The sequence below is a fragment of the Kitasatospora sp. GAS1066B genome, assembly GCF_041262605.1.
Taxonomy (GTDB): Bacteria; Actinomycetota; Actinomycetes; order Streptomycetales; family Streptomycetaceae; genus Kitasatospora.
The window spans coordinates 1-57,671 of sequence record NZ_JBGCCO010000035.1 but is presented as its reverse complement, the minus strand read 5'-3'; the positions used below and the strand labels follow the sequence as shown (position 1 = coordinate 57,671).

Below are 57,671 nucleotides of genomic sequence, written 5' to 3'. Positions count from 1 at the left end.
GGACCCGACGGGGCGTCAGCCCGCGAGGACGTCGTCGCTGCCCAGCTGGCGCAGCTCACGGACCAGCAGCAGGGTGCCGGTGAGCAGCGCCGCGGCACCTACGACGGCGTTGGCCAGCAGCAGGGTGTCGTTCTCGCTGCGGGCCTTCCTGAATTCCTTGACGACGCCCAGCGCACCGAAGGTGCTGGTGCCGATGGACAGCCACAGGCCGGGCTTGGTGTGCTTGAAGCCTTTGGCCTTCTCTAGCTTGCTCACAGTGCCGGTGCCTCCTCCAGCAGGGGGTGACCCCACTTGTCGTTGAGTGCGGCCTCCACGGCGCCGCCCACGCGGTACAGGCGGTCGTCCGCCATCGCGGGTGCGATGATCTGCAGGCCGACCGGGAGATTGTCCTCCGGGGCCAGCCCGCAGGGCAGTGACATGGCCGCGTTGCCCGCGAGGTTCGAGGGGATGGTGCACAGGTCGGCCAGGTACATCGCCATCGGGTCGTCGGCGCGCTCGCCGATCGGGAAGGCGGTGGTGGGGGTGGTCGGCGAGACCAGCACGTCGACGTCGGCGAAGGCCTGGTCGAAATCGCGCGAGATCAGCGTGCGGACCTTCTGGGCCGAGCCGTAGTAGGCGTCGTAGTAGCCCGAGGAGAGGGCGTAGGTGCCCAGGATGATCCGGCGCTTGACCTCGGGGCCGAACCCGGCCTCCCTGGTGAGCGCGGTGACCTGCTCGGCCGAGGCGCTGCCGTCGTCGCCGACCCGCAGGCCGTAGCGCATCGCGTCGAAGCGGGCCAGGTTGGAGGAGGCCTCGCTGGGCGCGATCAGGTAGTAGGCGGGCAGCGCCAGGGTGAAGGACGGGCAGGAGACCTCGACCACCTCGGCGCCCAGCTCGCGCAGCAGCTCCACGCTCTCGTTGAAGCGCTGCATCACGCCGGCCTGGTAGCCCTCGCCGGCGAACTCCTTGACCACGCCGATCCGCATGCCGCGCACGTCGCGCAGCTTGGCGGCGGCGACCACGGCCGGCACCGGAGCGTCGATCGAGGTGGAGTCCAGCGGGTCGTGGCCGGCGATCGCCTCGTGCAGCAGCGCCGCGTCCAGCACGGTGCGGGCGCACGGGCCGCCCTGGTCGAGCGAGGAGGAGAAGGCGATCAGGCCGTAGCGGGAGACCGAGCCGTAGGTGGGCTTGACGCCGACCGTGCCGGTGACGGCGCCGGGCTGGCGGATCGAGCCGCCGGTGTCGGTGCCGATCGCCAGCGGGGCCTGGTAGGCGGCCAGCGCGGCCGCCGAGCCGCCGCCCGAGCCACCGGGGATCCGGGACAGGTCCCAGGGGTTGCCGGTGGTGCCGTACGCGGAGTTCTCGGTGGAGGAGCCCATCGCGAACTCGTCCATGTTGGTCTTGCCCAGGATCACCACGCCCGCGTCCTTCAGACGGGTCGTCAGGGTGGCGTCGTAGGGCGGGATCCAGCCTTCGAGGATCTTGGAGCCGCAGGTGGTCGGGACGCCCTTGGTGGTGAAGACGTCCTTCAGCGCGAGCGGCACGCCGGCCAGCGGGCCGAGCTCCTCGCCCTTGGCGCGCTTGGCGTCCACGGCGCGAGCGGCCGCCAGGGCGCCCTCGGTGTCCACGTGCAGGAAGGCGTTGACCTTCTTGTCGACGGCGTCGATCCGGTCCAGGTGGGCCTGTGCCACCTCGACGGCGCTGACGGTGCCGGCGGCGATCGCCGCCGCGGTCTGCGCGGCGGTGTGCTTGATCAGGTCGGTCATCGCTGGTCAGTCCTCCCCGAGGATCTGCGGAACCCGGAAACGCTGCTCCTCGGCGGCGGGGGCGCCGGACAGCGCCTGCTCGGGCGTGAGCGAGGGCCGGACCTCGTCCGCGCGCATGACGTTGGTCAGCGGCAGCGGGTGGGAGGTGGGCGGGACGTCCGCTCCGGCGACCTCGGAGACGCGGGCGACCGCGCCGATGATCACGTCCAGCTGCTCGGCGAAGTGGTCAAGCTCTTCCGCCTGCAGCTCCAGACGCGACAGCCGGGCGAGGTGGGCGACCTCCTCGCGCGTGATGCCAGGCATGCAGCGATCCTCAAGGTGAGTTCTGAGTAAGGCCGGACACACGGCGGTGTCCAGCCCGGACGGGACCGGCGGCGCGGGGCCTGCTGGTCAGCCGTCCTCTTGTCTTTACCGCCCATCCTAGGGGGCCGGACCCGCCCCCCGTGTTACTGCGGGGTCGTAGGAGCCTCGGTGGGCGGGCTGAGCGGCTGGCGGGGCAGGCCGGGGTGGCGCAGTTCGGCCTGCCCGGTCCAGCGTTCCAGGTGGGTGAGCCGCTCGGCGGAGGGCGGTCCGGTGCGGTGCACCCTCAGCCAGGCGGTGGCCTGGTCGGCGGGCAGCGCGGCGGAGACCAGCCAGCCCTGGACGGCGTCCACGCCCAGGCCGTGCAGGCGCTCCCAGGTCTCGTCGTCCTCCACGCCCTCGGCGACCACGGTCAGGCCGAGCGAGTGGGCGAGTTCGACCGAGCAGCGGACCACCGCCGCGTCGTGGTCGTCGGCGACCATCCGGGAGACGAAGGAGCGGTCGATCTTCAGCTCGCCGACCGGCAGGCTGCGCAGTCGCACCAGCGAGGAGTGGCCGGTGCCGAAGTCGTCCAGGGACATCCCGACGCCGTACCGGCGCAGTTCGGCCAGGGTGTCGGCGGCCCGCCGCGAGTCGTCCAGCAGCAGCCGCTCGGTGATCTCCAACTGCAGCGCCTGGGCCGGTACCTGATTGCGACTCAGGTGGTCGGCCACCCGCTGGGCGAAGCCGGGGTTGAGCACGTCGCGCGGCGAGACGTTGACCGCCACCTGCACCTGGAGGCCCTGCGCCCGCCAGGTGGCGAGCTGGCCGATCGCGGCCTCCAGGACGTAGTCGGTCAGGCGGGGCATCAGGCCGCTGGACTCGGCGAGGCCGACGAACTCGTCGGGGGAGACCCGACCGCGTCCCGGCCGCTCCCAGCGGAGCAGCGCCTCCAGGCCCACCACCCGGCCGTCGAAGGCCACCTTGGGCTGGTAGTGCAGTTGCACCTCGCCGGTCTCCAGCGCCCGGCGCAGGTCGCCGAGCAGGCCGATCCGGTAGGGCGTGTCGGCGTCCTGGGAGTGGTCGTACTGCTCGACTCCGGTGCGCCCGCGCTGCGCGTGGCCCATCGCCACGTCCGCGCGACGCAGCAACGATTCAGCGTCGCCGGCGTGCTGTGGGTAGACGCAGACACCGGCGGTGGCCTCCAGCACCAGCAGCAGGCCGTCGAGCCGGATCGGCGCGGCGAGTTCGGCGATCAGCGCCTTGGCCAGCCGCTCCAGGGTGTCGGGGTGGCCGACCCCGGGCAGCAGCACGGCGAACTCGTCGCCGCCCATCCGGGCCACCACCGCGCGGCGGCCGTGCTCGGCGGCGGGCGGCAGGCCGGCCAGCAGTTCCTCGGTCTCCCGGCGGCGGTCGGCGGCGGCGAGCGGCCCGAACGGACCCAGCCCGTCCGGGCCGCCGCCCGGGCCGCCACCCGGACAACGGCCGCGCCGGGCCGGCAGGGCGGCGCCGGTCGGATCGGCCGGATCCGTCGTTCCGGATGGGCCGCCCGGGCCACCTGGGCCGCCTGGGCCAGCCGCGGGCTTCGGTACGCCGGTGGCACCGCGCAGCACGCGGTGCAGCCGGCGGCCGATGTGCACGAGTAAGCGATCGCCGGCCGCATGCCCGAGGGTGTCGTTCAGCGACCGGAACCGATCGAGGTCCAGCAGGATCAGACCGACGCTGTACTCCTCCTCGGTCTCGTGCTCCAGGATCGCCTCCTGGGCGGCCAGCAGCAGGGCATGGCGGTTCGGCAGGCCGGTCAGCGGATCGGTGAGCTGGTCGCGGGCCCGGTCCCGGGCGATCCGCCAGGCCGCCACCAGGACGGCCAGCGGGACCGCGAAGAGCGGCAGCAGTTCGGGCTCGTACCGGCTGACCAGGACGGCCAGCGGAATGAGCGGTGCGGCCCCGGCCAGCAGCACACCGAGCAGCAGGACCGCACCCGCCACCCCCTGCGGCGGACGCGTCAGCGCACCGCCGGTCGAACCATCCATACGCCCTGTCCTCCGTCAGGCCCGCCCCCGCCAGGCCGCATCGCGGCTGGAACCGACCCGAAGCACGGTCGGCCCTGGCACTTACCTGATCACGTGCCAGTCGGTCTCAGCCCGGAAGCGCCCCTGTCGACGCCGGCCCCCGACTTGTCGAGCTGGCCGGTGCCCCCCACTCCTGCTGACACACTGTTGCGCTCCAGGGTAAGTCCGCCCCCACGGGGAGGGCGGACTTTCGGTCATCCGGGAGCACGCCAGCACGGATCCGGCGCCGCACAGTGACACGATGCCCCCTTTACACGCCCACCATCCAGGTGACGGGGCATCAGCACGATAACAAGAGGGATACGTCAGCCCTGGTCAGGCCCCTCAGGGGTTACGCCCGCGGACTCCTTCGCGGGCGCACTCTCGATCGGCGGCAGCCCGAGGTGCGCGCGGGCCGCGGCCGGGCCGGCCTCCAGCAGCACCTCGAAGCCGGCGTCATCCAGGACGGGCAGCCCGAGTTGGACCGCCTTGTCATACTTCGAACCCGGATTGTCGCCGACCACGACGAAGTCGGTCTTCTTCGACACCGAACCGGTCACCTTCGCACCGCGCGAGACCAGCGCCTCCTTGGCTCCGTCCCGGGTGTGCCCGGCCAGCGTGCCGGTGACCACCACGGTCAGCCCCTCCAGCGGCCGCTCGGCCTCGTCCTCGGCGGCCTCCTCGACGAAACGGACCCCCGCCGCACGCCACTTGTGCAGGATCTCGCGGTGCCACTCCTCCTCGTGCCACTCGATGATCGCCCGGGCGATGATCGGGCCGACCCCCTCGGTGGCGGCCAGCTGCTCCTCGCTCGCCGCGAAGATCGCGTCAAGGTCGCGGAACTCGCGGGCCAGCGCCTGGGCGGCCACCGGGCCGACATGACGGATCGACAGGCCGTTGAGGTAGCGCCAGAGCGGGCGCTCCCTGGCCGCCGCCAGGTTGTCGACCAGCAGGGTCGCCGTCTTCTTCGGCTCGCCCTTGAGGTTGGCGAAGAACGCGACCTGCTTCTCCTTGCCGGTCTTGTCGTCCAGCTTGGGCATGCCGGTCTTCTGGTCGCGCACCAGCACCTTGATCGGCAGCAGTTGCTCGACAGTCAGGCCGAAGATGTCCCCCTCGTTCTTGACGGGCGGGTCGGCCGGCTCCAGCGGCTGGGTGAGCGCGGTGGCCGCCACGTAGCCGAGGCCGTCGATGTCCAGCGACTCGCGGCCGCCCAGGTAGGCGATCCGCTCGCGGATCTGGGCCGGGCAGAACTGGGTGTTGGGGCAGCGCAGGTCGATGTCGCCCTCGGACATCGCGCGCAGCTCGGTGCCGCACTCGTGGCAGTGGCTCGGCATCACGAACTCCCGCTCGGTGCCGTCCCGCAGGTCCTCGACCGGGCCGAGGATCTCCGGGATCACGTCACCGGCCTTGCGCAGCACCACCGTGTCCCCGAGCAGCACGCCCTTGGCCTTGACCACGTCCTGGTTGTGCAGCGTCGCGTACTGCACCATCGAGCCGGCCACCTTGACCGGCTCGGCCAGCACCGCGAACGGGGTGGCCCGCCCGGTGCGGCCGATGCCGACCTGGATCCGGTCCAGCTTGGCGGTGACCTCCTCCGGCGGGTACTTCCAGGCGATCGCCCAGCGCGGCGACTTGGAGGTGGAGCCGAGCCGGCCCTGCAGCGCGATCTCGTCGACCTTGACCACCACGCCGTCGATCTCGTGCTCGACCGAGTGGCGCTGCTCGCCGTACTGCTTGATGAAGGCCCGGACCTCGTCGAGCGTGCCGACCACCCGGTTGTGCCTGGCGGTCGGCAGGCCCCAGTCGCGCAGCAACTGGTAGGCGTGCGACTGGCAGTCGATGTCGAAGCCCTCGCGGGCGCCGATGCCGTGCACCACCATGTGCAGCGGGCGGGACGCGGTGACCAGCGGGTCCTTCTGGCGCAGCGAACCGGCGGCGGCGTTGCGCGGGTTGGCGAAGAGCTTGACCAGGGCCTGCGGACGCTTGCCCTCCTTGGCCCGCTCCTCGTTCTCCCGCCTGCGGCGCTCGTTCTGCGCCGCGAGCGAGGCGTTCAGGTCGGCGAAAGCCTCGGTGGGGAGGTAGACCTCGCCGCGGATCTCCACCAGCGCGGGGACGTTCTCGCCCTGCAGCCGGTGCGGGATGTCCTTGATGGTGCGGACGTTGGCGGTGATGTCCTCGCCGACCCGGCCGGTGCCCCGGGTGGCGGCGAGCACCAGCTCACCGTTGACGTAGGTGAGGTTGACGGCCAGGCCGTCCACCTTGAGCTCGCACAGGTAGTGGTAGTCGACGCCGTCCAGCTCGCGGGCCACCCGGTCGGCCCAGGCTGCCAACTCCTCGTCGTCCATCGCGTTGTCCAGGCTGAGCAGCCGCTCGCGGTGCTCGACCTTGGTGAACCCCTCGGCCGCGCCGCCGCCCACCTTCTGGGTCGGCGAGTCCGGAGTCACCAGCACCGGGTGCTCGGCCTCGATCGCCTCCAGCTCGCGCATCAGGACGTCGAACTCGGCGTCGCTGACCACCGGGGCGTCCTGCTCGTAGTAGCGGACCCGGTGCTCCTCGAGCTCGGCCGCCAGCTCGGTGTGGCGCCGCCGCACCTCCGCCGGGACTTCCTCCCAGCCCTCGACAGCCGCCACCGTTCGCCTCCTGTTGGGTCCTACACCGGGTTGTCCACCAGGCTCTGGGCTCCCCTCACGCTGAGTGACAGCGCCTTGCGCGCATAGGCCGGGCTCGCGCCCGCCAGCCCGCAGGTCGGCGTCACCAGCACGCGGCGGCCCAGCAGTTCCGGATCGAGTCCGAGCCTGCGCCACAACGTCCTGACACCGGTGACATTACCGGCCGGGTCCGACAATCCCGCTTCAACGGAGGGCACCACTCCGGCGAGGAAGACCGTCCCCGCCTCGACGGCCTCGCCGACCACCTCGTCCTCACGCTCCGTCAGCAGACCGAAGTCCAGCGAGATGCCCGCCACACCGGCCCGGCGCAGCAAGGGGATTGGCACCTCGGGCGCGCAGGAGTGGACGATCACCGGCACGTCCAGCGCGCGGATCAGCTCGCGCAGCGCTTCCTCGGCCCGCTGCCGGTCCACCGAACGCAGTCGCTGGAAGCCGCTGGCGGTCTTCACCGCGCCGGCCAGCACGGCGGGCAGCGAGGGCTCGTCCAGCTGGAGCACCAGCTTGGCGCCGGGCACCCGCGTGCGCAGCTCGGCGAGGTGGCGGCGCAGGCCCTCGGTGAGCGAGCCGGCGATGTCGCGGCAGGCGCCTGGGTCGGCCAGCGCCTTCTCGCCGTGCCGCAGTTCGACGGCCGCCGCCAGCGTCCACGGGCCGACCGCCTGCACCTTGAGCGCGCCGGTGTACCCCTGGGTGAACTCCTCCAGCGCGTCCAGGTCCTCGCCCAGCCAGGAGCGTGCGCGCCGGGTGTCCCGGCCCGGCCGGTCGGCGAACCGCCAGCCGCTCGGCTCGACCTGCGCGAACAGCTCCACCAGCAGCCCGGCGCCGCGCCCGATCATGTCCGCCCCGGGCCCGCGGGCCGGCAGCTCGGGCAGGAACGGCAGCTGCTCCAGGGCCCCGACCGCCGTCTTCGCGGCCTCCCGGGCGTCGGTACCGGGCATCGAGCCGACGCCGGTGGCGGCGCCGCGCAGGGCGGGGAAGGCGGGTTCTTCGCTGGTCACGTCGCTGGTCGCATCGGTGGTCACGAAGTGCAGGGTAGCCCGTACATCTCCGGGATGACCTCGCGCCGGGGTTACCACGGGGGGCTGACTCGCCAACCCGGGCCGCGCGCCTAGCTTTACCGCCATGACCAGTGCGGAGAGTACGGAAAACGTGGTGGTACGCCTCGACGGCGTACGCAAGGAGTACGGGGAGTCGGTCGCGCTCGACGGCGTGTCGCTGGAGATCCGGGCCGGCGAGGCGGTCGCCGTGATGGGGCCCTCGGGGTGCGGCAAGTCCACCCTGCTCAACATGATCGCCGGCCTGGACCGGCCGACCGCCGGCTCGGTGACCGTGCACGGCGAGGACCTGGGCACGCTCAACGAGACCGGGCTGGCGCTCTTCCGGCGGCGCCGGATCGGCATGATCTTCCAGTTCTTCAACCTGATCGACGACCTGCCGGCGCTCGACAACGTCGCGCTCGCCGGCCAGCTGACCGGCACCCCGGCCGGCCAGGCCCGCCGCCGCGCCCTGGAGCTGCTGGACGAGCTGGGCATCGCGCAGCGCCGCAACGCCTACCCCGCGGTGCTCAGCGGCGGCGAGCGCCAGCGGGTCGCGGTGGCCCGGGCCCTGATGAACCGTCCGGCGCTGCTGCTGGCCGACGAGCCGACCGGCGCGCTGGACAGCCACTCCGGGGAGCAGGTGATGGACCTGCTGATCGACCTCAACCAGATGGGGCAGACGCTGCTGATGGTGACGCACGACAAGCGGTTGGCCACCCGGTGCGCGAGTCGTCTGGTCGAGTTCACCGACGGCCGGGTGGCCCGGGAGACGGCACTGGAGCGCAGCGCATGAGCGCGGTGTGGCGTGCCTCGCGCGCGGCGGTGCGGCGGCGGCGGTTGCAGACCTTCGTGATCGGGCTGGTCGTCCTCACCTCCACCGTCACGCTGGTGGTCGCGCTCGGCCTGATGGCGGCCGCCTCGGCGCCCTTCGACGACGCCTTCGCCCAGCAGCGCGGTTCGCAGCTCACCGTCACCTACGACGCGTCCAAGGTCACCGACGCCCAGCTCACCCAGGCCGCGCACCAGCCCGGGGTCACCGACGTGGCCGGGCCGTTCGCCGAGACCGTGCTCACCGCACCGCCCAACAACATGGCCCCCGTCCCCGGGGTGGACAACCCGCCGCTCGGCCCGATCGCCTTCGTGGGCCGCGCCGACCCGGGCGGCCCGGTGGACCGGGTCGACGTCTGGAGCGGGCGCTGGGTCCAGCGGCCCGGCGAGGTGGTGGTGATGCGGCCGCCCGGCGAGACGTTCGCACGGTACGAGGAGGTCGGCAGCCGGCTCGTCCTGCCCGGCGCCCCACCGCTGGTCATCGTGGGCTTCGCCTCCAGCCTGAGCCAGACCGCGGGCGCCTGGGTGACGCCCGACCAGCTGGCCGCCATGCACCCGACCACCAGCCAGGTGCTCTACCGGTTCGCGCACGCCGGCAGCGACACCCAGGTCAAGGCCGACCTGGCCGCGGTCACCGCCGGGCTGCCGCAGGGCTCGGTGCTCGGTTCGCTCGAGTACCTGACGGTCAAGTGGGACCTCACCAACACGGCCAACGCCTACGTCCCGTTCCTGATGGCCTTCGGCATCCTCGGCCTCCTGGTCGCGGTGCTGATCACCGCCAACGTGGTCAGCGGCGCGGTGGTCTCCGGCTACCGGCACATCGGGGTGCTCAAGGCGCTGGGGTTCACGCCGAACCAGGTGGTGGCGGTGTACCTGCTGATGATGCTGGTCCCGGGCGTGGTGGGCGGCACGCTCGGCACCCTGCTCGGTGGGGTGGCCGCGAAGCCGCTGCTGCAGATGTCGTTCTCCGGCTTCAACTCCGGGTACATCCGCCCCACCCTGAGCCCGTGGGTCCAGCTGGCGACACTGGTGGGCATGCCCGCGCTGGTGCTGCTCGCGGCCTTGCTGCCCGCCCTGCGCGCGCACGGGCTGTCCGCCGCCCGGGCGATCAGCGCGGGCAGCGCGCCGACCGCCGGACGCGGACTGCGGGTGCAGCGCCGGCTCAGCGGGAGCAGGCTGCCGCGCTCCGTCAGCCTGGGCCTGGGCCTGCCGTTCGCCCGGCCCTGGCGAACCGGGCTGACCATGATGTCGATCGTCATGGGCGTGCTCACGGTGACCCTGACGACCGGGCTGACCAACTCGGTCAACGTGATGATGGGCAGCCGCGACAGCAGCAACTGGCGGGTGGACTCGACGTTCTACGTCGGCGATCCGAGCGTGCCCGGCCAGGTCTCCCCCGAGCTGACGGACCCGCAGATCGAGGGCATGCTGCGGTCCCTGCCCGGCAACGGCTCGGTGATCGCCGCGGCACCGGTCCTGGTCGGCCTGTCGGGCGAGAACCAGAACGTCCACGCCTGGTTCTTCCGCGGGTCCGGCTGGACCGCCGGCAGTCCGGTGCAGTTGTTCAAGGGCCGCTGGGCGCACGGGCCCGACGAGGCGGTGGTGGGATCGGCGTTCCTGCACAAGCGCGGCCTCAAGCTGGGCAGCCGGGTGACCGTGGGCCTGGACGGCCATCAGCAGGCGGTGACCCTGGTCGGTGAGGACGGCAGCGGCGGCCCGGACGAGTTGGAGGCCCCCTGGTCGACGCTGACCGCACTGGTGCCCGAGGCCACGGCGGCGGGTTACGTCAACCAGTACTGGGTGCACCTCGCCCACGGCACCGACGTCAACACCTACGACGCCGCGGCCAAGGCGGCTGAACCCAGCCTCCAGCCCTCCCCAGCCGGGGGCCCCAACAACATCCAGGTCACCGTCATCGGCACCGCCACGCTGCTCAGCATCCTGCTGGGCACGGTCGCGGCGCTCGGCGTCTTCAACACCGTCGTGCTGAACGCCCGCGAGCGCCGCCGCGACCTGGGCATGCTCAAGTCGATCGGCATGACGCCCCGTCAGGTGACGGCGATGATGGTCACCTCGATGGCGGCCCTGGGAGCGGTCGGCGGTCTGATCGGCGTCCCGCTGGGGATCGCCGCGCACCGGGTGATCCTGCCCGCGATGACGAACGCGGTGGGCCTCGAACTGCCGCCGAGCATGCTGGACGTCTGGCACCCCGGCGCGCTCACCGTGGTGGTGCTCTCCGGGCTGGCCATCGCGGTGCTGGGCGCGCTGCTCCCGGCCCGGTCGGCGGCCCGGATGACCATTGCGCAGGTGCTGCGCAGCGAGTGAGCCAAGGGCCGGACGGCACGGGCTGCACAGGGGTCAGCCCGCGTCGTCAGGGCCCAGGGTCGGGATGTCGGCCGGATACAGGCAGACCAGCAGGCCGTAGGGCGCACCACGGGACTTGTCGACCGTGAGCCGCTCTTCGGCCTGCTCGCGCAGTCGCGCCGCCAGCGCGTGCGCCTCCTCGTCGGAGAGCCAGAGGTGGCGCAGCACGGTGTGCTCGGCCTGCCCGGGGCGCAGCGGGAGCATCTCGCCGAGCGCCGCGTCGATCAGGAACTCGCGGCCGCCCTCGGCCTCCTCGTGGAACGTGAAGCCCTTGCTGACCAGCGCGAAGTACTGCTCGGTCCCACCGCGCACCTGCCGGGTCTCCGCGAGGCGGACCAGCCCGGCCTCGCGCAGCACCCGCACGTGGTAGCCGACCGTCCCCTTGGCCATCCCGAGGCCGGCCGCGAGCTGGCGCAGCGTGGCCGGCCGCTGGCGCAGCATGTTCACCAGGCGGTGGCGGACCGGGTGGCCGAGGGCCTTGAACTGCTCGGGTGAGCGGAGCACCAGGTCGTCTTCTGCCATGCCGTAAGTGTCCATAAATCTCGATGCTTTGACAAGCGGCCTGACGCCCCACCAGAATCGACCTCACCAAAAGCGACGAGAATTCTCAACACTTCACTCCCCCAGGACGGACCACATGCCCATCTCCACTGCCCTGGTCGCCACCGACCGCCCCGCCCGCTACCTCAAGCAACTCGTCTCCCACCTGGGCCACAAGGCCGACACCGCCCTGGCCGGCGACAGCCGCGGCACCGTGACGCTCGGCGCCGGAAGCTGCGTGCTCACCGCCTCGTCGGACGGACTGCGCCTGATCGCCACCGCCGCGGACCCCGAGGGCCTGGCCCGGGTCCAGGACGTGGTCGCCCGCCACCTGGTGCGCTTCGCCACCCAGGAGGAGTTGGACGTCCGGTGGAGCGAGCCGACGGCGGGCGGGGACCTGGAGATCCTCGACCCGGTGGTCGACGACTACCTGCTGACCCACTGCACCCCGGCCGACCAGGCACTCCAGGAACTGGCCAGCACCACCCGGGAAGCCACCGGCAACGCGGCGGGGATGCAGATCTCGCACGACGAGGGCGCGCTGCTCACCCTGCTGACCGGCCTGACCGGCGCCCGGTTCGCCGTCGAGGTGGGCACCTTCACCGGCTACTCGTCCATCTGCATCGCCCGCGGCCTGGTCGAAGGCGGCCACCTGCTCACCTGCGACGTGAGCGAGGAGTGGACCGCCATCGCGCAACAGGCCTGGGAGCAGGCCGGCGTCACCGACCGGATCGACCTGAAGATCGGCCCGGCGATCGAGACCCTGCGCGCGATGCCGCAGGAGGCGGTCATCGACATCGCCTTCATCGACGCCGACAAGGTGAGCTACCCCGCCTACTACGAGGAGATCGTCCGCCGGCTGCGCCCGGGCGGCCTGGTGGTGCTGGACAACGTCTTCCTCGGCGGGCGGGTGTTCGACCCGGCGTACCAGGAGGACCACCACCGCGCGATGCGCGAGCTGAACGACCTCGTGGCGGGCGATGAGCGGGTGGAGTCGGTGATGCTGCCGGTGCGGGACGGGGTGACGCTGGCGCGGCGCCGGTGAGGGCGGTCCCCCGTCCGGCGACGGGGGACGCGGAGGCCGGCCGAGGCCTGCTGCCGGTGGAGCAACTGGCCCACGCGTGGGGGTCGGGAAGCGGGTCTGGGTGATCGTCGGCCCGGCTGGCTGACGGACTGCACCAGGCCGCGCGGCGCCGGGCAGCTGGTCAGGCCGGCTTCCGGGCCTCGATCAGGAAGCGGCTGGTGTGTGCGACGAACGAGCCCTCGCGCTCGATCAGTTCGTGCAGCTCGCGCAGCCGTTCGCGGTACTTGTGAACGGTGAAGTCGGGCACCATCCAGATGACCTTGCGCAGGAAGTAGATGACGGCGCCGATGTCGAAGAACTCGGTGCGCAGCGACTCCGAGCGAAGGTCCAGCACCTCCAGCCCGACCCCCTCCGCCGCCGTACGGGCGTCCTCGGGGTGCCGGCCCCGGCGGGTCTCGGCGGGGAGCGGGCCCAGGAAGTACTCGACCAGTTCGAACACGCTGGCCGGGCCGACCTGCTGGGAGAGGTACGTACCGCCGGGGCGGAGCACCCGGGCGATCTCCGACCACCACACGGTCACCGGGTGCCGGCTGACCACCAGGTCGAACGCCTCGTCGGCGAAGGGCAGCGGCGGTTCGTCGGGGTCGGCCACGACGGCCACGCCGAGCGGGTGCAGCAGCCGGGTGGCTCTGGCGAGGTTCGGCGGCCACGATTCGGTCGCCACGGTCAGCGGCGGGAGCTTCGGCGCCCCGGCGAGCACCTCGCCGCCCCCGGTCTGGATGTCCAGCGCTGCCGAGGCGGTGGCCATCCGCTCGCTCATCAGCTTCTGGTAGCCCCAGGACGGGCGCTGCTCGGTCGCCCGCCCGTCCAGCCAGGAGAAGTCCCAGCCCTCCACGGACACCTCGGCGGCCTCGGCCACCAGGTGGTCAAAGTTGCGCGTCATGACGGCGATCATGACACCCCGCCCGGCGAACACCCAGCGTGAATCGCGGGATCAGGCCCCGACGACGCCCGCGCCACCTGCCAGCGCCCTCACGCTCGGGTCGGACGGGTGGATCAGCCGGCCGCCACCGGTGGTCCGAGGTAGGTACCGCCGGAGACGTCGATGGTCTGGCCGGTCACCCAGCGCCCCTGCGGGCCCGCCAGGAAGCCCACCACGTCCGCGATGTCCTCCGGCTCGCCGAGCCGTCCGAGCGCGGTGATCGCCTCGAGCTCGGCCAGCGCCTCGGGAACCGAGGTCCAGCCGGCGGTCATGTCGGTCCGCACCACCCCGGCCTCGACCGTGTTCACGGTGATCCCACGCCCGCCCAACTCGTGGGCGAGCGACGGGCCGAGGGCCGCCAGCGCCGCCTTGGTGACGGTGTAGCCGATCTGCAGGGGGGCCGCGATCCGGGTGGCCGCCGAGCCCACGTTGACGATCCGCCCGCCGTCCCGCAGCAGTGGAAGCGCCCGCTGGACCACGAAGACCGGCGCGGTCACGTTGATCGCCAGCAGCCGCTCGAACTCCTCCTCGGTGAGCTGTCCGATCGAACTGACCGAGTGGATGCCCGCGTTGTTCACCAGGATGTCCAGGCCGTCGGCGCCGTGGTCCGCCAGCCCGGCGGTCAGGCCTTCGAACAGCCGGTCCACCGCACCGCTCTCGCCGAACCGGGCCCGCACCGCGAACGCCCGGCCGCCGGCCTCGGCGATCCGCGCCACGGTCTGCGCGGCGGCCGCGTCGTTGTCGCCGTAGTGGACCGCGACCAGCGCCCCCTCGGCCGCGAGCCGCAGGGCGACCGCGCGACCGATCCCGCGCGAGCCGCCCGTCACCAGTGCGGTCCTGCCGTCCAGTTCCCCCATGATCGCCTCTCCCCCTCGTGATGCCCCGGTCGAATCCGGGAACGATTCAGGCTAGCCAGCCCGCCGCCCCGCCGCGATCCGTTGGCGCGAGGCCTCGTACAGCACCGCCGTCGCCGCGTTCGCCGCGTTCAGCGAACTCACCGCACCCGTCATCGGGATGCTCACCGTGTAGTCGCACAACTCGCGCCACGCGGTGCTCAGGCCCGCCGTCTCGTTGCCGATCAGCAGCAGAGTGGGCTGGGTGAAGTCGAAGTCGAAGACCTCGCAGTCACCACGCTCGTCCGTACCCACGAGCACCACCGGGCAACCGGCCGCCCGCTTCGCCGAGACCCACTGCGCCACCTCCCGGTGCGAGGGCACCCGGACCGCCGGCAGGGCGAAGAGCGAACCGGTGCTGGCGCGTACGGACTTGGCGTCGTAGAGGTCGGCCGCGTGGCCGGAGACGATCATCCCGTGGGCGCCGAAGGCGTCGGCCGAGCGCAGGATGCTGCCGATGTTGCCGGGGCTGGTGGGGCGGTCGAAGAGCACGCCCAGGAAGTCGGCGCGGACGGGGATGCGGTCCAGGTCGTCGGCGGGCAGCTCGACCACCGCGATGAGCTCGGGCGCGTCCTCGTTCTTCTCGCCCAGTTCGGCGAGGAGTTCGGGCGCCATCGCCACCGTCTCGGTGTCCACGGACGCGCTGCGCAGCAGGTCGGCCGCCCAACTCGACAGCCGCCGGCCCGAGTCGTAGACCAGGGCGCGGATCGGCCAGCCGTACTCCACCGCCAGCGAGATCGGGCGCACGCCCTGGACCAGGAACTCCCGGGACCGCTGGCGCTTGTTCCGGTTGGCGAGCAGGGACTCCCATTGCTGGAAGCGGGCGTTGCGCGTGGTGATTCGCATAGCGGCCCAGGCTACCGGCCCGGGCGCACCGTGATCTCGGTGATCTCGGCGTCGCGCGGCAGGTCGAGGGCGGTCAGCACGGCGGTGGCCACCGACTCCGGGGCGATCCAGGCCTGCGGGTCGTACTCCTTGCCCTCCTGCTGATGCACCTTCAGCTGCATCGCGGTGGCGGTGCGCCCCGGGTAGACGGTGGTGACCCGGACGCCGCCGCCGTGCTCCTCCGCGCGCAACGAGTCGGCCAGCGCGCGCAGGCCGAACTTGCTGGCCGCGTAGGAGCCCCAGTCGGCGTGCGCGCTCAGGCCGGCGCCGGAGTTGACGAAGACCACGTGGCCGCGGGACTGGCGCAGCTGGGGCAGCAGCAGGCGGGTCAGCTCGGCGGGCGCGACGAGGTTGATCGCCAGGGTCTCGTTCCAGACCTTGACCGGGGTGTCGCCGATCGGGCCGAGCTCGACCACGCCGGCGATGTGCAGCACCGAGTCGAGGTCGACCGGCAGGCTCTGCTGGCCGAAGGCCCAGGCGAGCTTCGCGGGGTCGGCGAGGTTGCCGACCAGGCTCTGCGCGCCGGGGAAGCGCTCGCGCAGCTCGGTGGCGCGCCGGGCGTCGCGGGCGAGCAGCCAGATGTCGTCGCCGCGCTCCAGCAGGCGCTGGGCGACGACGGCGCCGATGCCGGAGCCGGCGCCGGTGATCAGGTGAGTGGCCATCAGCGGAAGTCCTATCAGGAAGTGGCGGCGAGGTGGGCGAAGACCTCGGCGGGGGTGTCGGCGAAGGAGACCAGCTCGGCGAGCGGGCGGGGCAGGAAGCCCTCGGTCTCCATCCGCTGGAGCTGGCTGCGCAGGCCGTCGTAGAAGCCCTCGGTGTCGAGCACCACCACCGGCTTGCCGTGCAGGTTGTGCTTCTTCAGCTCCAGCACCTCGGTGACCTCGTCCAGCGTGCCGAGGCCGCCGACCAGCACCACGACGGCATCCGCCCGGGCCAGCAGCTGCGCCTTGCGCTCGGCCAGGTCGGCGGTCATCACCAGCTCGTCCGCGCCTTGGTAGCCCTTGTGCGCCAGCAGCTCGACCAGGATGCCGACCAGCTTGCCGCCGGCCGCCTTGACGCCGTCGGCGAGCAGGCCCATCAGGCCGGCGTCGGAGCCGCCCCAGACCAGGGTGTGGCCGCCCTCGCCGAGCAGCCGGGCGAACTCGGCGGCGGGGGCGGTGTAGCGGGCGTCGAGCGAGTTCGCGGAGCAGAAGACGGTGATGTTCATAGTGACAAGAGACTTATCAGATCTCCGCCACGGCCCGCTGACCGGCTTCGGCCACGGCCCGCCGCTCGGTCTCCGCGATGGTCGCCGACCCGACCACCCGGGTGCCGTCGTAGAGCACCACGGCCTGTCCGGGCGCGATCCCGCGCACCGCGCGGTCCAGCCGCACCCGCAGCTGATCGCCGACGACCGAGGCGGTCACCGGCACCTCCTCGCCGTGCGCGCGCAGCTGAGCGGTGTAGGTCCCTTCCCCCGCCGGCGCCGCGCCGCACCAGCGCGGGCGGATCGCGGTGAGCCCCAGCACGTCGAGGCCCTCGACCGGGCCGACCGTGACGGTGTTGTTCACGGGCGAGATGTCCAGCACGTAGCGCGGCTTGCCGTCCGGCGCCGGGTGCCCGATCCGCAGGCCCTTGCGCTGCCCGATGGTGAACCCGTACGCGCCGTCGTGTTCGCCGAGCTTCTCGCCGCTGACGTCCACGATGTCGCCGGTCGCGGTGCCCAGGTGCTGGGCCAGGAAGCCCTGGGTGTCGCCGTCGGCGATGAAGCAGATGTCGTGGCTGTCCGGCTTCTTGGCCACCGCCAGGCCCCGGCGCTCGGCCTCCACCCGGATCTCGTCCTTGGTGGTGTCGCCGAGCGGGAAGAGCGAGTGCGCCAACTGCTTCGCGTCCAGCACGCCCAGCACGTACGACTGGTCCTTGGCCGCGTCCACCGCCCGGTGCAACTCACGGCCACCGCCCGGCAGTTCGACGATCCGCGCGTAGTGTCCGGTGCACACCGCGTCGAAGCCCAGGGCGACGGCCTTGTCCAGCAGCGCGGCGAACTTGATCTTCTCGTTGCAGCGCAGGCAGGGGTTGGGGGTGCGCCCGGCCGCGTACTCGGCGACGAAGTCGTCGATCACGTCCTCGCGGAACCGCTCGGCCAGGTCCCAGACGTAGAACGGGATGCCGATCACGTCGGCGGCCCGGCGGGCGTCCCGGGAGTCCTCCAGGGTGCAGCAGCCGCGGGCGCCGGTGCGGAAGGACTGCGGGTTGGACGACAGCGCCAGGTGCACGCCGGTGACTTCGTGCCCGGCTTCGGCGGCGCGGGCCGCGGCCACGGCGGAGTCGACCCCGCCGGACATCGCGGCGAGGACGCGCAGACGGGTGCTGGTCGACGGCCCGGACGGGGCACCAGGGAAGTCAGTCATAGTCCCCCCAGGGTACGTGGTCGCGGAAATTCGGTTTCAGCGCTGCCCGGCGTTGCGGACCCGCTCGACCACCGGGCCGATCGCCTCGGCCAGCGCGTCCACGTCCGCCTTGCTGGAGGTGTGCCCCAGCGAGAAGCGCAGCGAGGAACGGGCCAGCAGCGGATCGGCGCCGATCGCCAGCAGCACGTGGCTGGGCTGCGGCACGCCCGCCGAGCAGGCCGAACCGGTGGAGCACTCGATCCCGGCGGCGTCCAGCAGCATCAGCAGCGCGTCGCCCTCGCAGCCGGGGAAGGAGAAGTGCGCGTTGGCGGGCAGCCGGCCGGCGTCGGCCGGGTCGCCGTTGAGCAGCGCCTCGGGGACGGCGGCGAGCACCCGGGCGACCAGGTCCGCACGCAGCGCGCCGAGCAGCACGGCCGCTTCGGGCTGCCGCTCGACGGCGAGTTCGGCGGCCGCCGCGAAGCCGGCCGCGGCGGGCACGTCCAGGGTGCCGGAGCGCACGTCGCGCTCCTGGCCGCCGCCGTGCAGCAGCGGCACCGGTGCCATGGCGCGGGAGAGCAGCAGGGCGCCGACCCCGTACGGGCCGCCGATCTTGTGCCCGGTGACGGTCAGCGCGTCCAGTCCCGAGTCGGCGAAGGAGACCGGCACCTGGCCCAGCGCCTGCACCGCGTCGGCGTGCATCGGGATGCCGAACTCGCGGGCGATCGCCGAGAGTTCGGTGATCGGCTGGAGGGTGCCGACCTCGTTGTTGGCCCACATCACGGTGATCAGCGCGACCGATCCCGGGTCGCTCTCGATCGCCGCGCGCAGCGCCTCGGGGTGCACCCGCCCATGGCCGTCGACCGGCAGGTACTCGACCCGGGCGCCCTCGTGTTCGGCCAGCCAGTGCACCGCGTCCAGCACCGCGTGGTGCTCGACCGGGCTGCACAGCAGCCGGGTGCGGGCCGGGTCGGCGTCCCGGCGGGCCCAGTACAGACCCTTGACCGCCAGGTTGTCGGACTCGGTACCGCCGCCGGTGAAGACGATCTCGCTCGGGCGCGCGCCCAGCGAGGCGGCCAGCGACTCGCGGGACTCCTCGATCACCCGCCGGGCCCGGCGGCCGGCCGCGTGCAGGGAGGAGGCATTGCCGGTGACGCCGAGGTGCGCCGTCATCGCGGCGATCGCCTCGGGGAGCATCGGGGTGGTGGCCGCATGGTCGAGGTATGGCATGGCTGAACCAGTGTAGGCGCCCGCGCGGGGGCCCGGGGCCTGCGGGGTGTCGGCGGGATTCGGCCATTGCACGGGCTGCGACGCGGCGTTAGCCTCCGGTCATGTCGCAGACCGTTGACCGGGCCCTGACGATCCTGGCCTCGCTGGGCGACGGCCCGGCCTCGCTCGAGCAGGCCGCCAGCCGGATCGGGGTGCACAAGTCGACCGCACTGCGGCTGCTGCGGACCCTGGAGGAACACGGGTTCGTGCACCGGCAGTCCGACCATCGCTACCGGCTGGGCGGGCGACTGCTGTCGCTGGCCCACACCGCGTTGGAGGGCATCGACGTCCGCCAGGTCTCGGCGCCGTACCTGGCCTCGCTGAACGAGCGCTACGGGCACACCGTGCACCTGGCCGTGCTGGACGGCGCCGAGGTGCGCTACGTGGACCAGGTGGAGGGCCGCTACCCGGGTACCGCCGCGGGCCGGCCGGGAGCGGCCTGCGGCATCGGCCTGCGGGCGCCGGCCGCCGCGACCGCCAGCGGGAAGGTGCTGCTGGCGGGGCTGACGGAGGATCAGCTGACGGCGGTGCTGGACGGCCACGAGTTCCCGGCCTGCACCCCGCGCAGCCCGCGCCCGGCCGCCGAAGCGCGAGCCGAACTGCGGGCCGAACTGCGGGCCGAACTGGGCGCGGTGCGCCGGCAGGGCTGGGCACTGGACCAGGGCGAGTACGAGCAGGCGGTGAACTGTCTGGCCGCCCCGATCAGCGACAGCGAGGGCCGTCCGGTGGCCGCCTGCGCGATCTCGGCGCCGGTGGCGGTGGCACCGGTGGGCGAGCTGAGCCGGTTGCTGCCGGAACTGCTCTGCACGGTGGAGGCGATCTCGCTGGCCTACGGCGGCTCGCCTACTCCTCGCTGGTGCGAGAACCGTTGCGGTGCCAAGCACGCGGTGCGCGCCAGCCATATCTGAGCGCGAGCATCCGCAGGCCGAAGGCGATCACCGCGGCGGTGCTGGCGGTCAGCGTGGTCAGGTGGTCCACCGCGATCAGCACGGCCACCAGGCTGGCGCCGACCACCGCGGGCACGGCGTAGATCTCACGGTCCCAGCGCAGCAGGGACGGCGGTTCCATCGCCAGCACGTCGCGGATCACGCCGCCGCCGGCCGCGGTCAGCAGGCCGAGCGCCACCGAGGCGACCGAGCCGAGCCCGTAGTCGTGCGCCTTGACGGTGCCGGTCACGCAGAACAGGCCGAGGCCGAGCGCGTCCAGCGTCTGCACCGCGCGGTTGATCCGCTCCACCTCGGGGTGCAGGAAGAAGACCACCACACCGGCCAGCAGTGGGGTCAGGAAGTAGCCGAGGTTGCTGAAGGCGACCGGCGGGGTGGCGCCGATCAGCAGGTCGCGCATCACCCCGCCGCCGAGCGCGGTGGCTTCGGCCAGCACGCAGATGCCGACGATGTCCATGTTCTTGCGCACGGCGAGCAGGCCCCCGGAGAGGGCGAAGACGAAGATGCCGATCAGGTCGATGCTCTGCTGCACGTCGGGCGGGAAAAGCTGCGAGGTCACCGGCCCAGTGTCTCCCGGAGCCCGGACCACGCCGAATCGGCGGGCCCGGGCTGCGGGCTGCGGGGGCCGGCATCAGGCCTCGGGGGCCTCGCGGGCCTCGGGGACCTGGGGAACGTTCTCCGGGAAGTGGCAGGCCGTCAGGTGCCCGGGCGCCAGCTCCGCCAGTGGCGGCTCCTGGCTCGCGCAGAGGTCCTGCGCCTTCCAGCAGCGGGTCCGGAAGCGGCAGCCGCTGGGCGGGTTGATCGGGGAGGGCACGTCACCGGTGAGCAGGATGCGCTCACGCCGCTCCTTGCGGCGCGGGTCGGGCGAGGGGACCGCCGACATCAGCGCGACGGTGTAGGGGTGCGCGGGGCGCCCGTAGAGCGCGTCGCGGTCGGCGATCTCGACGATCTTGCCGAGGTACATCACCGCGACCCGGTCCGAGACGTGCCGGACCACCGACAGGTCGTGGGCGATGATCAGGTAGGTCAGGCCCAGCTCGCGCTGCAGGTCGTCGAGGAGGTTGACGACCTGCGCCTGGATCGAGACGTCCAGCGCCGAGACCGGCTCGTCGGCCACGATCATCTTCGGCCGCAGCGCCAGCGCCCGGGCGATGCCGATCCGCTGCCGCTGGCCGCCGGAGAACTCGTGCGGGTAGCGGTTGTAGTGCTCGGGGCTGAGCCCGCACAGCTCCAGCAGTTCCTGGACCGCCTTCTTCACCCCGCCCTCGGTGGCCACCTTCTGCAGCCTGAACGGCGCACCGACGATGGTGCCCACCGTGTGCCGGGGGTTCAACGAGGAGTACGGGTCCTGGAAGATGATCTGGATGTCCTTGCGCAGCGGCCGCATCGCGCCGGTGCTCAGGTGGGTGATGTCGCGACCCTCGAACTCGACCTTGCCGCCGGTCGGTTCGTCCAGCCGGGTGACGAGCCGGCCCATCGTCGACTTGCCGCACCCGGACTCGCCCACCACGCCGAGGGTCTCGCCGGCCCGCACCGAGAAGCTGATCCCGTCCACCGCGCGCACCGCACCGCTGCGCCGGCGCAACAGGCCCTGGTGGATCGGGAAGTGCCGCTCGAGGTCGGTGACCCGCAGCAGCGGGTCACCGACGGGCGGTGCCACGGGCTGGGCAAGGTCCTGAATATCCGTCATGACGCTTTGCTCTCCGTAGACTTCACAGTTTGGGCGCGATCTCGTCGGTGAAGATCCGGTGCCGTTCGGCGGTCGACAGGTGGCAGGCGGCGAAGTGCCCGGGGTCGGTCTCGGCGAGTGCGGGCCGCTCGGTGCTGGACCGGCCGCCGGTCAACTCGGCGTACGGGCAGCGCGGGTGGAAGGCGCAGCCGCTGGGCACGTTGATCAGGCTCGGCGGGGTGCCGCGGACCGGGATCAGCCGCTCCTGCAGCGGCCGGTCCAGCCGCGGCATCGAGCCCAGCAGGCCCCAGGTGTAGGGGTGTTCGGGCGCGTCGAAGAGGGTGGCGGCCGGGCCGCGCTCGACGCACCGGCCGCCGTACATCACCAGGATGTCGTCGGCCAACTCGGCCACCACCCCCAGGTCGTGGGTGATGATGATGACCGCCGAGCCGAACTCCTTCTGCAGGTCGCGGATCAGGTCCAGGATCTGGGCCTGCACGGTGACGTCCAGCGCGGTGGTCGGCTCGTCGGCGATCAGCAGCGAGGGGTCGTTGACCAGCGCCATGGCGATCATCGCGCGCTGGCGCATGCCGCCGGAGAACTGGTGCGGGTAGTCGTCGACCCGCCGGTCCGGCTGCGGGATGCCGACCCGGTCCAGCATCTCGATCGCGCGCTTGCGGGCCTCCTTCTTGGACGCCTGCGGATGGTGCACCCGGTAGGCCTCGATGATCTGCGCGCCGACCGTGTAGTACGGGTGCATCGCGGTCAACGGGTCCTGGAAGATCATCGCCATCGAGTGGCCGCGCAGCCTGCGCACCCGGTCGGGGTCGGCGGCCACCAACTCCTCGCCGTCCAGCCAGATCTCGCCGCCGATCCGGGCCCGCTTGCTGCGGTGCAGACCCATGATGCCCAGCGAGGTGACGGACTTGCCGGAGCCGGACTCGCCGACGATGCCGAGCGTGCGGCCCCGCTCCAGGTCGAAGCTGACCCCGTCGACCGACTTGACCAGCCCGTCGTCGGTGTCGAAGTGGATCCGCAGGTCGCGCACGGCGAGGAAGGCCGAACCCGGGCGAGCCGGGGCCTCGATGGTCATGACAGCCTCACCCGGGGGTCGACGGCGGCGTACAGGAGGTCAACCAGCAGGTTGCAGAAGACGATGAAGAAGGCCGCGACCAGGGTCACTCCGAGGATCTTGGGCAGGTCGTTGTCGTTGATCGAGGAGACCGCGTAGAACCCGATGCCCTGCAGCGAGAACACCTGCTCGGTGATCACCGCGCCGCCGAGCAGCAGCCCCAGGTCCATGCCGAAGATGGTCAGCAGCGGAGTGAGCGCCGCGCGCAGCCCGTGCCGGACCACCACGGCCCGCTCCGGCAGGCCCTTGGCCCGGGCGGTGCGGATGTAGTCCTCGCTCATCGTCTCCAGCATCCCGGAGCGGGTGAGCCGGGCGTACAGCGCGGAGTAGAGGAAGGCCAGCGAGATCCACGGCAGCACCAGGTTGCTGGCCCAACTGAGCGGATTGTCCGTGAAGTTGACATAGTGCAGGTTGCCGAAGATCGGCCACTTGTAGCTGAACAGGGTGAGCAGCAGGGCGCCGGTGAAGAAGATCGGCAGCGAGACGCCGGCCAGCGCGACGCCCATCGAGAAGCGGTCGAAGATCGACTTGGGTCGCAGTGCCGAGACCACGCCGGTGGCCACACCGGCCAGCAGCCAGAGCACCGCCGCGCCGATCGCCAGCGAGAAGGTCACCGGGATCCGGTTGCGGATCTCCGGCCAGACCTCCACGTGGTTCTTGAACGAGTAGCCGAAGCACGGCACGTGACAGGTCGTCGCGTCCGGGCCGTAGCGGTAGGTGGCGCCGACGAAGAGCTGCTTCACGAACCGGCCGTACTGGACGTAGAGCGGCTGATCGAAGCCGAGGTTCCGCTTGATCGCCACCATCGCCTCGGGCGTGGGGTTCTTGCCGATGTACTGGGCGGCGAGCTGATCGCTGGTCTCGCCCGCGATTCTCGGGAGCAGGAAGAAGATGCCGAAGGTGACCGCGCTGACGACCAGCAGCAGTACCAGGGCGGCGAACGTCCTGCGGATGATGTAGGCCAACACAGTTGGACGGCTCCGGGTGCCCCGCCCCGGTCCGGTGCGCCCACTGGGGACGCACCGGACCGGGGCCGGCTCCGCTCGCCTTCACCTGCCTTCGGGGACGGGGAGCCAGGCTCTTACTTGGTGGTGGTACCGATGTTGAGGTAGTCGTACTCGCCGTCGTAGGCCGAGGTGGAGACCATGTTGGTGTTGCCGGCCGGACGGTAGTTGAAGACCTTGTAGTCGGTCAGCGGCACGATGACCGCATCGCTCATGACCTGCGCGTCGATCGCCGCGTAGTCCTTCTCACGGGCCGACTGGTCGGTGTTGGAGCCGGCGTCGTCGATCGCCTTGTTCACGACCGGGTCGTCGAGCTGCGACAGGTTGGTGTTGCCGGAGGCCTTGATGGCGCGCCCGTCGACGAGCTGCTGCAGGAAGCCGTAGCCGGTGGGCCAGTCGGCGGCCCACTGCATCATCATCATGCCGATGCCGTTGCTGTTGATGAAGTTCGGCACACCCGCGTAGTCGGAGAAGTACTTGCCCTGCGGGTACTGCTGGATGGTCAGCTTGATGCCGACCTTGGCCAGCGCGGCCTGGATCGAGGTGGCGGCCGCCACCTCGGTGTCGCGCTCGCTGCGGGCGGTGATGGTGGTGCTGAACCCGTCCGGGTGGCCGCAGGCCGTCAGCTCCTGCTTGGCCTTGGCGACGTCGCCGTTGTTGTTCGGCGAGGCGTAGGGGTTGATGTTCTGGTACCCCGGGATGTCCGGCGGCAGCACGCTGGTGGCGACCGCACCGCGGATCGGGCCGCCCTCGGAGGTCTGCACCGAGACCTTGTCGATCGCGTACTCGACGGCCTTGCGGCAGTCCACGTTGTCCAGCGGCGCGACCTTGCTGTTCAGCGCCAGGAAGGCGAGCCGGCCGCCGAAGGCGTTGTCGGTCTGCGCCTTCAGCTTGGAGTCCATCAGCATCCGGGCCTGGGTCTGCGGGTCGACGCCGCCGCCGACCAGGTCGACCTGGGCGTTGCCCGCGATCAGGTCCTGGTCGATGGTGTTCTGGTCGATGTTCATCTTCAGCACGAGCTTGTCCGCGAGCTGCTTGCGGATCGGATCGGTGCTCGGGTCCCAGTTGGTGTTGGGCACCAGCACGGCGCCCTTGCCGTCGTCGTACGACTGGAACTTGTACGAGCCGCTGGAGACGATGTGCTTCACGTAGCCGGCGCCGTCGTCCTTGGACTGCGGCACCGGGGCGGTCTGCGGGGCGCTGACCAGGTAGTCGAAGTCGGCGAACGGCTGCTTCAGGTGGAAGACGATGGTGGTGTCGTCCGGGGTCTGGATCGACTGCAGGCCGTCGGGGCTCTTGTCGGTGTACGGGCCCTGGTACGGCGTCGAGTTGTCGACCAGCAGTTCCTGGAAGTAGGTCGGGCCGTTGGAGTTCACGGTCGGCGCGTAGTTGCTGCGCTCCACCGCGTACTTGATGTCCTTGGTGGTGATCGGGGTGCCGTCGTCGTACTTCTGGCCGGCGCGGATGTGGTAGGTCCAGGTCAGGCCGTTGTCGCTGACCTGGCCCATGCCGGTGGCCATGTCCGGGACCAGCTTGTCACCGGCGCTGCCGGGGCCCGGCTGGAAGGTAGTGAGCGACCGGGCGTACAGCCGCGAGAAGTTCCAGATGTAGGCGTAGTAGGTGTTGCCCGGGTCCAGGGAGTCCGGGGTGCCCTTCATCTCGTAGGTGACCGTGCCGCCCTTGGTGCTGGAGGCGTTCACGATCGACTTGGTGGCGGCGTTCGCCCCGCCGGCATCGCCGCCGGTACCTGCGGTACCGGTCTTGGCGCTGCTGGAGCAACCGCTCACCACCAGCGCGGCGGTGGCGGCCACCGCGGCCAGAGCGAGGGTACGAGATCGGCGCATTGCTGGATCAACCCCTTGGAAGTGTTGGCCTGGGCCAGAGTTGTGACGGATGGTCGAAGGTCAGTTGCTGCGCGGGTCGAGCGCGTCGCGCAGTCCGTCACCGAGCAGGTTGAAAGCGAGCACGGTGATGAAGATCGCCAGGCCCGGGACCACCATGTACTCCGGGTCGACCTGGTAGTACTTGATGGCGTCGTTCAGCATCCCGCCCCAGCTGGACTGCGGGGGCTGAATGCCGACACCGAGGAAGCTGAGCGCCGCCTCGAAGAGGATGTTGGTCGGGATCAGCAGGGTCGAGTAGACCAGGATCGGGCCGACCAGGTTCGGCAGCAGTTCCTTGAACAGGATGAACGGCCCGCGGGCGCCCAGACTGCGGGCCGCGAAGACGAACTCCCGCTCGCGCAGCGAGAGCGTCTGGCCGCGCACGATCCGGCCCATGTAGGGCCAGTTGAAGAAGCCGATCACGAAGATCAGCACGCACAGGTGCAGCGGCAGGCCGTGCAGTCCGAACGCGCCGCCCTGCAACGAGGCGGAGATCGAGATCGCGAAGAGCAGCAGCGGGAAGGCCAGGAAGGTGTCCATGATCCGGCTGATCACGGTGTCCACCCAGCCGCCGTAGTAGCCGGCCATCACGCCGAGCACGGTGCCCAGGGTGTTGGAGAGCACGGTCGCGCCGAAGGCGACCAGCAGCGAGACCCAGGAGCCCTCGATGATCCGGGAGAGCAGGTCGCGGCCCTGCAGCGGGTCGACGCCCAGCGGGTGGCTCAGGCTCATCCCGCCGAACGATCCCGTCGGCAGGCCGCCGAGGTCGGCGTCCAGCAGGTCCTGGTGCAGCGCGTCGGGGCTGAGGCCGAAGAGCGACTCGATCGGCTTGGCCAGCACGGCCAGCAGCACCAGCAGGATGACCACCACGCCGCCGGCCATGGCGGCCTTGTCGCGGCGGAAGCGCAGCCAGGCGATCCGGCCGAGCGAGCGGCCCTCGATCGCGGCCGGTGCGCCGGTGGCGGCCGGTGCGGGATCGCCCGGGGCGGCCTCGGTGGTGTCAGTGGGTGTGGTCATGGGCAGTTGGCGTCCCCTCGCCGACGGTCGTCGGCCCATGGCAATCCGAAGCGAGGCATGACGGTGTCGGTCCTGGTCAGGGCCGGTCGTCGCTGCCACCCGGATTGCTCGGCTGGTGCGGTGCGCAGAACTCTCGCCGCTGCCCGCAGCCTTGCGCCAGCCCTGACCGGTGAAGGATGCCCAACTGTGATCTACCGATGTTCATGATCAGTAAACCTGACGGATGATCAACTGTTCGCTGACAGGCACTCAGTGATCCGCAAGACGAACGCCGTCGATCTACCGTCGAAAGCGCATCGCCGCTGGTGGGAGGGGGTGACCGCTACCTGCGGCCGGGCCAGGGCTGCTGCGGCCAGCCCGGCTGCGGGGGCATCGAATGCCCGTACGAGCCCGCTGGGAAGGACGCCGGCGGATAGGTCGCCGGATACTGCGCCCCGGTGGCCTCGCGGTGGAAGAACGGGCGGGTGTTGGCGCGCATCCACAGCGCCACCGGGTCGAGGTCGTCACTCATCGCGACGGTGGAGACGGCCAGTCCGGGCGGTGCCTGGGCGATCGCCCGCTGCATCAACGCGCGTACCGCCTCTACCGCAGGCGGCGAGGTGTCGTACAGCTCCAGGCCGATCGCCAGGTACGCCTCGCCCACCACCGGGCACACCCAGGCTCGGCGCAGCGCCCGCACCGGGCGGACGGCGGGCGCCTGCTGGGTCAACAGACCGTAGAAGCCCTCCAGACCGGGAAGTTGCGGCTCGCTCAGCCGCAGCGGCCCGGCCGGCAGCCGGTCCAGGCCGCCCGCCACCCGGCGCAGGTCGGCCCAGGGCACGCCGACCCCGCCACCGGGCGCGTGCGGGTTGAGCCACAGGCCCCAGCGGGTCCGGTAGAGCGAGGCGGCGATCTCCTGGCCGGAGATCACCTCGTGGGCGCGGGCCCAGCCGCTGGCCGCGAGTTGCTCGGGGGAGGTGACGGCGGGGGCGTAGCCGTGGCCGCCGATGTCCATGTTCCCGTACTGGGCGTCCGGGCTGCCCGGGGTGCCGTGCCAGAGCAGCATCCAGACCCGCCCGGTGGTCAGCTCGCGCAGCAGCCGCTCGTAGGCGTCCCAGTGCTCGGGAGCCACCTCGCGCAGGGCCCGTTCCAGGGCGCCAGGGTCCGCGCCGGGGGGCGGACCCCACGGCCCCGCTCCACCGCCTGCCGCTCCTGTCGTCACCGGTACCCTCTCCCGTTCTCGCCACGGCGCCATCGCGCTCGCCGCGTCTCGCCGCCGTCTCGCCGCGTGTCGGCTCGTCCCGGCTCGTGTCAGCTCGTGGCGGCTCGTCCCGCCGCGTGTCGGCGCCACCCTACGGGGCACCGGTGACGCGCGTCATGCCGACGCCCTGGGCCGCGCCGAACTGCGGTCACCGGGCCCGTTTCAGGCCGTTCAGCCGCGCTCGTAGAACGGTCGTACCCGCTGCACCAGCCAGTCCACCACCGGGTCCGCCGCCAGATCCAGCAGCACCATGTGCACCCCGCCCAGCAGCGGCGCCGCGCCCAGCGCCCGGCCGAGCGCCGCGTTCACCTCCGCGGGGTCGGCGGGCGCGGCCGGGTCGAGTTGGACGCCCACGAAGAGCACGGTCGGCTCGCCCTCCACCGAGGCCAACGCCCGACGTGCCGTCAGCACTCCACCCAGTGCCTGCAGCTCCGCCCGCACCGCGTAGAGGAAGACGGCCGGCTCCTCCGCCGGCTCCGGCTCGCGCAGCGCCACCCGGGCGCCCTCCGGCACCCCCGCGCCGCCCGTGCCCGCCCCGTACGCGCCCCAGCGGTCGTCGCGCGGTCCGCGCCGCAGCTCGGCGACGCCCTCCGGAGGCACCGGGATGCCCACCGGCGCCTCGGGGTTGACCGCGATGCCGATGCCCAGCGGCAGCCCGCGGGCGAACTCCCAGACCGGGGCCAGGGCGCAGGACAGGCCGGGGGCGTGCCGCAGGAACTGCTCCTCGGAGGAGAAGACCGGCACGTAGGGCGCACCCGCCAGCTCGATGGTCGGCAGGTCGAGCGCCACACCGGCCGGGTCGGCCCCGGCGGGCAGCGGGATCCACACCTGGCTGCGGGCCAGCACCTCGATCACCCGGGGCGTGGCCCCGGGGTCCCCGATCGCGGCCGTGAGCACCTGCTCCAGCTCGTTGGCGGGCCAACCGCTGCCGGCCGGCGCCTGGCCGGGCTCGGCCCACCCCGGCCCCACCGTGGCGTACCCCTCTGTTTCCATCCGCCCCTGCCCCGCCCTTGCGCCGTATGTGCTGTCACGCAGTCCGTGCAGGGGAAGACTACCGGCGGGCGGCTACCGCCCATCCCCTCTCCCGCGAGGCAGGACGGCATGCCATGATGTGCCCGAACACCCCAACTTCATACTGGCCGCTCGAACCCGCGCGGGAGAGTCCGGAGGTGCCCTCGACGGCACGGACCGGCGCCGAAGGAGCAAGTCCTCCCCGGAATCTCTCAGGCACCCCTACCGTGTGGGCGAGGCGAATCTGGAAAGTGGAACACGGCCGTGCCGTGCGCCCACCCACGGTGCAAGCCGCGTCATCCTTGATGCGGTGAAGCTCTCAGGTTGTGACGACAGACGGGGAGACTCCACCCCAGCATGTCCATTCACGACACCGGGAGTCTCATCATGTCCCCCCGTCTGACCGCGCTCGACGCGCTGCACCGTGCCCTGGGCGCGACCATGACCGACTTCGCCGGCTGGGACATGCCGCTGCGCTACGGCAGCGAGCGCGAGGAGCACCTCGCGGTCCGGACCAAGGCCGGCCTCTTCGACCTCTCGCACATGGGTGAGATCACCGTCTCCGGCCCGCAGGCCGGTGAGCTGCTGGACCACGCGCTGGTCGGCTTCATCTCGGCGCTCGGCGTGCTGCGCGCCCGCTACACGATGATCTGCCGCGAGGACGGCGGGATCCTGGACGACCTGATCGTCTACCGGACCGCCGAGGACGAGTTCATGGTGGTCGCCAACGCCTCCAACGCCCAGGTGGTGCTGGACGCGCTGACCGAGCGCGCGGCCGGCTTCGACGCCGTGGTGCGCGACGACCGCGACGCGTACGCGCTGATCGCCGTGCAGGGCCCGCAGGCCAACGGCATCCTCGGCTCGCTCACCGACGCCGACCTGCCCGGCCTCAAGTACTACGCGCTGCTGCCCGCGACGGTGGCCGGCAAGCAGGTCTGGCTGGCCCGGACCGGCTACACCGGCGAGGACGGCTTCGAGATCTTCTGCGCACCGGCCGACGCCGAGCACCTGTGGACCGCGCTGACCGAGGCCGGCGCCCCGGCCGGCCTGATCCCGTGCGGCCTGTCCTGCCGCGACACGCTGCGCCTGGAGGCCGGCATGCCGCTCTACGGGCACGAGTTGGACACCTCGCTGACCCCGTTCGACGCGGGCCTGGGCCGGGTGGTGCGCTTCGACAAGACCACCAACGGCGGCGAGTTCGTCGGCCGCAAGGCGCTGGAGGAGGCGGCCGCCAAGGCCGAGTCCGCCCCGCCGCGCAAGCTGGTCGGCCTGGTCTCCGAGGGCAAGCGGGTGCCGCGCGCCGAGTACGCGGTGGTCTCCGCCCCGGCCGAGGGCGAGTCCACCGCGATCGGCCGGATCACCTCCGGCGCCCCCTCCCCCACGCTCGGCAAGCCGATCGCCATCGCGTACGTGGACGCCGCCTTCGCCGCCCCCGGCACCGCGGTCGCGGTGGACGTGCGCGGCAAGCACGAGCCGGTCGAGGTCGTCGCGCTGCCGTTCTACAAGCGCGCCCGCTGAAGCAACCGCTGCGCCGCACCCGCTGCGGCGCACCCGCGCTACAGCCCGCCACCCACTGTGCCGACCGTCCAGTAGCGCGTCCGCTCAGCGGACCGTTTCGTCACACCCGCTTCCGATCCTGGAGAATGAGACCATGAGCAACCCGCAGCACCTGCAGTACAGCAAGGACCACGAGTGGCTGACCGCCGCCGACGCTGACGGCGTGTCGACCGTCGGGATCACCGAGCACGCGGCCACCGCGCTCGGCGACATCGTCTACGTGCAGCTGCCCGCCGTCGGCGACACCGTCACCGCCGGCGAGACCTGCGGTGAGCTCGAGTCCACCAAGTCCGTCAGCGACCTGTACTCCCCCGCCACCGGTGAGGTCGTCGAGGTCAACGAGGCCGTCACCGACGAGCCCGCTCTGGTCAACTCGGCCGCCTTCGAGGGTGGTTGGCTCTTCAAGCTGAAGGTCTCCGAGGCCCCCGCGGACCTGCTCGGCGCCGACGAGTACAGCGAGTTCACCAAGTCCTGACGGACATCGCGGGCGGTCGCAGCGCGGCGGCCGCCCGACCTCCGGTCCGCTGCCCAGCCCCACGGGAAGACGCCACCATGACGGTTCTCAACCAGTCCCTGCACGCACTCGACCCCGAGATCGCCGCCGCGGTCGACGCCGAGCTGCACCGCCAGCAGTCCACCCTCGAAATGATCGCCTCCGAGAACTTCGCCCCGGTGGCGGTCATGGAGGCCCAGGGGTCGGTGCTCACCAACAAGTACGCCGAGGGCTACCCCGGCAAGCGCTACTACGGCGGCTGCGAGCACGTCGACGTGGTCGAGCAGATCGCCATCGACCGGATCAAGGCGCTGTTCGGCGCCGAGGCCGCCAACGTCCAGCCGCACTCCGGCGCGCAGGCAAACGCCGCCGCGATGTTCGCGCTGATCCAGCCGGGCGACACCATCCTGGGCCTGAACCTGGCGCACGGCGGTCACCTGACCCACGGCATGAAGATCAACTTCTCCGGCAAGCTCTACAACGTGGTGGCGTACCACGTGGACGAGCAGACCAACCTGGTCGACATGGAGGAGGTCGAGCGCCTGGCCAAGGAGCACCAGCCCAAGCTGATCATCGCCGGCTGGTCCGCCTACCCGCGCCAGCTCGACTTCGCCGAGTTCCGCCGGATCGCCGACGAGATCGGCGCCTACCTGATGGTGGACATGGCCCACTTCGCCGGCCTGGTGGCCGCGGGCCTGCACCCGTCCCCGGTGCCGTACGCGGACGTGGTCACCACCACCACCCACAAGACCCTGGGCGGCCCGCGCGGCGGCGTGATCCTCTCCACCGCCGCGCTGGCCAAGAAGATCAACTCCGCGGTCTTCCCCGGCCAGCAGGGCGGTCCGCTGGAGCACGTGATCGCCGCCAAGGCCGTCTCCTTCAAGGTCGCCGCCTCCCCGGAGTTCAAGGAGCGCCAGGAGCGCACCCTGGAGGGCGCCAAGATCCTGGCCGCCCGCCTGCTGCAGGAGGACGCCACCGCGGCCGGCATCTCGGTGCTCTCCGGCGGCACCGACGTGCACCTGGTCCTGGTCGACCTGCGCAACAGCGAGCTGAACGGCCAGGACGCCGAGGACCGCCTGCACGAGGTCGGCATCACGGTCAACCGCAACGCCGTCCCGAACGACCCGCGCCCGCCGATGGTCACCTCCGGCCTGCGGATCGGCACCCCGGCGCTGGCCACCCGCGGCTTCACCGCCGACGACTTCCGTGAGGTCGCCGACGTGATCGCCGAGGCGCTGCTGCCGGGCTTCGACGAGGCCAAGGCCGCCGCCCTGAAGGCCCGGGTCATCGCGCTGGCCGAGAAGTACCCGCTCTACCCGGACCTCTAAGAACGTCCGGCCGGGCGTGGTCGGCATCACCCCCGCCGACCAGGCCCTTTCCCCCGGGGCACCGCGCACACTGGAACGTGAGCCGGTGCCCCGTCTCATGCCCCGCTCTCCACCCGAGACTCCACGAGACAAGCCGTTCTCGACGAGACATTAAGGACGTCACCCCCGTGGCCATCAGCGTCTTCGACCTCTTCTCCATCGGCATCGGCCCGTCCAGCTCCCACACGGTCGGCCCGATGCGCGCGGCCCGGATGTTCGCCCGCCGGCTGCGCTCGGAAGGGCTGCTGGACCAGGTGACCTCGGTCAAGGCCGAGCTCTTCGGCTCGCTCGGCGCCACCGGCCACGGGCACGGCACCCCGAAGGCGGTGCTGCTCGGCCTGGAGGGCAACTCGCCGCGGACCGTCGACGTGGCCAAGGCCGACCAGGACGTCGAGCGGATCAAGGAGGCCAAGCGGCTCAGCCTGCTCGGCACCCACCTGATCGCCTTCGACCCCGACCTCCAGCTGATCCTGCACCGCCGCCGCTCGCTGCCCTACCACGCCAACGGCATGACCCTGGTGGCGCACGACGGCGCAGGAACGTTGCTGCTGGAGAAGACCTACTACTCGGTCGGCGGCGGCTTCGTGGTGGACGAGGACGCGATCGGCGCCGACCGGGTGGTCCCGGACGACACCGCGCTGCGCTACCCCTTCCGCACCGGCGAGGAGTTGCTGCGCCTCACCCGGGAGACCGGCCTGTCCATCTCCGGCCTGATGCTGGAGAACGAGAAGGCCTGGCGCACCGAGGCGGAGATCCGCACCGGCCTGCTGGAGATCTGGGCCGTGATGAAGGAGTGCGTCAGCGCGGGCATGTCCCGCGAGGGCATCCTGCCCGGCGGCCTCAAGGTCCGCCGCCGCGCCGCCGCCGGCGCCCGCGCGCTGCGCGCCGAGGGCATCGGCCCGGCCAACGCGATGGAGTGGGTCACCCTCTACGCCATGGCGGTCAACGAGGAGAACGCCAGCGGCCAGCGCGTGGTCACCGCCCCCACCAACGGCGCGGCCGGCATCATCCCCGCCGTCCTGCACTACTTCCAGAACTTCATCCCCGGCGCGGACGAGGACGGCATCGTCCGCTTCCTGCTCGCCGCCGGCGCGATCGGCATGCTCTTCAAGGAGAACGCCTCCATCTCCGGCGCCGAGGTCGGCTGCCAGGGCGAGGTCGGCTCCGCCTGCTCGATGGCCGCCGGCGGCCTCGCCGAGGTCCTCGGCGGCACCCCCGAGCAGGTCGAGAACGCCGCCGAGATCGGCATCGAGCACAACCTCGGCCTCACCTGCGACCCGGTCGGCGGCCTGGTCCAGATCCCCTGCATCGAGCGCAACGGCATGGCCTCGGTCAAGGCCGTCACCGCCGCCCGGATGGCCCTGCGCGGCGACGGCCGGCACCACGTCTCGCTGGACAAGGCGATCAAGACGATGAAGGAGACCGGGGCGGACATGAAGGTCAAGTACAAGGAGACGAGTCGCGGCGGCCTCGCGGTCAACGTCATCGAGTGCTGACCTAACACACCCTGATCTGCAAAGTGCAACCCTGTAGCACCGCGTGGCACACATCGATAGTCTGGTGGGCATGACAGCGCAACCGGAGATCACCCAGCGGGACCTGCGCAGCAGGTCGAGAGAGATCATGGACGCCGTCGAGGCCGGCCAGTCGTTCACCGTCACCCGTGACGGCCACCGGATCGGAGAACTGGTCCCGTTGAAGCGCCGCAGGCGCTTCGTTCCTCGGGCAGAGTTCGCCGCGATGTCACGGAGCGCACCCGACATCTCCCTGGATGCCTTCCGGGCGGACCAGGACGCCACAGCTGCGCAGGAGACGGACGACCCCTATGCCCGTTGAGTACGAGCGGGGTCTGCTCGACACCAACATCATGATCCTGCGTCGCTGGGTGGACCCGGCCGAGCTGCCGGTCGAGATGGCCATCAGCGCGATCACCTTGGCTGAGCTGTCCGCCGGACCGCACGAGGTCCGGCGGAACGAGGAACAGGCCGACTACGACGAGTACGCGGAGCGAGCCCGCCGACTCGACGTCCTTCAGCGTGCCGAGAACGAGTTCGATCCCATCCCCTTCGACACCGAGGCCGCACGTATCTACGGCCGGATCTGTGCCGCCGTGATCGGCGCGGGGCGGAAACCACGAAGGCGCGTGGCCGACCTGATGATCGCCGCTATCGCCATCGCCGAGGACCTCCCTCTGTTCACCACCAACCCTGACGACTTCAAGGGCTTGGAGACTCTCCTGACCGTCGTACCGGTCACCCGCCCCGCGCTTCCGCACGATCGCTGACCAGGCACCGGTCAAAGGTCCTGCAAAGTCCCTGAGACCGGCGCAGGCACCAAGGAGACCTCGCGCGGCGGCCTCGCTGTCAACGTCATCGAGTGCTGACGAAACCACTCCCTGACGTGGTCAGCCCGTCGCGGCCGGGTCGCAGACCTTCCAGGTGCCGGCATCCTTGCGCAGGTGGAGAGTTGCGCTGACACCGGGTCTGGTCACCTGCGCGGTGGCCAGATCGCCCCGGACCTGTATGCCGGAGACCTTGATCGGCCGCTTGGCGGTGGCGAGTTGACTGCTGTCGGGCGGGATGTCGCTGTCGGTGATGGCGTTGGCCTCTTCCGGGCAGAGCAGGCTGACGGTCTTGGCCACGTCGGCCCGGTCGACCGCGGTGGCGAACTGGTCGACCACCTGCTGGATCCGTACCGGATCACTGTGCGCGTGTTGGACTTGCGCGTGTTGGACCTGCGCGTACCCGATGGCGCCTCCCGTGACGACGATCAGCACGGCTGCGCCGAGGACGAACGGCCCCTTCCTGGGGCGACGTTCGGGGTTCGGTGTCACTCCTCGCTCCTGTTCGATGGTTCTGCCTGGTCAGGTCCGCGCTTCGAAACGCGACATCATGAGCTCGTCCAGCGTGGTGCCGAAGTCCGCCGGGTCGATGTCCCCCTCGTAGACGAGAGCGATGTCCCCCGGAGCCAGATCGGGCGACAGGCAGTAGTGAAGGTTTCCGCCGTCCGAGGTGATCCGCAGCAGTCTGGTCGACGCGATCCTGCCGTCCTCGTCCCAGCCGGGGATGCCCTCGGGGAATCCCGCGAACCTCGCGAGACTGACCATGTGCACGGGCCGGGCCGGGCCGAACGATGCCCCGTCGGCCCCCGACACGAACCCGGCGTGCACCTCACGGAGAAACACCCGCAGCGATGCGGGAAAGCTCTGCCAGAATTCCGGCACCGGGCCGAACTCGCGGGGATCGTAACCGACCCAGGAGACATGTCCACCGTCATCGTCCGCCATGACGTACACCAGGGCGGGGCAGTCGTGCACGATGCAGGCCCGCACGTCGGCGCAGCGGGTCGCCAGTGCGGCGGCGAACCGTGGCACTGCGGCGAGGAAGCCGCGACTCCAGAGCGAACGAGCCAGTCGGCACCGCGCCCCGGCGTCAGCCGCCAGTGCGATCGGCCGCCACTGCTCCGGCAGTTGAGCAGCCTGTGCTGCCGTCGGCTCGACGAAGGCAAGCGACCACTCGGGAAGCGTCCGTTCCACCTGGGCATCGCCGATGGCCGTCATGTCAGTCTCCCTGGCTCTGCAACAGCTGATCGATGGCCGCCTGGAGTTTGCTGCGCACGTCGTTCTCCAGAGCCTGCTGGCTGGCGATCCAGCGCGGATCCGCGCCCGTCACGAAGGCCGCGCTTCTCGACTGCTTCGACAGGTTCGAAGCGGCTGACAGCCACTGGAAGTTGAGCGGAGCGCGGCTGATGATGAACATGTTGTCGGCGGAGAGCTTGGTGAACCCGCGCATCTGGACGAGCTCCGACAACGGAACTATGTGGTCCGCGCTGATTTTCAGGCGGCCGTTCGGGCCCGCTTCGATAAGCCTTCCGGATGACGCAGGATAGGCCGGATCCGGTGCGCCGGCCGTCAACTTCGTGCCGCCTTTGAAGTAGTCGTACGGGACGGAGCCCGGGTTGTCCTTGCGGAGGGCGTCGAACAGCGGGCGCATGGGCGAGTTCTTCGGCACCTGCCAGTTCGCCCCGGCGCGCGGCGGGGGCGGCGGCGTCCAGCCGGACCCCACGCGCTGCTTCCCATTCTGGATCTCCGCGCGTTTGGCAGGGGTGGGCTCCTTGAAGTTGAGATCGCCGGTGCCTGCGGCGTCGGCCAGCGCCATCATCGCGTTGAAGCACGCCGTGTAGGCGGCGGTGGCCTGATCCTGCTTCGTCCTGAGGGCCGCGGCCTCGGCGTCGTAGGCGTCGGCGGCGGCCTGCTCGCGCGGCACGATGAATTCGTGCGGCTGGGCGTTGTGGGCCGCGATCTGAGCTCTGACGTCCTGGGCGGCCGCGTACTGCGGCGCACAGATGTCCTGCGGCGTGGCCGCTCCGGCCGGGGCGGCCGACACCAGCGGCGACGCGAGCAGGAGGAGGGAAACCGGAAGAGCCGTCAGCAGACGAGAAGCGGTCTTGAGCCGCAAGGCAGCCATCTATCCCCCGACACCGAATGGTGGATCGCGCGGAGCACAGACGACGGAGCGGCTGTGCCCGATCAAGTGCCGGGGCTGGTCGCCGCGGCGTGTACGAGCGATCGAACGCTAGCGGCTCGCGGGGGTGTTCGGCTTGGACGAATTTGACCTCGCCTCAGATGGTGAGAGCCTTCCCATGGTTGACGTATCGTCAAGTCATCAGCGCCCGGTCAGGCCGTCCGCTCCCGCACCTTCAGCTCGAACCAGACGCCCTTGCCGCGCGGCAGCAGGTCGGCGCCCCAGCGGTCCGCCAGGGTGTCCACCACCAGCAGCCCCCGCCCGCACTCCGCCATCCCCGGCTCGGCCACGATCAGGCAGGGCAGCGCCCGCGAGGAGTCCCGCACCTCCACCCGCAGCCAGCCGGGTCGGCGCAGCAGCTTGAGGCCGATGGTGCGGCCGCCGGTGTGCCGCACGGCGTTGGCGACCAGCTCGGCGGTGAGTAACTCGCCCACCTCCAGCAGCGGCTGCAGGCCCCAGCTCTGCAGCACCGCGAGCACCAGCCGCCGGGCCAGCGGCCCGGACTCGCCGCGCGAGGGCAGCCGCACCTCCTCCGCGGCGGCCGGATCGCGCAGCCGGGGCAGGACGGTGCGCTCCAACTCCCAGCTGGTGAGCCGCTCCAGGGCCGCGAGCCCGGCCGTGGGCAGGGCCCCGCACGGGGCCACCGCACCCGGCCGCAACACTCCTGCTGGAGTGTCAGCGGCCAGGTCGGGCCCGAGATGTGATGACTGATCGACTTCGCCCCATCCCGCCATGCGCTCCATCATCGCGGTTCGCGAGCAGCCATGTACGGACAATGACCAAACGATCACTATTCATTTGGCATATGCCAGCCGCACACGGCCAGGTGCATCGGGTACTACCAAGTGCCCCACGCCATGTTCCAGCCGCTCAGGCCGTTGTCAGGAGTGACCTGTGCGCCCTTGGAGTTGACGACCTTCACGACATCTCCCACCATCGAGGCCGCGTAGAACTTGGCCGCCGGCGTGTCGGTGCCGCCCGCGTTGCCCGGGGCGTCCTGCAGGCCGACGCAGCCGTGGCTCACGTTGGCCGAGCCGAAGGTGCCGGCCGAGGACCAGTTGTTCCCGTGCACGTAGGTGCCCGAGTCGGTGAGCCGCATCGAGTGCGGGACCTGCAGGTCGTACTCGCCGGGCTTGAGCCCGGGCACCGAGGCGGAGGTCATGTGGGCGGTGCCCTCCTTGGCCTCGATCACCATGGTGCCGTTGTAGGTCGGGTGCTCGTCCGAGCCGGAGCTGATCGGGATGGTCTCCACGGTCTGCCCGTTGTCCTGCACCGTCATGGTGTGCGCGGCGGCGTCGACCGTGCTGACCTGGGCCCGGCTGCTGATGGTGAAGGACTCGTCGCGGTCCGAGCCGCCGTAGACGCCGGGCGAGACCTCGACGTTCTTCAGCCGGATGTGGATCTTGACCTGGGTGTTCGGGTTCCAGAAGTTCTGCGGGCGGATGTCCAGCCGGTTGCTGCCCATCCAGTGACCCTTGACCTGGGTCCCGTCCGAGGCCTCGAAGGTGATCGCGTTGTCGACCGCCTGCTTGTTCTGGATCGGCATGCCGAAGTCGAACGAGACGATCATGCCGACGCCGTAGGTGGAGCCGGTCGCCACGTTGTCCTGGCTGCGCGAGGTCCTGCTCGGGGTCAGCGTGGAGAAGCCGCTGGTGGCCGTGGTGCTCACCCCCTTGGCGTCGGTGGCCTGCGCCTTCACCTGGTACGAGTCGGCGACCGAGAGTCCGGCGGCCGGCACCCAGCTGGTGCCGTCGGCGGAGATGCTGCCCTGGACCGCCTGGCCGCTCTTGTCGGTGACCGTGACCTGGCTCAGCTTTCCGCTGCTGACCGCGACCTTGAGCGCGTCCGGCGCGGCGTTCTGGGTGCCGTCCTTGGGCTCGATGTCGACCACGGCGGCCGAGGTCGGCGTCGCGGACGCCGAGGCGGCCGGACCCGGGCTGCCGCTGCCACCGGCGGCGGAGCCCGCGCTCGCCGTGCCGCCCGCGGCCTTCGGGCCGGTGGTGCCACCACCGCACGCCGTGGCGAGCAGCAGGGTGCCGCCTACGGCCAGTGCCGCTCCCACACGTATCGCGCGCATGCCTGTACTCCCCAGTGGTTCTCGGTCGACCCAGCGGTTCTCAGTCGACAAATCGGTAGATTGTTACATCCGACTACTTCACTCGTTCGGCGGGATCCATACCCGCCCCCGGATATCCGGCACCGAACGGTGACCATCGCTCGAACGGCCCACCCCGAGAACGCTTCGGGGCGGGCCGTCGGTTGCCTTGATCGGCGAAATCTCAGCTGATTACCAGGAACCCCACGGCAGCGTCCAGCCGCTCAGCCCGTTGCTGGGGCTGACCGTCTTGCCCTTGGAGTTCTTGATGATCACCACGTCACCGACCAGCGAGGCGGTGTAGAACTTGCCGGCCACCGAGTTCGCGTCGCCGCCCTTGCCGTCCTGCAGACCCACGCAGCCGTGGCTGGCGTTGGACTTGCCGAAGGTGGTGCCCCAGTAGTTGCCGTGCACGTACGTGCCCGAGTCGGTCAGCCGCATCGCGTGCGGGACGTCCGGCACGTCGTACTCCCCGCCGACCACGTTGGAGACGGTCGCCGAGTTCATCCGGGTGACCAGCTCCTTGCTCTCGATCGTCATGGTGCCGTTCCACGACGGGTTCTGGTCGTTCCCGGCGGAGATCGGCAGCGTCTCGACGGTCTGGCCGTCGCGGACCACCGTCATCTGGTCGCTGGCGGCGTCGGCGGTGGAGATCTGCGAGCGGCCGATGGTGAACGACTCGTCGCGGTCCGCGCTGCCGTAGACGCCGGGCGAGACCTCGACGCTCTTCAGCTTGAAGTGGATGGTGACCTTGGTGCCGGACTTCCAGTACTGCTGGGGGCGGAAGTCGAGGCGGGTGTCGCCGAACCAGTGGCCCTTGACCTGGGTGCCGTCCGAGGCGTCGAAGGTGATGCCCTGGACGACGGCGTCCTTGTTCTTGATCGCCTTGCTGAAGTTGACCGAGACGATCATGCCGACCCCGTAGGTGGCACCGGTCGAGACGTTGTCGTTGGAGGAGACCGTCTTGCCCGGGGTCAGCGTGGTGAAGCTGCTGTTCACCGCCGCCTGCAGCCCGGTGGCGTCCACCGCCTGGGCGCTCACCTTGTAGAGCATGCCGACGGCCAGCGCGCCGCTCGGTGTCCAGGAGGAACCGTCGGGGGCGATGGCGCCCTGGATCGCGTTGCCGTCCTTGTCGGCCACCGACACCTGGGTCAGCTTGCCGTTCGCCACCGAGACCTTGACCGCGCCGCTGGGCGCCACGTTCTGCGAACCGTCCGAGGGGCTCACGGTCAGCTGGGCCGCCGAGACCTTCGGCGACGGTGCGGCCGCCGGCGCGCTCGCCGCGGCTCCCCCGCCGCTGCCGCCGCTGCCGGCCGCGTTGCCGGTCTTGGCCGAGGTGTCGTCCGGCCCGCAGCCGCTCGCCAGCACCAGCACACCACCCGCCAGCAGTGCCACGGCGGCGCGGCGCGCCGTCGTCCGGGTCGCCCGTATCCCTCTCGCGGCCGCAGCCGCCTGAACCGCCTGCACTGGGCGCTCCCCCTCATCATCGGTCGCCGGAACCCCGCTCCGGGCCCGCGCTCGCGCAAGGATAACGGGGCCAACTGAGTGAATCTTCGGCGGGAGGGGCGTGACCGAGAGGTGAAAGCACGTAAGGGTTCACCGGCCTCGCCGGGCGGTCGCCGCGCAGTCGACGGGCGGTCCACGGGCAGTCGACAGCCCTGCCGCACACCGCCCCTGACCCCCCGTCCCGGCCGCCCGGCGGACTGGCCGATCGAGTGCCGCTCCAGTCCCGCGTTCAACGATCGGAGTTCGACGATCGGATTCTCCCTGGAACACGAGGGAACGATTCCACTCAGCGGACATCCGTCCGTAACAAACGCGCGCGAATCGCGGGCCAACGGCTCGGAGGGCATCGGGCATGACGGCATTCCAGGAACTGGAGCACGCGGCGCCGCTGGCGCCCCAAGCCGCCCAGCTGCCCTCGGCCGCCCCTTGGCCGGGCAGTTGGCAGCCGCTCGGCGCCCGCTACCGGCACGGCTCGGACGGCAGCCACGGGACCAACTTCGCGCTCTGGGCGCCGGGCGCGGAGGCCGTCGAGCTCTGCCTGTTCGACGAGCAGGGCGTCGAGACCCGCCATCCGCTGCCCGAGCAGACCTTCCAGACCTGGCACGGCTACCTGCCCGGCGTCGGCCCCGGCCAGCACTACGGCTACCGGGTGCACGGCCGCTGGGACCCGTGGACCGGCGCCCGGTGGAACCCGGCCAAACTGCTGCTCGACCCGTACGCCCGCGCGGTCGACGGGGCCTTCACCGGCCACAGCGCCTGCTGCGGCTCGGTGCGCGACTGGCCCGAGCCGGAGGTCGCCGACACCGTCCGGGACAACCGCGACTCCGCCCCGTACACCGCCCGGGGCGTGGTGGTGCACGACGATGACGACTGGTCGGACGACCGCCGCCCGAAGACCCCGTGGGCCGAGACGGTGATCTACGAGCTGCACGTGCGCGGCTTCACCATGCGCCATCCGGGCATCCCCGCCGAACTGCGCGGCACCTACGCGGGGCTGGCCCACCCGGCCGCGATCGACTACCTGACCTCGCTCGGGGTCACCGCGGTCGAGCTGCTGCCGGTGCACCAGTTCGCCAGCGAGGACCACCTGCACCGGCGCGGCCTGACCAACTACTGGGGCTACAACTCGATCGGCTGGTTCGCCCCGCACGGCGGCTACTCCGCCTCCGGCACCCGCGGCCAGCAGGTCGGCGAGTTCAAGCGGATGGTCCGGGCGCTGCACCAGGCGGGCATCGAGGTGATCCTCGACGTGGTCTACAACCACACCGCCGAGGGCGGCGAGGGCGGCCCGACCCTCTCGCTGCGCGGCATCGACAACGCCGGCTACTACCGGCTGGGCCGCGGCAACAGGGGCAACCGGGGCTACACCGACTACACCGGCTGCGGCAACACGCTGGACACCCGGCAGCCGCAGACCGTGCGGCTGATCACCGACTCGCTGCGCTACTGGGCCGCCGAGATGGGCGTGGACGGCTTCCGCTTCGACCTGGCCGCCGCGCTGGCCCGCAGCGACGACGGGGTGGACATGCACCACCCGTTCCTCGCGGCGGTCTCCCAGGACCCCTTCCTCAGCCGGGTCAAGCTGATCGCCGAGCCCTGGGACGTCGGGCACGGCGGCTACCAGGTGGGCAACTTCCCGCCGCTGTGGGCCGAGTGGAACGACAAGTACCGCGACACCGTGCGCGACTTCTGGCGCGGCGCCCGCCCGGACGTGGCCGAACTCGGCTACCGCCTCTCCGGCTCCTCCGACCTCTACCAGCTCGGCGGGCGGCGGCCGTACGCCTCGGTCAACTACGTCACCGCGCACGACGGCTTCACGCTGCGCGACCTGGTCTCCTACAACGGCAAGCACAACCTGGCCAACGGCGAGGACGGGCGGGACGGCACCGACGACAACCGGGCCTGGAACTGCGGCGCGGAGGGCGAGACGGACGAGGCTGCCGTGCTCGAGCTGAGACAGCGCCAGACGCGCAACCTGCTGGCCACCCTGCTGCTCGCCTCCGGGGTCCCGATGCTCACCGCGGGCGACGAGTTCGGGCGCACCCAGGGCGGCAACAACAACGCCTACTGCCAGGACAACGAGACCAGTTGGGTGGACTGGTCGCTGCTGGAGCTGCCCGAGTGGCGCGCCCTGCACGAGCTGACCGCCGAGCTGATCCGGCTGCGCCGGTCCCACCCGGTGCTGCGCCAGCGCGCCTTCTTCTCCGGACGGGCCGCGGTGCCCGGCGGGCAGCGCGACCTCACCTGGTACACCGCGCGCGGCACCGAGATGACCGAGGCCGACTGGTTCGCGCCCACCGCGCAGCTGGGCATGCTGCTCAACGGTGACGCGATGTCCGAGCGCGACCAGCACGGCTGCCCGCTCACCGACGACAGCTTCTTGCTGCTGCTGAACGCCGCCGACCGCCCGGTGGACTTCACCCTGCCCGCCGGCGGCTGGGACCTGCTGGTCGACACCGCCCGGCGCGGCGCCGCCCAGCCGCTGGCCGCCCGCTCGCTGCGACTGCTGCGCCGCCACGGACCACAGTGACAGGGGGAGTTGTCCGGACGGGTGGCCGGATCCCGGCGCCGGAGGTGGACAGGTGTGAAAAACCGGATGAGGAATGTCGGGGGCTCCGCCTACGCTCGGCCTGATGTCCGAGAACGCCGAACCCCCGCTGCCGCTGCCCACCGCCGGGCCCACCAGGTCCACGGTGCGCTCGCTGCTCAGGCTCAGGTCCTACGCCCACCCGATCCGCTGGTACCTGATCGGCGCGGTACTCGCCGCGCTGGTCGCCTCCGCCGCCGTGCTGGTGGTGCCCCTGGTGCTCGGCCGGATCGTGGACGGGCCGATCGGCCACCACGACCAGCACGCGCTGTGGCCGCTGATCGGTCTGCTCCTGCTGCTCGGTGCCGCCGAGGCCGGGCTGTTCGGCCTGCGCCGGGTGCTGATCGCCCGCCCGCTGGCCAAGGTCGAGGCGGCGATGCGCCGTGACCTGTACGCCAAGCTGCAGCGGCTGCCGGTCTCCTTCCACGACCGCTGGCCGTCCGGGCAGTTGCTCTCCCGAGCCACCTCGGACATGTACACCCTGCGCCTCTTCCTGGCCTTCCCGCTGGTCTTCCTGATCGTCAACTCGCTGATGTTCCTGGCCGGATCGGCGCTGATGCTGACCCTGGACTGGCGGCTGGGACTGATCGCGCTGATCCCCGCCATCCCGCTGGTGCTGCTCTGCGTGCACTTCGAGACCCGCTACTCGGCCGCCGCCCGGCTGGCCCAGGACCAGAACGGCGACCTGGCCACCGTGCTGGAGGAGTCGGTGCTCGGCATCCGGATCCTCAAGTCCTTCGGTCGCCGGCGCAGCATGGCCCGCCGGTTCGCCGAGCAGGCCGAGCGGCTGCGCGGCACCGAGCTGCGCAAGGCCCGGATGCTGGCCGACCTGTGGGCGCTGATCGTCGGCCTGCCCGAGGCGGCGCTGGGCACCTCGCTGGCGGTCGGCGCGGTGCTGGTCGCGCACGACGAGCTGAGCACCGGCACCCTGGTCGCCTTCCTCTCCACCGCGCTGGCGCTGCGCTGGCCGGTCGAGTCGCTGGGCTGGCTGCTCGCCTACAGCAACGAGGCGGGCACCGCCGCGGACCGGTTCTTCGACGTGATGGACACCGTCGAGGAGGTCCCGCTCGCCGCCACCGACGCCGCGCCGAACGGCGACGGCATCCGCTTCACCGGCGTCCGCTTCCGCTACCCCGACGCGCCCGCCGGCTCCCCGGACCTGCTGCGCGGCATCGACCTGCACATCCGGCACGGCGAGACGGTGGCCCTGGTCGGCGCCACCGGCAGCGGCAAGACCACGCTGACCGCGCTGCTCCCCCGCCTGTACGAGACCACCGCGGGCAGCATCACGCTGGACGGCCAGGACATCACCCGGCTGCCGCTGCCGCGGCTGCGCGAGATCGTCGCGGTCGCCTTCGAGGATCCCACCCTGTTCTCCGCCTCGGTGCGGGAGAACGTGCTGATGGGCGCGCCCGAGGCGACGCCCGAACTGCTGGAGCGGGCCCTGGCGGTGGCGCAGGCCGGCTTCGTCGGCCAGCTGCCGCAGGGCGCGGACACCGAGGTCGGCGAGCAGGGCCTGAGCCTGTCCGGCGGCCAGCGCCAGCGCCTGGCGCTGGCCCGCGCGGTGGTCGGCGACCCCGACTTCCTGGTCCTGGACGACCCGCTCTCCGCGCTGGACGTGCACACCGAGGCGCTGGTCGAACAGGCCCTGCGCGAGGTGCTGACCGGCACCACCGCGCTGGTGGTGGCGCACCGGCCGAGCACCGTGCTGCTCGCCGACCGGGTGGCCGTGCTGGTCGAGGGCCGGATCCTGGCCGTCGACACCCACCAGCGGCTGCTGGAGAACTGCCCCGAATACCGCGAACTGATGTCCGGCGAGAGTGCGCTGGAAGCGAGTGTGACCCGATGACCGTGCTGGCTCCTGAGGAAGAACTCCCCGTGCTCGCGGACGAGGAGATCCCCGTCCCGCCCGGCGCCCCCACCGCGCTGCTGCGCTCGCTGCTCGCCCCGCACCGCGGCCGGGTGCTGGGCGCGATGCTGATGATCCTGCTGCAGCAGGCCGCGCTGCAGTCCGGCCCGCTGCTGGTGGCGCTCGCCATGGACCAGGGCATCCCCGCGCTGCGCCGCCACGACAGCGGCCCGCTGATCGCCGTCACCGCCGGGTACCTGGGCTGCGCGGCGCTGAGCACGCTGCTGCAACGCGCCTTCATCCGGCTGACCGGGCGGCTCAACCAGGACGTGCTGCTCGACCTGCGCACCCGGATCTTCCGGCACGCCCAGCGGCTCGGCCTGGACTTCCACGAGCGCTACACCTCGGGCCGGATCATCTCCCGCGGCACCAGCGATGTGGACGCGCTGCGCGAACTGCTCAACGAGGGGCTGCAGGAACTGCTCGCGGTCCTCCTGTCGGTCTGCTACATCGCGGTGATCCTGCTGGTGATGGACTGGCGGCTGGGGCTGCTGGCGCTCAGCTCGGTGCTCCCGATGGCGCTGCTGGTGCGGATGTTCCGGCGGCGCAGCTCGCGGGTCTACCGCACCTCGCGGACCGCGGTCGCCTCGGTGATCGTGCGCTTCACCGAGACGATGAACGGCATCCGCCCGGTGCAGGCGTTCCGCCGCGAGCAGGCCAACCTGGACGCGTTCGACGAGGCCAACCGGCAGTACGCCACGGCGAACGCCAACGGGCTGCTGGAGATGGCACGTTACGTCGGGTTCTCGCGGGCCGCCGCCAACCTCTGGGTGACCCTGGTGGTACTGGTCGGGGCCTACCTGGTCACCGACGGCAGCCTGGAGGTCGGTGTGCTCACCGGCTTCGTGCTCTACCTGCGGCGGCTCTACGACCCGATCGACCAGCTAGCGATGTTCCTGAACAGCTACCAGTCGGCGGCGGCCGCACTGGAGAAGATCGCCGGCCTGCTCGCCCACGAGCCCTCGGTCGCCGAACCCTCCGCTCCCCTTCCCCTACCGCCCACCTCGGCCACCGGCCGCACCGTCGCCTTCACCGACACCGCTTTCGCCTACCGCACCGGCAAGGTGGTGCTGCCCGCCTTCTCGCTCACCCTCCCGGCCGGCCGGACCACCGCGATCGTCGGCGCCACCGGCGCGGGCAAGTCCACCCTGGCCAAGCTGCTCGCCCGGTTCTACGACCCGACGCAGGGTCAGGTCACCCTGGACGGCGTCGACCTGCGCGAGCTCTCCACCACCGAGCTGCGGCGCGGCATCGTGATGGTCACCCAGGAGTCCTTCCTCTTCTCGGGCACCGTCGCCGAGAACATCGCCATCGGCCGCCCCGACGCCTCCCGCGCGGAGATCGAGGCAGCGGCGAAGGCGATCGGCGCCCACGACTTCATCACGGCCCTGCCGGACGGCTACGACACCGACGTCCGCAAGCGCGGCGGCCGGATCTCCGCCGGACAGCGCCAGTTGGTCGCCTTCGCCCGCGCCCTGCTGGCCGACCCCGCCGTGCTGATCCTGGACGAGGCCACCTCCTCGCTGGACATCCCCGGCGAGCAGGCCGTCCAACGCGCCATGCGCACGGTGCTCGCCGGCCGCACCGCGGTGATCATCGCGCACCGCCTGTCGACCGTGGAGATCGCCGACCGCGTCCTGGTGATGGAGTCGGGCCGGATCATCGAGGACGGCACCCCCGCCGAACTGATCGCCGGCAGCGGCAGCTTCGCCACCCTGCACACGGCCTGGCGGGAGAGCCTGGTCTGAGCTCACCCGGGCGGGAGCAACCCCGGCCGGTCGGGCAACCGCACCGGGTTCCCGCACGGCAGCCTGCTCACCACGGCCTTGGCCACCTTCAGCGCGATCCCGGCGTAGGCCGCCCGCACCCGGGCGGTCGACGCCGTGCCGAGGTCCCCGCTGCTGACCACGACGCGGACGTACGGCGAGGCCTTGACCGCGCCGCTCGGGTACGTGCACGCGAACTGCATGGCCAGCGGCCCGGTGCCCTGGGCGATCCAACCCCTCGCGTCCGGGCCGAAGTCCACCACCTGCAGCGCGCTGCCGAGCAGCCGCGGATCCTCGGTCCCGTCACTCTCGTCCGCCGAACTCACCGCCACCGAGAGCATGTTCGAGCGCTGCGCGTCATTCCACACCAACCGGCAGCTGGAGAGCAGCACCCCGCTGGTCACCGGCCCGTCGATACTCCCCCGGTCCGACGCCTTGGCCACCCCGTCCGCCCCCGCCAACACCCGGTAGTCCCCCGGCCCCAACTCCCCCCAACACGCACTGGCCGGCAACCCCACCGACTGCCAGGGCTTCCACCAGAACCCGGTCACCCCAGCCCCGGCCACCAGCACCAAGGCAGCGGCCAGCGCAACGGAACGCCACCGCCGACGCCCCTCCCCGGTCGGTAACTGCTCGTACTCAACGCCCGCCATGGTCCCCCCATGCGTACGGTCGGCAACGGATGGCGACATCCTAAACACATGCGGTGAGCGAAACGCCAGGTTTTGGCGTGGCCCTGACGCCCGATGATCCTTCGGGGCTGAACCACCGCGACACGCACAACGGTGCGCGGGAAGTCGACCCACCCGACTTCCCGCGCACCAGCTCAGCACCGGGCAACTGCCGCTACCGCAGCACCCCCGCGTCCATCCCCGCCGACTCCGCCGGCAGCGCCACCAGCCCCAGCTCCGCCGCCGAGGCCAGCAGCGGGTGGCTCGGCAGGACCCGCACCGTGTACCCGAACGGGCCGGTGCGGCCCAGTTCCAGGGTTCCCTCGTAGCGTTGGCAGCCGGCCAGGTCGGGGCCGCCGACCGGCTTGAGGGTCTGGGTGTCGGCGTCGCGGATCAGGTCGCTCTCGTCCACCGCGCCGGAGACCGCCTGGACCTCGACGTCGACCGGGTCCAGGCCGCCCAGCGCCACCTGCACGCGCAGCGCCACGGCGGAGCCCAGCTCGGCGGCGTCCGCGGCGGCGTCGACGTGCTCGACGCGGATGGCCGGCCAGGCGGCCCGCACCCGGGCCTTCCAGTCGGCGAGCACGCGCGCGCCGTCGCCGGCGAGGCCGCGCTGGGCGAGGGCGGCGGGGGTGTAGAGCCGCTCCACGTACTCGCGGACCATCCGGCCGGCCAGCACCTTGGGGCCGAGGGTGATCAGGGTGTGCCGGACCATCGCGATCCAGCGGTGCGGCAGCTGGTCGGCGCCCCGGTCGTAGTAGGTGCCGGCGACCTGATGCTCGATCAGGTCGTAGAGGGCGGCGGCCTCGATGTCGTCGCGCTGGTCCTCGTCGAAACCGGAGCCGTCGGCGGTCGGGATCGCCCAGCCGTTGCGGCCGTCGTACCACTCGTCCCACCAGCCGTCGAGCACCGAGAGGTTGAGGCAGCCGTTCAGCGCCGCCTTCATCCCCGAGGTGCCGCAGGCCTCCAGCGGGCGCAGCGGGTTGTTCAGCCAGACGTCGCAGCCGGGGTAGAGGTGCTTGGCCATCGCCATGTCGTAGTCCGGCAGGAAGACGATCCGGTGGCGCACCGCCGGGTCGTCCGCGAAGGCGACGAGCTGCTGGATCAACCGCTTGCCGCCGTCGTCCGCCGGGTGCGCCTTGCCCGCGACCACGATCTGCACCGGCCGGGTGGGGTGCAGCAACAGGCCGCGCAGCCGGTCCTGGTCGCGCAGCATCAGGGTGAGGCGCTTGTACGAGGGGACCCGCCGGGCGAAGCCGATGGTCAGCACGTCGGGGTCGAGCACCGCATCGGTCCAGCCCAGCTCCGCCTGGCCGGCACCGCGCTGGCGCCAGGAGGCCCGCAGCCGCCGGCGCGCCTCCTCCACCAGCTGCGCGCGCAGCTCCCGGCGCACCGCCCAGATCTCGGCGTCGCCGATCTGCTCGACGCCGCTCCAGCGGTCGGCGGTGCCCACCGACATCGCGGCCTCGGTGCGGTCGACGCCGATCTCGGCGGCGCCGAGGCGCACCACGGCGGGGTCGATCCAGGTGGGCGCGTGCACGCCGTTGGTGATCGAGGTGATCGGCACCTCGGCGGCGTCGAAGCCGGGCCACAGGGCGCCGAACATGGCGCGGCTGACCTCGCCGTGCAGGGTGCTGACGCCGTTCGCGCGCTGGGCCAGCCGCAGGCCCATGGCGGCCATGTTGAAGAGCTTCGGGTCGCCGCCCGGCCAGTTCTCCACGCCGAGGGCGAGGACCTGGTCGACCGGGACGCCGCGCAGCGCCGCGTCGCCGCTGAAGTGACGGCCCACCAGGTCCCGGTCGAACCGGTCGATGCCGGCGGGGACGGGGGTGTGGGTGGTGAAGAGGGTCCCGGCCCGGACGGCCTCCAGGGCCCCGGCGAAGTCCGCCGAGGCGGTGGCCACCAGCTCCCGGATCCGCTCGATCCCGAGGAAGCCGGCGTGCCCCTCGTTGGTGTGGAACACCTCGGGCTCCGGGTGTCCGGTCAGCCGGCAGAACGCCCGCACCGCCCGTACCCCGCCGATGCCCAGCAGCATCTCCTGCAGCAGCCGGTGCTCGCTGCCACCCCCGTAGAGCCGGTCGGTGACGTCCCGTTCGGTGGCCGTGTTCGTTTCCAGGTCGGAGTCGAGCAGCAGCAGCGGGACCCGGCCGACCTGGGCCCGCCAGATCTGGGCGGCCAGGGTGCGTCCGCCGGGCAGCGCGAGTTCGACCCGGCAGGCGGTGCCGTCGGGCTCGCGCAGCAGGGTGACCGCCAACTCGTCGGGGTCGAGCACCGGGTAGCGCTCCTGCTGCCAGCCGTCCCGGGAGAGCGACTGGCGGAAGTAGCCGTGGCGGTAGAAGAGCCCGACGCCGATCAGCGGCACGCCGAGGTCGCTGGCGGCCTTGAGGTGGTCGCCGGCCAGGATGCCCAGGCCGCCGGAGTACTGCGGGAGCGCCGCGGTGATGCCGTACTCGGGCGAGAAGTACGCGATGGCCGAGGGGCGCTCGCCGAGCGGCTCGTAGGACTGGTACCAGCGCGGCCCGCTCAGGTAGTCGTGCAGGTCGTCGGTGAGGTCGCCGAGCCGGCGCAGGAAGCGGCGGTCGGTGGCGAGCGCGGCGAGCCGGGCGGCCGGCACCTCGCCGAGCAGCCGGACCGGGTCCTCGCCGACGGCCTCCCAGACTCCGGGGTCGACCGAGCGGAACAGCTCCCGGGTCTCCGGGTGCCAGGACCAGCGCAGGTTGAGCGCGAGTTCGTGCAGCGGCTGGAGTTGTTCGGGCAGGACGGTGCGGACGGTGAATCTGCGGATGGCCTTCACGGCCCGAAGCGTAGACCGCCGCAACAGGGTGATGGAGCGTCAACTCTCTTAACACAGCTCCATTCGGGCGACAGATGAGATCACGTCCGGCGCAGTTCACGCCACAGGGGGCGCACACGGCGCACGCCAAGGGGCGAGCGCACGCCGGTCGTACGGAGTACCCCCGGGTGGGTGGCAGCAGATGGCTGAACTGCTCCCCCGCACCACCCACGCTGGCCTCGAACCGAGTGGTAAGAGCTACGAACAGTGCGAGGATGGGCACAGGCCGCTGTCGCAGCGGGTCGGCATGGGTGGCGATTCCCGTGCGGCACGGCCGGTCCTCCGCGCTCCGATTCCTTCCCCGACTCTCCGTCAGCTCGTCGGCGCCAGTCCCTGCGCGTTCAGCTGCCGGCCGTTAGCCCACCTGGCTCACCTGGTGTCCTCCCTGGTGTGCCACCGCGTGTCCTCACGCTTGCCCTGGTCGTTTCCGGGGCAGGCCGGAATCGCCCTCCGGGCGTGCCGCGAGGCCGCGCGCCGGGACGCGCGCCGTGTCGCAGCTCCGGACCGCCGTGCGGCGCCGGATTTCGGCCATCGGCCCGGGCACGGTGGTACGGGCAGGCACCGGTCGCTTGTCAGTCCCCCCACCCAGCAGTTTTCCCGGTACTCCCCGGTGCTCGAACCGCCCGCGGGACTGCCGCCGATCTCGGGCAGGAGTTTGGCATGCACGGCGACACACGGAATCAGTCCGCACTGGTGTCCGAAGGGTTGGAGCCACTCACCGTGCCGGTATCGATTTCGGCCATAACTGAGCCGCTCGCGCCGCGCGCTCCCCGAACGGCCGAAACAGCGTCAGACACGTCGCCCAGCCAGCCGAAGCCCCGGTCCGCCACGAGCACCTCCGCCACGACCAAGCCCGCCCCGCGCAAGAGCACCGCGAGCAAGAGCACGCCCAGCAAGAGCACATCGAGCAAGACCGCCCCGAGCACAGCCACCCCCAGCAAGACCACCGCCCGCAGCACCGGCACTCGAAGCGCCACCGGCGCCCGCAACACCGCCACCCGCAGCACGGCGACGGCACGCCGGACGAAAGAGAGCGCCCCGATGATCGGCCGGATCCCCGTCCTGGACGTCGCCCCGCAGGTGGACGGCGGCCGCCGCCCGGCCCGCGCGGTGGTCGGCGAGACCTTCCTGGTCACCGCCACCGTCTTCCGCGAGGGCCACGACGCGGTCAACGCCAACGTGGTGCTGCGCGACCCGCGCGGGCGCGGCGGCGCCTGGATCCCGATGCGCGAGCTGGCGCCCGGCACCGACCGCTGGGGCGCCGAGCTCACTCCGACGGCCGAAGGCCGGTGGAGCTACAGCGTGGAGGCCTGGAGCGACCCGGTGGCGACCTGGCAGCACGCGGCCACCGTCAAGGTCCCGGCCGGGCAGGACGTCGAACTGACCCTGGAGGAGGGCGCGCTGCTGCTGGAGCGGGCCGCCGCCGGGGTGCCGAAGAAGGACGGCCGCGCCGAGGTGCTCAAGGCCGTCCACGCGCTGCGCGACCTGGCGCTGCCCCCGCTCTCCCGCCTGGCCGCCGCCCTGGCCCCGGCGGTGACCGAGCCGCTGACCCGCCATCCGCTGCGGGAGATGGTCACCGCCTCCACCGCGCTGCCGCTGCGGGTGGAGCGGCAGCGGGCGCTGTTCGGGTCCTGGTACGAGTTCTTCCCGCGCTCCGAGGGCGCCACCCTGAACCCGCCGCGCTCGGGCACCTTCCGCACCGCCGCCGAGCGGCTGCCCGCCGTCGCGGCGATGGGCTTCGACGTGCTCTACCTGCCGCCGATCCACCCGATCGGTACGGCCTACCGCAAGGGCCCGAACAACTCCCTGACGCCGGGCCAGCAGGACGTCGGCTCGCCGTGGGCGATCGGCTCGCCGGAGGGCGGCCACGACGCGATCCACCCGGACCTGGGCACCATCGAGGACTTCGACGCCTTCGTGGCCCGCGCCACCGAGCTCGGCCTGGAGATCGCGCTGGACTTCGCGCTGCAGGCCTCCCCCGACCACCCCTGGGTCAACAAGCACCCGCAGTGGTTCAGCCACCGGATCGACGGGACCATCGCCTACGCCGAGAACCCGCCGAAGAAGTACCAGGACATCTACCCGATCAACTTCGACCAGGACTTCGACGGCCTGGTGATCGAGACCCTGCGGCTGCTGCGCCACTGGATGGGCCACGGGGTGCGGATCTTCCGGGTCGACAACCCGCACACCAAGCCGGTGCACTTCTGGGAGAAGGTGATCGGCGAGATCAACCGGACCGACCCGGACGTCATCTTCCTGGCCGAGGCCTTCACCCGGCCCGCGATGATGCACACCCTGGCGAAGATCGGCTTCCAGCAGTCGTACACCTACTTCACCTGGCGCAACAGCAAGTACGAGCTGACCGAGTACCTGAACGAGCTGACCGGCCCGGCGGCGGCCTACATGCGGCCCAACTTCTTCGCCAACACCCCCGACATCCTGCCCCGCCACCTGCAGCAACAGGGTCTGAGCGGCTTCGCGGTGCGCGCCGTGCTGGCCGCCACCCTGTCGCCCAGCTACGGCGTCTACGCCGGCTTCGAGTTCGCCGAGTCCACGCCGGCCGGCCCCGACACCGAGGAGTACCTGGACAGCGAGAAGTACCAGCTGCGCCCGCGCGACTGGACCCGCACCGACTCGCTGGCCCCGCTGCTCACCACCCTCAACCGGCTGCGCCGCGAACACCCCGCCCTCCAGGAACTGCGCAACCTCAGCTTCCTGCCCACCGACAACGACCAGGTCATCGCCTACACCAAGCGCACCGGCACGGACCAGCTGATCATCGTCGTCAACCTCGACCCGCACCACCCGCAGGAAGCAACCGTCACCCTCCCGAGTGACGAGCGGCTCATCATCGACGACGAGCTGCTCGGCGAGAGCTACACCTGGCACCGCCACAACTACGTCCGGCTCGATCCCTCAATGGCGCCGGCCCACCTCCTCACGGTTCGGAGGACCTCCCTGTGATTGTGAACGAGCCCGTCCACGACACCTTCGCGGACACCGAGAAGAAGGACTTGGACCCGGAGTGGTTCAAGCGTGCGGTCTTCTACGAGGTGCTGGTGCGGTCCTTCCAGGACAGCAACGGCGACGGTGTGGGCGACCTCAAGGGGCTCACGGCGAAGCTCGACTACCTCCAGTGGCTCGGCATCGACTGCCTCTGGCTGCCGCCGTTCTTCGCCTCCCCCCTGCGTGACGGCGGCTACGACGTGGCCGACTACAAGTCGGTGCTGCCCGAGTTCGGCGACCTGGCCGACTTCGTCGAGTTCGTGGACGCCGCCCACAAGCGCGGCATGCGGGTGATCATCGACTTCGTGATGAACCACACCAGCGACCAGCACCCGTGGTTCCAGGCCTCCCGCAACGACCCCCAGGGACCGTACGGCGACTTCTACGTCTGGGCGGACGACGACAAGCAGTACCCCGACGCCCGGATCATCTTCGTCGACACCGAGACCTCCAACTGGACCTACGACCCGGTCCGCAAGCAGTACTTCTGGCACCGGTTCTTCTCCCACCAGCCGGACCTGAACTACGACAACCCGCGGGTCCAGGAGGAGATGGTCGCGGGTCTGCGGTTCTGGCTCGACCTCGGGATCGACGGCTTCCGGCTCGACGCGGTGCCGTACCTGTTCGCACGCGAAGGCACCAACTGCGAGAACCTCCCGGAGACCCACGAGTTCCTCCAGCGGGTCCGCAAGGAGATCGACGCGGACTACCCGGACACCGTGCTGCTCGCCGAGGCCAACCAGTGGCCGGAAGACGTGGTCGACTACTTCGGCGACTTCGGCTCCGGTGGCGACGAGTGCCACATGGCCTTCCACTTCCCGGTGATGCCGCGGATCTTCATGGCGGTGCGCCGCGAGTCGCGCTACCCGGTCTCGGAAATCCTGGCCAAGACGCCGACCATCCCGGGCGGCTGCCAGTGGGGCATCTTCCTGCGCAACCACGACGAGCTGACCCTGGAGATGGTCACCGACGAGGAGCGCGACTACATGTACGCGGAGTACGCGAAGGAACCGCGGATGCGGGCCAACGTGGGCATCCGCCGCCGCCTCGCCCCGCTGCTGGACAACGACCGCAACCAGATCGAGCTCTTCACCGCCCTGCTGCTCTCGCTGCCCGGCTCCCCGGTGCTCTACTACGGCGACGAGATCGGCATGGGCGACAACATCTGGCTGGGGGATCGCGACGGGGTCCGCACCCCGATGCAGTGGACCCCCGACCGCAACGCGGGTTTCTCCTCCGCCGACCCGGGCAGGCTCAGTCTGCCGCCCATCATGGATCCGGTCTACGGATACCAGGTGACCAACGTCGAAGCGCAGCAGAGCAGTTCTTCCTCGCTGCTGCACTGGACGCGGCGGATGATCGAGATCCGCAAGCTCAATCCGGCCTTCGGTCTGGGCAGTTACACCGAACTTCCGTCCAGCAACCCGGCCGTGCTGGCCTTCGTGCGCGAGCACGAGGGCGACCTGGTCATGTGTGTGAACAACTTCTCCCGGTTCCCCCAGCCCACCGAGCTGGACCTGCGGCGGTACGGCGGGCGCTATCCGGTCGAGCTGATCGGCGGGGTGCGGTTCCCGTCGATCGGCGAATGGCCGTACCTGCTCACCCTGGCGGGGCACGGCTTCTACTGGTTCCAGCTGCGCCGGCCCGGCGCGCAGTAACGATCCACCAGCTCCCCGCCCGCGCACGGGGCGCGGGGCCCGCCTTCGCGCCCCTCGGCGGGCCCCGCGCCACGTACGTACGGAGAACAGCCCAACACGCACCCACCTCAGGCGTAACACCCGAGTCCGTCTCGCGTGCCGCCGCAGCAGCGCCGCCGAAATCCGGAAGACTGGCGGGCCCGGCCTGTTCTGTCGGGCCATCAGCCCGCTTCCGGGGAAAGGGAGTCATGTCGGAAATCTCCCGTTCTCAAGCCCACGCCCACCGCGACGCGGGCACCGCGCCGCGCGGTCCGGGCGGTCCGGGCGCACCGCACGGCGCCGGCGGCGCCGGCCGGGGCGCACCGGGGCACACCCAGGGCGGGCACGGCAGCAGACCACGGATCAGCAGTTCGCTGGCGGTCGGCGAACTGGTCGAGGCCGCCCTGCCGATGATCGCCGACTGGCTGCCGGGGCAGCGCTGGTACGCGGGCAAGGGCCAGGCGATCACCGGCCTGCACCCGCTCACCGCGACCCCGCTGCTGACCGGCGACCCGGCGATGCTGCACCTGCTGCTGCGGGTGGAGCACGGCGGGGGGGCCGACCTCTACCAGCTGCTGCTCGGCCTGCGCACCGAGGCGCCGGCCGGCCTGCTGCCGGAAGCCGTGCTCGGCAGCCTCACCCACGGACCGTACGACGGCGCCTCGCTCTACGACGCGGTGCACGATCCGGAGCTGACCGGGCGGCTGCTCGGCCATCTGGCCACCGGCGACCGGTTCGGCCCGCTCTCGTTCCGCCGCACCCCGGGTCCCGGGCTGCCCAGCGACCTGCTCGGCCGGGCCGGCACCGCCGAGCAGAGCAACACCTCGGTCATCTACGGCACCGCCTTCATCCTCAAGCTGTTCCGCCGGATCAGCCCCGGCACCAACCCCGACCTGGAGCTGTCGCTGGCCCTCTCGCGGGCCGGCAGCACCCGGATCCCCCGGGTGGCGGCCTGGTTCGAGAGCCGGCTGGCCGGTGCCGAGCCGGCCACCCTGGGGCTGCTGCAACGCTTCCTGCCGGATGCGGAGGACGGCTGGGAGCTGGCCCTGGACCAGGTGGCCCGGCTCAAGGGCGACCCCAGCCCCGGCAACTTCGCGGTGGAGGCGCACCGGCTGGGCCGGGCCACCGCCGAGGTGCACCGGGTGCTGGCCCGCGCGCTGCCGGTGGCCAAGCTGGACCGCGAGCAGACCGGCCGGCTGGCCACCGCGATGGCCGAGCGCCTCGACGTGGCGGCCGCCGCCGTCCCGGCGCTGCGCCGCTACCGGCCGGCACTGCACGCGGCCTTCCAGCAGCTGACGGCCGATCACCTGACCGGGCTAACCGTCCAGCGGATCCACGGCGACCTGCACCTGGGGCAGGCGATGCGGACCCCGCACGGCTGGGTGCTGCTGGACTTCGAGGGCGAGCCGGCCAAGTCGGTGACCGAGCGGCGGGTGCCGCAGCCGGCCCTGCGGGACGTGGCGGCGATGCTGCGCTCCTTCGACTACGCGGCGGCGCACCTGCTGGCGGGCGCCGAACCGGACCCGCAGCTGGCCCACCTGGCCGCGAGCTGGGCGGCCCGCAACCGCACCGCCTACTGCGCGGGCTACACGGCGGCCGGCGGCACCGATCCGGCGAGCTGCCCGGAGCTGCTGCGGGCGCTGGAGATCGACAAGGCCGTCTACGAGGTGGTCTACGAGGCCAGGCACCGGCCGGGCTGGCTGCCGATCCCGCTGACCGCCATCCATCGCCTGGCCACCGCCTCATGACGCATCATCAGCTGACGGATCCGTAATGCCGTCGGATCACTCTCACCGCCAGGAGGAACCCCGCAGTGGCCCCGCTCGACCGCACCAACCCGACCGTGCCCGCCACCTTCCTGCCGGGCGGCGGTCCGCGGCCCCGCGCGGCCGCGCACGGGCGCGACGTGCCCGCGTCCGAGGCACCGGCCACTACGGCACCCGTTCCCGCGCCTGAAGCGGGCACCCCGATCAGCAGTCCGGTGGACGCCCCGGTGCTACGGCTGGCCGAGGCGCCGCTGCCACCGGCCGAGATCGACCGGCTGGTCGGCGGCGCGCACCACGACCCGCACGCCCTGCTCGGCGCGCACCCGACCACCGGAGGCACGGCGATCCGGGTGCTGCGCCCGCTGGCCGAGCGGGTCACCATCGAGACCGCCTACGGTCCCGCCGAGCTGACCCACCAGCAGGGCGGCCTCTTCACCGGCCTGCTGCCCGGCTCGGCGATCCCGGCCTACCAGCTGAAGGTCCGCTACCCCGGCGGCGAACCGCTCGCCCAGCAGGACGGCTACCGGTTCGCGCCCACGCTGGGCGAGTTGGACCTGCACCTGATCCGCGAGGGGCGCCACGAGCAGCTCTGGAAGGCGCTCGGCTCGCACCCGCGCACGGTGGACGGCGTGCTGGGCACGGCGTTCGCGGTGTGGGCGCCGAACGCGGTCGGGGTGCGCCTGGTCGGCGACTTCAACCACTGGGACGGCACCGGGTTCCCGATGCGCTCGCTCGGCGCGAGCGGGATCTGGGAGCTGTTCGTACCCGGGCTGGGGGTGGGCACCCGCTACAAGTACGAGATCCGCGCCCGGGACGGGCGGTTGCTGCAGAAGGCCGACCCGCTGGCCCGGGCCGCCCAGTGCCCGCCGGAGACCGCCTCGGTGGTGCACCGGTCCGAGTACCGCTGGGGCGACGGCCAGTGGCTGGAGCGCCGGGCCCGCGCCCACCACCACCGGGCGCCGATGTCGATCTACGAGCTGCATCTGGCCTCCTGGCGGCCGGGTCTGACGTATCGTCAGCTGGCGGTGGAGTTGCCGGGGTATCTGCGGGAGTTGAACTTCACCCATGTGGAGTTCATGCCGGT

At 71.6% G+C, this 57,671-nt stretch carries 47 protein-coding genes, 1 pseudogene and 1 riboswitch; of the genes and pseudogenes, 17 read left to right on the top strand and 31 right to left on the bottom strand.

The features are described 5' to 3' along the window. Window positions 1–15: 15 nt before the first annotated feature. The 6 genes from ABH937_RS31270 to ABH937_RS31245 form a co-directional block, all read right to left on the bottom strand. Window positions 16–255: a hypothetical protein gene (locus ABH937_RS31270; protein WP_280687341.1), complete on the bottom strand. Its 240-nt coding sequence runs from the start codon at window positions 253–255 to the stop codon at window positions 16–18. After that, window positions 252–1,745: an Asp-tRNA(Asn)/Glu-tRNA(Gln) amidotransferase subunit GatA gene (gene gatA, locus ABH937_RS31265; protein ID WP_280687342.1), complete on the bottom strand. Its 1,494-nt coding sequence runs from the start codon at window positions 1,743–1,745 to the stop codon at window positions 252–254. Before gatA ends, ABH937_RS31270 begins: the two co-directional genes overlap by 4 nt. 6 nt (window positions 1,746–1,751) lie before the next feature. Then, complete coding sequence (gene gatC / locus ABH937_RS31260) at window positions 1,752–2,048, bottom strand: Asp-tRNA(Asn)/Glu-tRNA(Gln) amidotransferase subunit GatC (RefSeq protein ID WP_184935436.1); 297 nt, start codon at window positions 2,046–2,048, stop codon at window positions 1,752–1,754. A gap of 143 nt (window positions 2,049–2,191) precedes the next feature. Then, complete coding sequence (locus ABH937_RS31255; RefSeq protein WP_280687343.1) at window positions 2,192–4,057, bottom strand: bifunctional diguanylate cyclase/phosphodiesterase; 1,866 nt, start codon at window positions 4,055–4,057, stop codon at window positions 2,192–2,194. A 344-nt stretch (window positions 4,058–4,401) separates the two neighbouring features. Beyond that, window positions 4,402–6,705 carry an NAD-dependent DNA ligase LigA gene (gene ligA, locus ABH937_RS31250; protein ID WP_280687344.1) on the bottom strand — a complete coding sequence of 768 codons (2,304 nt, stop codon included), beginning with the start codon at window positions 6,703–6,705 and terminating at the stop codon, window positions 4,402–4,404. A gap of 20 nt (window positions 6,706–6,725) precedes the next feature. Continuing rightward, entirely contained in the window at window positions 6,726–7,679 is a 954-nt protein-coding gene (locus ABH937_RS31245; RefSeq protein ID WP_370145766.1) for a methionine synthase, read from the bottom strand. A 184-nt stretch (window positions 7,680–7,863) separates the two neighbouring features. Between ABH937_RS31245 and ABH937_RS31240 the strand changes: the two genes are divergently transcribed. After that, window positions 7,864–8,571 carry an ABC transporter ATP-binding protein gene (locus ABH937_RS31240; RefSeq protein ID WP_370220178.1) on the top strand — a complete coding sequence of 236 codons (708 nt, stop codon included), beginning with the start codon at window positions 7,864–7,866 and terminating at the stop codon, window positions 8,569–8,571. Continuing rightward, window positions 8,568–10,931, top strand: coding sequence for an FtsX-like permease family protein (locus ABH937_RS31235; protein WP_280687347.1), 2,364 nt, complete (start codon window positions 8,568–8,570; stop codon window positions 10,929–10,931). The genes ABH937_RS31240 and ABH937_RS31235 overlap by 4 nt, the downstream gene beginning before the upstream one ends. A gap of 33 nt (window positions 10,932–10,964) precedes the next feature. Here the strand turns inward: ABH937_RS31235 and ABH937_RS31230 are convergent, their stop codons facing one another. Further along, window positions 10,965–11,492, bottom strand: coding sequence for an ArsR/SmtB family transcription factor (locus ABH937_RS31230; RefSeq protein WP_370220177.1), 528 nt, complete (start codon window positions 11,490–11,492; stop codon window positions 10,965–10,967). 115 nt (window positions 11,493–11,607) lie between these two features. Here ABH937_RS31230 and ABH937_RS31225 point away from each other — a divergent pair, with 115 nt between their 5' ends. Further along, window positions 11,608–12,555, top strand: a complete 948-nt coding sequence (locus ABH937_RS31225) for a DUF2218 domain-containing protein (protein WP_280687349.1) — start codon at window positions 11,608–11,610, stop codon at window positions 12,553–12,555. A gap of 160 nt (window positions 12,556–12,715) precedes the next feature. Here ABH937_RS31225 and ABH937_RS31220 read toward each other — a convergent pair whose 3' ends face one another. The 7 genes from ABH937_RS31220 to ABH937_RS31190 all read right to left on the bottom strand — a co-directional run bounded on the left by ABH937_RS31220 (window position 12,716) and on the right by ABH937_RS31190 (window position 18,890). After that, window positions 12,716–13,477: a class I SAM-dependent methyltransferase gene (locus ABH937_RS31220; protein WP_280687350.1), complete on the bottom strand. Its 762-nt coding sequence runs from the start codon at window positions 13,475–13,477 to the stop codon at window positions 12,716–12,718. A gap of 113 nt (window positions 13,478–13,590) precedes the next feature. Further along, a complete protein-coding gene (locus ABH937_RS31215) occupies window positions 13,591–14,373 on the bottom strand; it encodes an SDR family NAD(P)-dependent oxidoreductase (protein ID WP_280687351.1) in 783 nt (260 codons plus the stop codon). Between the two features lie 51 nt (window positions 14,374–14,424). Next, on the bottom strand, window positions 14,425–15,255 hold the full coding sequence (locus tag ABH937_RS31210; protein WP_280687352.1) for an RNA methyltransferase: 831 nt from the start codon (window positions 15,253–15,255) through the stop codon (window positions 14,425–14,427). Between the two features lie 11 nt (window positions 15,256–15,266). Further along, on the bottom strand, window positions 15,267–15,956 hold the full coding sequence (locus ABH937_RS31205; protein WP_280687353.1) for an SDR family oxidoreductase: 690 nt from the start codon (window positions 15,954–15,956) through the stop codon (window positions 15,267–15,269). A 14-nt stretch (window positions 15,957–15,970) separates the two neighbouring features. Then, window positions 15,971–16,501, bottom strand: a complete 531-nt coding sequence (locus ABH937_RS31200) for a TIGR00730 family Rossman fold protein (protein WP_280687354.1) — start codon at window positions 16,499–16,501, stop codon at window positions 15,971–15,973. 16 nt (window positions 16,502–16,517) lie between these two features. Further along, window positions 16,518–17,684 carry a tRNA 2-thiouridine(34) synthase MnmA gene (gene mnmA, locus ABH937_RS31195; protein ID WP_280687355.1) on the bottom strand — a complete coding sequence of 389 codons (1,167 nt, stop codon included), beginning with the start codon at window positions 17,682–17,684 and terminating at the stop codon, window positions 16,518–16,520. A gap of 36 nt (window positions 17,685–17,720) precedes the next feature. Beyond that, a complete protein-coding gene (locus tag ABH937_RS31190) occupies window positions 17,721–18,890 on the bottom strand; it encodes a cysteine desulfurase family protein (protein ID WP_280687356.1) in 1,170 nt (389 codons plus the stop codon). Between the two features lie 101 nt (window positions 18,891–18,991). On the opposite strand from ABH937_RS31190, the gene ABH937_RS31185 reads away from it, so the two are divergent. Beyond that, the gene (locus tag ABH937_RS31185; protein ID WP_280687357.1) at window positions 18,992–19,837 is read left to right on the top strand and encodes an IclR family transcriptional regulator; all 846 of its coding nucleotides are present in this window, start codon (window positions 18,992–18,994) and stop codon (window positions 19,835–19,837) included. On the opposite strand, the gene ABH937_RS31180 is transcribed toward ABH937_RS31185, so the two are convergent. The 8 genes from ABH937_RS31180 to ABH937_RS31145 all read right to left on the bottom strand — a co-directional run bounded on the left by ABH937_RS31180 (window position 19,773) and on the right by ABH937_RS31145 (window position 28,811). Then, on the bottom strand, window positions 19,773–20,432 hold the full coding sequence (locus ABH937_RS31180; RefSeq protein ID WP_280687358.1) for a trimeric intracellular cation channel family protein: 660 nt from the start codon (window positions 20,430–20,432) through the stop codon (window positions 19,773–19,775). The genes ABH937_RS31185 and ABH937_RS31180 overlap by 65 nt on opposite strands. Window positions 20,433–20,504: 72 nt before the next feature. Beyond that, window positions 20,505–21,563 (bottom strand): dipeptide ABC transporter ATP-binding protein, encoded by a 1,059-nt coding sequence (locus ABH937_RS31175; RefSeq protein WP_280687359.1) that lies wholly within the window; start codon window positions 21,561–21,563, stop codon window positions 20,505–20,507. A 22-nt stretch (window positions 21,564–21,585) separates the two neighbouring features. Continuing rightward, window positions 21,586–22,635: an ABC transporter ATP-binding protein gene (locus tag ABH937_RS31170; protein ID WP_280687360.1), complete on the bottom strand. Its 1,050-nt coding sequence runs from the start codon at window positions 22,633–22,635 to the stop codon at window positions 21,586–21,588. Beyond that, a complete protein-coding gene (locus tag ABH937_RS31165; protein ID WP_280687361.1) occupies window positions 22,632–23,642 on the bottom strand; it encodes an ABC transporter permease in 1,011 nt (336 codons plus the stop codon). Before ABH937_RS31165 ends, ABH937_RS31170 begins: the two co-directional genes overlap by 4 nt. A gap of 113 nt (window positions 23,643–23,755) precedes the next feature. Continuing rightward, the gene (locus ABH937_RS31160) at window positions 23,756–25,522 is read right to left on the bottom strand and encodes an ABC transporter substrate-binding protein (protein ID WP_280687362.1); all 1,767 of its coding nucleotides are present in this window, start codon (window positions 25,520–25,522) and stop codon (window positions 23,756–23,758) included. 60 nt (window positions 25,523–25,582) lie between these two features. After that, complete coding sequence (locus tag ABH937_RS31155) at window positions 25,583–26,578, bottom strand: ABC transporter permease (protein WP_280687363.1); 996 nt, start codon at window positions 26,576–26,578, stop codon at window positions 25,583–25,585. A 322-nt stretch (window positions 26,579–26,900) separates the two neighbouring features. Beyond that, complete coding sequence (locus ABH937_RS31150) at window positions 26,901–27,812, bottom strand: enhanced serine sensitivity protein SseB C-terminal domain-containing protein (RefSeq protein WP_370145727.1); 912 nt, start codon at window positions 27,810–27,812, stop codon at window positions 26,901–26,903. A gap of 177 nt (window positions 27,813–27,989) precedes the next feature. Next, entirely contained in the window at window positions 27,990–28,811 is an 822-nt protein-coding gene (locus ABH937_RS31145) for an enhanced serine sensitivity protein SseB C-terminal domain-containing protein (RefSeq protein ID WP_280687365.1), read from the bottom strand. Between the two features lie 151 nt (window positions 28,812–28,962). Next, window positions 28,963–29,067, top strand: a riboswitch (glycine riboswitch). Window positions 29,068–29,216: 149 nt separating this feature from the next. Here ABH937_RS31145 and gcvT point away from each other — a divergent pair. From gcvT to ABH937_RS31115, 6 genes are all read left to right on the top strand, one after another. Continuing rightward, window positions 29,217–30,347, top strand: a complete 1,131-nt coding sequence (gene gcvT / locus ABH937_RS31140) for a glycine cleavage system aminomethyltransferase GcvT (RefSeq protein ID WP_280687366.1) — start codon at window positions 29,217–29,219, stop codon at window positions 30,345–30,347. A 133-nt stretch (window positions 30,348–30,480) separates the two neighbouring features. Next, window positions 30,481–30,861 carry a glycine cleavage system protein GcvH gene (gene gcvH / locus ABH937_RS31135; protein ID WP_280687367.1) on the top strand — a complete coding sequence of 127 codons (381 nt, stop codon included), beginning with the start codon at window positions 30,481–30,483 and terminating at the stop codon, window positions 30,859–30,861. Window positions 30,862–30,938: 77 nt separating this feature from the next. Further along, entirely contained in the window at window positions 30,939–32,207 is a 1,269-nt protein-coding gene (glyA, locus tag ABH937_RS31130; RefSeq protein WP_370220176.1) for a serine hydroxymethyltransferase, read from the top strand. Window positions 32,208–32,374: 167 nt separating this feature from the next. After that, window positions 32,375–33,742, top strand: a complete 1,368-nt coding sequence (locus ABH937_RS31125; protein WP_280687369.1) for an L-serine ammonia-lyase — start codon at window positions 32,375–32,377, stop codon at window positions 33,740–33,742. A 70-nt stretch (window positions 33,743–33,812) separates the two neighbouring features. Further along, window positions 33,813–34,082, top strand: coding sequence for a type II toxin-antitoxin system Phd/YefM family antitoxin (locus ABH937_RS31120; protein WP_370220175.1), 270 nt, complete (start codon window positions 33,813–33,815; stop codon window positions 34,080–34,082). Next, window positions 34,072–34,530, top strand: coding sequence for a type II toxin-antitoxin system VapC family toxin (locus ABH937_RS31115; RefSeq protein WP_370220174.1), 459 nt, complete (start codon window positions 34,072–34,074; stop codon window positions 34,528–34,530). Before ABH937_RS31120 ends, ABH937_RS31115 begins: the two co-directional genes overlap by 11 nt. A 120-nt stretch (window positions 34,531–34,650) precedes the next feature. Here ABH937_RS31115 and ABH937_RS31110 read toward each other — a convergent pair whose 3' ends face one another. From ABH937_RS31110 to ABH937_RS31085, 6 genes are all read right to left on the bottom strand, one after another. Further along, a complete protein-coding gene (locus ABH937_RS31110) occupies window positions 34,651–35,079 on the bottom strand; it encodes a hypothetical protein (RefSeq protein WP_280687370.1) in 429 nt (142 codons plus the stop codon). 30 nt (window positions 35,080–35,109) lie between these two features. Next, on the bottom strand, window positions 35,110–35,805 hold the full coding sequence (locus ABH937_RS31105) for a hypothetical protein (protein WP_280687371.1): 696 nt from the start codon (window positions 35,803–35,805) through the stop codon (window positions 35,110–35,112). Between the two features lies 1 nt (window position 35,806). Continuing rightward, window positions 35,807–36,703, bottom strand: coding sequence for a hypothetical protein (locus tag ABH937_RS31100; RefSeq protein ID WP_280687372.1), 897 nt, complete (start codon window positions 36,701–36,703; stop codon window positions 35,807–35,809). A 218-nt stretch (window positions 36,704–36,921) separates the two neighbouring features. Continuing rightward, window positions 36,922–37,431, bottom strand: coding sequence for an ATP-binding protein (locus tag ABH937_RS31095; protein ID WP_370145722.1), 510 nt, complete (start codon window positions 37,429–37,431; stop codon window positions 36,922–36,924). A 176-nt stretch (window positions 37,432–37,607) separates the two neighbouring features. Then, on the bottom strand, window positions 37,608–38,846 hold the full coding sequence (locus tag ABH937_RS31090; protein ID WP_280687373.1) for an Ig-like domain-containing protein: 1,239 nt from the start codon (window positions 38,844–38,846) through the stop codon (window positions 37,608–37,610). Window positions 38,847–39,056: 210 nt separating this feature from the next. Continuing rightward, the gene (locus ABH937_RS31085) at window positions 39,057–40,331 is read right to left on the bottom strand and encodes an Ig-like domain-containing protein (protein WP_370220173.1); all 1,275 of its coding nucleotides are present in this window, start codon (window positions 40,329–40,331) and stop codon (window positions 39,057–39,059) included. 391 nt (window positions 40,332–40,722) lie between these two features. Between ABH937_RS31085 and glgX the strand changes: the two genes are divergently transcribed. The 3 genes from glgX to ABH937_RS31070 all read left to right on the top strand — a co-directional run bounded on the left by glgX (window position 40,723) and on the right by ABH937_RS31070 (window position 46,614). Beyond that, a complete protein-coding gene (gene glgX / locus ABH937_RS31080) occupies window positions 40,723–42,900 on the top strand; it encodes a glycogen debranching protein GlgX (protein WP_370220172.1) in 2,178 nt (725 codons plus the stop codon). Window positions 42,901–43,003: 103 nt separating this feature from the next. Further along, complete coding sequence (locus ABH937_RS31075; protein ID WP_370220171.1) at window positions 43,004–44,806, top strand: ABC transporter ATP-binding protein; 1,803 nt, start codon at window positions 43,004–43,006, stop codon at window positions 44,804–44,806. Then, window positions 44,803–46,614 carry an ABC transporter ATP-binding protein gene (locus tag ABH937_RS31070; RefSeq protein WP_280687377.1) on the top strand — a complete coding sequence of 604 codons (1,812 nt, stop codon included), beginning with the start codon at window positions 44,803–44,805 and terminating at the stop codon, window positions 46,612–46,614. The genes ABH937_RS31075 and ABH937_RS31070 overlap by 4 nt, the downstream gene beginning before the upstream one ends. Window positions 46,615–46,616: 2 nt before the next feature. Here the strand turns inward: ABH937_RS31070 and ABH937_RS31065 are convergent, their stop codons facing one another. The 3 genes from ABH937_RS31065 to ABH937_RS31055 all read right to left on the bottom strand — a co-directional run bounded on the left by ABH937_RS31065 (window position 46,617) and on the right by ABH937_RS31055 (window position 51,143). Then, window positions 46,617–47,285, bottom strand: coding sequence for a hypothetical protein (locus ABH937_RS31065; protein WP_280687378.1), 669 nt, complete (start codon window positions 47,283–47,285; stop codon window positions 46,617–46,619). A gap of 193 nt (window positions 47,286–47,478) precedes the next feature. Continuing rightward, on the bottom strand, window positions 47,479–50,097 hold the full coding sequence (gene glgP, locus ABH937_RS31060) for an alpha-glucan family phosphorylase (protein WP_280687379.1): 2,619 nt from the start codon (window positions 50,095–50,097) through the stop codon (window positions 47,479–47,481). Window positions 50,098–50,816: 719 nt separating this feature from the next. Then, window positions 50,817–51,143: a hypothetical protein gene (locus ABH937_RS31055; protein ID WP_370220170.1), complete on the bottom strand. Its 327-nt coding sequence runs from the start codon at window positions 51,141–51,143 to the stop codon at window positions 50,817–50,819. 34 nt (window positions 51,144–51,177) lie between these two features. On the opposite strand from ABH937_RS31055, the gene ABH937_RS31050 reads away from it, so the two are divergent. The 4 genes and pseudogenes from ABH937_RS31050 to ABH937_RS31035 all read left to right on the top strand — a co-directional run. Beyond that, window positions 51,178–53,103, top strand: coding sequence for an alpha-1,4-glucan--maltose-1-phosphate maltosyltransferase (locus tag ABH937_RS31050; RefSeq protein WP_280687988.1), 1,926 nt, complete (start codon window positions 51,178–51,180; stop codon window positions 53,101–53,103). Beyond that, window positions 53,100–54,803, top strand: a complete 1,704-nt coding sequence (gene treS / locus ABH937_RS31045) for a maltose alpha-D-glucosyltransferase (RefSeq protein ID WP_280687380.1) — start codon at window positions 53,100–53,102, stop codon at window positions 54,801–54,803. The genes ABH937_RS31050 and treS overlap by 4 nt, the downstream gene beginning before the upstream one ends. Before the next feature lie 227 nt (window positions 54,804–55,030). Further along, window positions 55,031–56,569: a maltokinase gene (locus tag ABH937_RS31040; protein WP_280687381.1), complete on the top strand. Its 1,539-nt coding sequence runs from the start codon at window positions 55,031–55,033 to the stop codon at window positions 56,567–56,569. A gap of 65 nt (window positions 56,570–56,634) precedes the next feature. Next, window positions 56,635–57,671, top strand: a pseudogene (locus ABH937_RS31035) (1,4-alpha-glucan branching enzyme); the annotation flags it as partial.

Bases quoted from the DNA above. Each gene is read 5' to 3' on its own strand.
- gatA (WP_280687342.1), bottom strand. From the start codon at position 1,745: ATGACCGACCTGATCAAGCACACCGCCGCGCAGACCGCGGCGGCGATC.
- gatC (WP_184935436.1), bottom strand. From the start codon at position 2,048: ATGCCTGGCATCACGCGCGAGGAGGTCGCCCACCTCGCCCGGCTGTCG.
- ABH937_RS31255 (WP_280687343.1), bottom strand. From the start codon at position 4,057: ATGGATGGTTCGACCGGCGGTGCGCTGACGCGTCCGCCGCAGGGGGTG.
- ABH937_RS31245 (WP_370145766.1), bottom strand. From the start codon at position 7,679: ATGCCCGGTACCGACGCCCGGGAGGCCGCGAAGACGGCGGTCGGGGCC.
- ABH937_RS31240 (WP_370220178.1), top strand. From the start codon at position 7,864: ATGACCAGTGCGGAGAGTACGGAAAACGTGGTGGTACGCCTCGACGGC.
- ABH937_RS31235 (WP_280687347.1), top strand. From the start codon at position 8,568: ATGAGCGCGGTGTGGCGTGCCTCGCGCGCGGCGGTGCGGCGGCGGCGG.
- ABH937_RS31230 (WP_370220177.1), bottom strand. From the start codon at position 11,492: ATGGCAGAAGACGACCTGGTGCTCCGCTCACCCGAGCAGTTCAAGGCC.
- ABH937_RS31225 (WP_280687349.1), top strand. From the start codon at position 11,608: ATGCCCATCTCCACTGCCCTGGTCGCCACCGACCGCCCCGCCCGCTAC.
- ABH937_RS31220 (WP_280687350.1), bottom strand. From the start codon at position 13,477: ATGACGCGCAACTTTGACCACCTGGTGGCCGAGGCCGCCGAGGTGTCC.
- ABH937_RS31215 (WP_280687351.1), bottom strand. From the start codon at position 14,373: ATGGGGGAACTGGACGGCAGGACCGCACTGGTGACGGGCGGCTCGCGC.
- ABH937_RS31210 (WP_280687352.1), bottom strand. From the start codon at position 15,255: ATGCGAATCACCACGCGCAACGCCCGCTTCCAGCAATGGGAGTCCCTG.
- ABH937_RS31205 (WP_280687353.1), bottom strand. From the start codon at position 15,956: ATGGCCACTCACCTGATCACCGGCGCCGGCTCCGGCATCGGCGCCGTC.
- ABH937_RS31200 (WP_280687354.1), bottom strand. From the start codon at position 16,501: ATGAACATCACCGTCTTCTGCTCCGCGAACTCGCTCGACGCCCGCTAC.
- mnmA (WP_280687355.1), bottom strand. From the start codon at position 17,684: ATGACTGACTTCCCTGGTGCCCCGTCCGGGCCGTCGACCAGCACCCGT.
- ABH937_RS31190 (WP_280687356.1), bottom strand. From the start codon at position 18,890: ATGCCATACCTCGACCATGCGGCCACCACCCCGATGCTCCCCGAGGCG.
- ABH937_RS31185 (WP_280687357.1), top strand. From the start codon at position 18,992: ATGTCGCAGACCGTTGACCGGGCCCTGACGATCCTGGCCTCGCTGGGC.
- ABH937_RS31175 (WP_280687359.1), bottom strand. From the start codon at position 21,563: ATGACGGATATTCAGGACCTTGCCCAGCCCGTGGCACCGCCCGTCGGT.
- ABH937_RS31170 (WP_280687360.1), bottom strand. From the start codon at position 22,635: ATGACCATCGAGGCCCCGGCTCGCCCGGGTTCGGCCTTCCTCGCCGTG.
- ABH937_RS31160 (WP_280687362.1), bottom strand. From the start codon at position 25,522: ATGCGCCGATCTCGTACCCTCGCTCTGGCCGCGGTGGCCGCCACCGCC.
- ABH937_RS31155 (WP_280687363.1), bottom strand. From the start codon at position 26,578: ATGACCACACCCACTGACACCACCGAGGCCGCCCCGGGCGATCCCGCA.
- ABH937_RS31150 (WP_370145727.1), bottom strand. From the start codon at position 27,812: ATGGCGCCGTGGCGAGAACGGGAGAGGGTACCGGTGACGACAGGAGCG.
- ABH937_RS31145 (WP_280687365.1), bottom strand. From the start codon at position 28,811: ATGGAAACAGAGGGGTACGCCACGGTGGGGCCGGGGTGGGCCGAGCCC.
- gcvT (WP_280687366.1), top strand. From the start codon at position 29,217: ATGTCCCCCCGTCTGACCGCGCTCGACGCGCTGCACCGTGCCCTGGGC.
- gcvH (WP_280687367.1), top strand. From the start codon at position 30,481: ATGAGCAACCCGCAGCACCTGCAGTACAGCAAGGACCACGAGTGGCTG.
- glyA (WP_370220176.1), top strand. From the start codon at position 30,939: ATGACGGTTCTCAACCAGTCCCTGCACGCACTCGACCCCGAGATCGCC.
- ABH937_RS31120 (WP_370220175.1), top strand. From the start codon at position 33,813: ATGACAGCGCAACCGGAGATCACCCAGCGGGACCTGCGCAGCAGGTCG.
- ABH937_RS31115 (WP_370220174.1), top strand. From the start codon at position 34,072: ATGCCCGTTGAGTACGAGCGGGGTCTGCTCGACACCAACATCATGATC.
- ABH937_RS31105 (WP_280687371.1), bottom strand. From the start codon at position 35,805: ATGACGGCCATCGGCGATGCCCAGGTGGAACGGACGCTTCCCGAGTGG.
- ABH937_RS31090 (WP_280687373.1), bottom strand. From the start codon at position 38,846: ATGCGCGCGATACGTGTGGGAGCGGCACTGGCCGTAGGCGGCACCCTG.
- glgX (WP_370220172.1), top strand. From the start codon at position 40,723: ATGACGGCATTCCAGGAACTGGAGCACGCGGCGCCGCTGGCGCCCCAA.
- ABH937_RS31075 (WP_370220171.1), top strand. From the start codon at position 43,004: ATGTCCGAGAACGCCGAACCCCCGCTGCCGCTGCCCACCGCCGGGCCC.
- ABH937_RS31070 (WP_280687377.1), top strand. From the start codon at position 44,803: ATGACCGTGCTGGCTCCTGAGGAAGAACTCCCCGTGCTCGCGGACGAG.
- ABH937_RS31065 (WP_280687378.1), bottom strand. From the start codon at position 47,285: ATGGCGGGCGTTGAGTACGAGCAGTTACCGACCGGGGAGGGGCGTCGG.
- ABH937_RS31050 (WP_280687988.1), top strand. From the start codon at position 51,178: ATGATCGGCCGGATCCCCGTCCTGGACGTCGCCCCGCAGGTGGACGGC.
- ABH937_RS31040 (WP_280687381.1), top strand. From the start codon at position 55,031: ATGTCGGAAATCTCCCGTTCTCAAGCCCACGCCCACCGCGACGCGGGC.